The organism is Colwellia sp. MB02u-9 (assembly GCF_014077085.1).
GTDB lineage: Bacteria > Pseudomonadota > Gammaproteobacteria > Enterobacterales > Alteromonadaceae > Cognaticolwellia.
On record NZ_JACGVF010000071.1, the window covers coordinates 1 to 57,671 of the forward strand.

General features: G+C 39.6%; 48 protein-coding genes and 1 pseudogene (1 of these 49 running past the window's edge). 17 read left to right on the top strand and 32 right to left on the bottom strand.

Annotated elements, in window-relative coordinates; genetic code table 11:
• Window positions 1-477 precede the first annotated feature (477 nt).
• Entirely contained in the window at window positions 478-924 is a 447-nt protein-coding gene (locus H4J65_RS04615; protein ID WP_182137406.1) for an RNA-binding protein, read from the top strand.
• A 405-nt stretch (window positions 925-1,329) separates the two neighbouring features.
• On the top strand, window positions 1,330-2,424 hold the full coding sequence (trmA, locus tag H4J65_RS04620) for a tRNA (uridine(54)-C5)-methyltransferase TrmA (protein ID WP_182196093.1): 1,095 nt from the start codon (window positions 1,330-1,332) through the stop codon (window positions 2,422-2,424).
• Here the strand turns inward: trmA and fabR are convergent.
• Window positions 2,405-3,061, bottom strand: coding sequence for an HTH-type transcriptional repressor FabR (gene fabR, locus H4J65_RS04625; protein WP_182137408.1), 657 nt, complete (start codon window positions 3,059-3,061; stop codon window positions 2,405-2,407). The genes trmA and fabR overlap by 20 nt on opposite strands.
• A 230-nt stretch (window positions 3,062-3,291) precedes the next feature.
• Between fabR and H4J65_RS04630 the strand changes: the two genes are divergently transcribed.
• From H4J65_RS04630 to H4J65_RS04640, 3 genes are all read left to right on the top strand, one after another.
• Window positions 3,292-4,410: a fatty acid desaturase gene (locus H4J65_RS04630; RefSeq protein ID WP_182196097.1), complete on the top strand. Its 1,119-nt coding sequence runs from the start codon at window positions 3,292-3,294 to the stop codon at window positions 4,408-4,410.
• A 69-nt stretch (window positions 4,411-4,479) separates the two neighbouring features.
• Window positions 4,480-5,922 carry a Si-specific NAD(P)(+) transhydrogenase gene (gene sthA, locus H4J65_RS04635; RefSeq protein WP_182183426.1) on the top strand — a complete coding sequence of 481 codons (1,443 nt, stop codon included), beginning with the start codon at window positions 4,480-4,482 and terminating at the stop codon, window positions 5,920-5,922.
• A 72-nt stretch (window positions 5,923-5,994) separates the two neighbouring features.
• A complete protein-coding gene (locus H4J65_RS04640) occupies window positions 5,995-6,486 on the top strand; it encodes a histidine phosphatase family protein (protein ID WP_182196101.1) in 492 nt (163 codons plus the stop codon).
• 57 nt (window positions 6,487-6,543) lie between these two features.
• On the opposite strand, the gene H4J65_RS04645 is transcribed toward H4J65_RS04640, so the two are convergent.
• From H4J65_RS04645 to H4J65_RS04670, 6 genes and pseudogenes are all read right to left on the bottom strand, one after another.
• The gene (locus H4J65_RS04645; RefSeq protein ID WP_182196105.1) at window positions 6,544-7,038 is read right to left on the bottom strand and encodes a hypothetical protein; all 495 of its coding nucleotides are present in this window, start codon (window positions 7,036-7,038) and stop codon (window positions 6,544-6,546) included.
• A 256-nt stretch (window positions 7,039-7,294) separates the two neighbouring features.
• Window positions 7,295-8,362 carry a uroporphyrinogen decarboxylase gene (gene hemE / locus H4J65_RS04650; RefSeq protein ID WP_182137412.1) on the bottom strand — a complete coding sequence of 356 codons (1,068 nt, stop codon included), beginning with the start codon at window positions 8,360-8,362 and terminating at the stop codon, window positions 7,295-7,297.
• Between the two features lie 924 nt (window positions 8,363-9,286).
• Window positions 9,287-9,415, bottom strand: a pseudogene (locus tag H4J65_RS04655) (transposase); the annotation flags it as partial.
• Between the two features lie 492 nt (window positions 9,416-9,907).
• A complete protein-coding gene (locus H4J65_RS04660) occupies window positions 9,908-14,194 on the bottom strand; it encodes an alpha-1,6-glucosidase domain-containing protein (protein ID WP_182196109.1) in 4,287 nt (1,428 codons plus the stop codon).
• A gap of 126 nt (window positions 14,195-14,320) precedes the next feature.
• Window positions 14,321-17,344, bottom strand: coding sequence for a TonB-dependent receptor (locus tag H4J65_RS04665; RefSeq protein WP_182196113.1), 3,024 nt, complete (start codon window positions 17,342-17,344; stop codon window positions 14,321-14,323).
• A gap of 550 nt (window positions 17,345-17,894) precedes the next feature.
• A complete protein-coding gene (locus H4J65_RS04670) occupies window positions 17,895-18,653 on the bottom strand; it encodes an FKBP-type peptidyl-prolyl cis-trans isomerase (protein WP_182137416.1) in 759 nt (252 codons plus the stop codon).
• 180 nt (window positions 18,654-18,833) lie between these two features.
• Between H4J65_RS04670 and H4J65_RS04675 the strand changes: the two genes are divergently transcribed.
• From H4J65_RS04675 to H4J65_RS04685, 3 genes are all read left to right on the top strand, one after another.
• On the top strand, window positions 18,834-19,778 hold the full coding sequence (locus H4J65_RS04675) for a hypothetical protein (RefSeq protein WP_259367526.1): 945 nt from the start codon (window positions 18,834-18,836) through the stop codon (window positions 19,776-19,778).
• A complete protein-coding gene (locus H4J65_RS04680) occupies window positions 19,775-19,996 on the top strand; it encodes a SlyX family protein (RefSeq protein WP_310649820.1) in 222 nt (73 codons plus the stop codon). The genes H4J65_RS04675 and H4J65_RS04680 overlap by 4 nt, the downstream gene beginning before the upstream one ends.
• A gap of 245 nt (window positions 19,997-20,241) precedes the next feature.
• Window positions 20,242-20,664 (top strand): tetratricopeptide repeat protein, encoded by a 423-nt coding sequence (locus tag H4J65_RS04685; RefSeq protein WP_182183450.1) that lies wholly within the window; start codon window positions 20,242-20,244, stop codon window positions 20,662-20,664.
• A gap of 465 nt (window positions 20,665-21,129) precedes the next feature.
• Here H4J65_RS04685 and H4J65_RS04690 read toward each other — a convergent pair whose 3' ends face one another.
• Complete coding sequence (locus H4J65_RS04690; RefSeq protein ID WP_182137418.1) at window positions 21,130-21,324, bottom strand: YheV family putative zinc ribbon protein; 195 nt, start codon at window positions 21,322-21,324, stop codon at window positions 21,130-21,132.
• Between the two features lie 131 nt (window positions 21,325-21,455).
• Between H4J65_RS04690 and H4J65_RS04695 the strand changes: the two genes are divergently transcribed.
• The 5 genes from H4J65_RS04695 to H4J65_RS04715 all read left to right on the top strand — a co-directional run bounded on the left by H4J65_RS04695 (window position 21,456) and on the right by H4J65_RS04715 (window position 26,104).
• Window positions 21,456-23,357, top strand: a complete 1,902-nt coding sequence (locus H4J65_RS04695; RefSeq protein WP_182196134.1) for an ATP-binding cassette domain-containing protein — start codon at window positions 21,456-21,458, stop codon at window positions 23,355-23,357.
• A 98-nt stretch (window positions 23,358-23,455) separates the two neighbouring features.
• The gene (locus H4J65_RS04700) at window positions 23,456-24,193 is read left to right on the top strand and encodes a tetratricopeptide repeat protein (protein ID WP_182137420.1); all 738 of its coding nucleotides are present in this window, start codon (window positions 23,456-23,458) and stop codon (window positions 24,191-24,193) included.
• A gap of 391 nt (window positions 24,194-24,584) precedes the next feature.
• On the top strand, window positions 24,585-24,716 hold the full coding sequence (locus H4J65_RS04705) for a DUF3149 domain-containing protein (RefSeq protein WP_182137421.1): 132 nt from the start codon (window positions 24,585-24,587) through the stop codon (window positions 24,714-24,716).
• A 183-nt stretch (window positions 24,717-24,899) separates the two neighbouring features.
• Entirely contained in the window at window positions 24,900-25,871 is a 972-nt protein-coding gene (locus H4J65_RS04710; RefSeq protein WP_182137422.1) for a hydrolase, read from the top strand.
• Entirely contained in the window at window positions 25,868-26,104 is a 237-nt protein-coding gene (locus H4J65_RS04715; RefSeq protein ID WP_182137423.1) for a YheU family protein, read from the top strand. The genes H4J65_RS04710 and H4J65_RS04715 overlap by 4 nt, the downstream gene beginning before the upstream one ends.
• Before the next feature lie 141 nt (window positions 26,105-26,245).
• Here H4J65_RS04715 and H4J65_RS04720 read toward each other — a convergent pair whose 3' ends face one another.
• From H4J65_RS04720 to nudE, 3 genes are all read right to left on the bottom strand, one after another.
• Window positions 26,246-26,827, bottom strand: coding sequence for a YceI family protein (locus tag H4J65_RS04720; RefSeq protein ID WP_182196137.1), 582 nt, complete (start codon window positions 26,825-26,827; stop codon window positions 26,246-26,248).
• 93 nt (window positions 26,828-26,920) lie between these two features.
• Window positions 26,921-27,739: a 3'(2'),5'-bisphosphate nucleotidase CysQ gene (gene cysQ / locus H4J65_RS04725; RefSeq protein WP_182137425.1), complete on the bottom strand. Its 819-nt coding sequence runs from the start codon at window positions 27,737-27,739 to the stop codon at window positions 26,921-26,923.
• Entirely contained in the window at window positions 27,736-28,293 is a 558-nt protein-coding gene (gene nudE, locus H4J65_RS04730; protein ID WP_182137426.1) for an ADP compounds hydrolase NudE, read from the bottom strand. The genes cysQ and nudE overlap by 4 nt, the downstream gene beginning before the upstream one ends.
• Window positions 28,294-28,432: 139 nt before the next feature.
• Between nudE and yrfG the strand changes: the two genes are divergently transcribed.
• Window positions 28,433-29,110: a GMP/IMP nucleotidase gene (gene yrfG, locus H4J65_RS04735; protein WP_182196142.1), complete on the top strand. Its 678-nt coding sequence runs from the start codon at window positions 28,433-28,435 to the stop codon at window positions 29,108-29,110.
• 303 nt (window positions 29,111-29,413) lie between these two features.
• On the opposite strand, the gene H4J65_RS04740 is transcribed toward yrfG, so the two are convergent.
• The 12 genes from H4J65_RS04740 to gspC form a co-directional block, all read right to left on the bottom strand.
• Window positions 29,414-30,157: a type II secretion system protein N gene (locus H4J65_RS04740; RefSeq protein ID WP_182196145.1), complete on the bottom strand. Its 744-nt coding sequence runs from the start codon at window positions 30,155-30,157 to the stop codon at window positions 29,414-29,416.
• Complete coding sequence (gene gspM, locus H4J65_RS04745) at window positions 30,157-30,624, bottom strand: type II secretion system protein GspM (protein ID WP_182196148.1); 468 nt, start codon at window positions 30,622-30,624, stop codon at window positions 30,157-30,159. The genes H4J65_RS04740 and gspM overlap by 1 nt, the downstream gene beginning before the upstream one ends.
• The gene (gene gspL / locus H4J65_RS04750) at window positions 30,621-31,889 is read right to left on the bottom strand and encodes a type II secretion system protein GspL (RefSeq protein WP_182196151.1); all 1,269 of its coding nucleotides are present in this window, start codon (window positions 31,887-31,889) and stop codon (window positions 30,621-30,623) included. Before gspL ends, gspM begins: the two co-directional genes overlap by 4 nt.
• A complete protein-coding gene (gspK, locus tag H4J65_RS04755) occupies window positions 31,889-32,908 on the bottom strand; it encodes a type II secretion system minor pseudopilin GspK (protein WP_182196277.1) in 1,020 nt (339 codons plus the stop codon). The genes gspL and gspK overlap by 1 nt, the downstream gene beginning before the upstream one ends.
• 5 nt (window positions 32,909-32,913) lie before the next feature.
• Window positions 32,914-33,585, bottom strand: coding sequence for a type II secretion system minor pseudopilin GspJ (gene gspJ / locus H4J65_RS04760; RefSeq protein WP_259367527.1), 672 nt, complete (start codon window positions 33,583-33,585; stop codon window positions 32,914-32,916).
• Complete coding sequence (gspI, locus tag H4J65_RS04765) at window positions 33,582-33,980, bottom strand: type II secretion system minor pseudopilin GspI (RefSeq protein WP_182196155.1); 399 nt, start codon at window positions 33,978-33,980, stop codon at window positions 33,582-33,584. Before gspI ends, gspJ begins: the two co-directional genes overlap by 4 nt.
• Window positions 33,964-34,587 (bottom strand): type II secretion system minor pseudopilin GspH, encoded by a 624-nt coding sequence (gene gspH / locus H4J65_RS04770; RefSeq protein WP_182196158.1) that lies wholly within the window; start codon window positions 34,585-34,587, stop codon window positions 33,964-33,966. Before gspH ends, gspI begins: the two co-directional genes overlap by 17 nt.
• A gap of 26 nt (window positions 34,588-34,613) precedes the next feature.
• Window positions 34,614-35,048, bottom strand: coding sequence for a type II secretion system major pseudopilin GspG (gene gspG, locus H4J65_RS04775; RefSeq protein ID WP_182183480.1), 435 nt, complete (start codon window positions 35,046-35,048; stop codon window positions 34,614-34,616).
• A 2-nt stretch (window positions 35,049-35,050) separates the two neighbouring features.
• On the bottom strand, window positions 35,051-36,274 hold the full coding sequence (gene gspF, locus H4J65_RS04780; RefSeq protein WP_182137434.1) for a type II secretion system inner membrane protein GspF: 1,224 nt from the start codon (window positions 36,272-36,274) through the stop codon (window positions 35,051-35,053).
• A 71-nt stretch (window positions 36,275-36,345) separates the two neighbouring features.
• Entirely contained in the window at window positions 36,346-37,941 is a 1,596-nt protein-coding gene (gene gspE / locus H4J65_RS04785) for a type II secretion system ATPase GspE (protein WP_259367528.1), read from the bottom strand.
• 2 nt (window positions 37,942-37,943) lie between these two features.
• Window positions 37,944-40,031: a type II secretion system secretin GspD gene (gene gspD, locus H4J65_RS04790; protein ID WP_182196163.1), complete on the bottom strand. Its 2,088-nt coding sequence runs from the start codon at window positions 40,029-40,031 to the stop codon at window positions 37,944-37,946.
• Between the two features lie 17 nt (window positions 40,032-40,048).
• Window positions 40,049-41,020, bottom strand: coding sequence for a type II secretion system protein GspC (gene gspC / locus H4J65_RS04795; RefSeq protein ID WP_182196167.1), 972 nt, complete (start codon window positions 41,018-41,020; stop codon window positions 40,049-40,051).
• A gap of 361 nt (window positions 41,021-41,381) precedes the next feature.
• On the opposite strand from gspC, the gene hslR reads away from it, so the two are divergent.
• Together hslR and hslO are read left to right on the top strand one after the other, a co-directional pair.
• Window positions 41,382-41,795, top strand: a complete 414-nt coding sequence (gene hslR, locus H4J65_RS04800; protein WP_182183487.1) for a ribosome-associated heat shock protein Hsp15 — start codon at window positions 41,382-41,384, stop codon at window positions 41,793-41,795.
• A gap of 9 nt (window positions 41,796-41,804) precedes the next feature.
• Window positions 41,805-42,662 (top strand): Hsp33 family molecular chaperone HslO, encoded by an 858-nt coding sequence (gene hslO / locus H4J65_RS04805; RefSeq protein WP_182183526.1) that lies wholly within the window; start codon window positions 41,805-41,807, stop codon window positions 42,660-42,662.
• Window positions 42,663-42,700: 38 nt separating this feature from the next.
• On the opposite strand, the gene H4J65_RS04810 is transcribed toward hslO, so the two are convergent.
• Both H4J65_RS04810 and H4J65_RS04815 read right to left on the bottom strand, forming a co-directional pair.
• The gene (locus H4J65_RS04810) at window positions 42,701-43,222 is read right to left on the bottom strand and encodes a hypothetical protein (RefSeq protein ID WP_182183489.1); all 522 of its coding nucleotides are present in this window, start codon (window positions 43,220-43,222) and stop codon (window positions 42,701-42,703) included.
• A gap of 91 nt (window positions 43,223-43,313) precedes the next feature.
• Window positions 43,314-47,225 (bottom strand): rhombosortase-dependent M36 family metallopeptidase, encoded by a 3,912-nt coding sequence (locus H4J65_RS04815; RefSeq protein WP_182196171.1) that lies wholly within the window; start codon window positions 47,223-47,225, stop codon window positions 43,314-43,316.
• Window positions 47,226-48,216: 991 nt separating this feature from the next.
• Here H4J65_RS04815 and H4J65_RS18180 point away from each other — a divergent pair.
• On the top strand, window positions 48,217-52,842 hold the full coding sequence (locus H4J65_RS18180; protein ID WP_310649919.1) for a S8 family serine peptidase: 4,626 nt from the start codon (window positions 48,217-48,219) through the stop codon (window positions 52,840-52,842).
• A 482-nt stretch (window positions 52,843-53,324) separates the two neighbouring features.
• Here H4J65_RS18180 and H4J65_RS04825 read toward each other — a convergent pair whose 3' ends face one another.
• From H4J65_RS04825 to H4J65_RS04855, 7 genes are all read right to left on the bottom strand, one after another.
• The gene (locus H4J65_RS04825) at window positions 53,325-54,092 is read right to left on the bottom strand and encodes a TIGR04219 family outer membrane beta-barrel protein (protein WP_182137440.1); all 768 of its coding nucleotides are present in this window, start codon (window positions 54,090-54,092) and stop codon (window positions 53,325-53,327) included.
• 6 nt (window positions 54,093-54,098) lie between these two features.
• Complete coding sequence (locus tag H4J65_RS04830; protein ID WP_182137441.1) at window positions 54,099-55,091, bottom strand: DUF2333 family protein; 993 nt, start codon at window positions 55,089-55,091, stop codon at window positions 54,099-54,101.
• An 8-nt stretch (window positions 55,092-55,099) separates the two neighbouring features.
• Window positions 55,100-55,570 carry a copper chaperone PCu(A)C gene (locus H4J65_RS04835; protein WP_182196175.1) on the bottom strand — a complete coding sequence of 157 codons (471 nt, stop codon included), beginning with the start codon at window positions 55,568-55,570 and terminating at the stop codon, window positions 55,100-55,102.
• Between the two features lie 510 nt (window positions 55,571-56,080).
• Window positions 56,081-56,419: a hypothetical protein gene (locus tag H4J65_RS04840; RefSeq protein ID WP_182137443.1), complete on the bottom strand. Its 339-nt coding sequence runs from the start codon at window positions 56,417-56,419 to the stop codon at window positions 56,081-56,083.
• A 51-nt stretch (window positions 56,420-56,470) separates the two neighbouring features.
• Window positions 56,471-56,683, bottom strand: coding sequence for a PspC domain-containing protein (locus tag H4J65_RS04845; protein ID WP_182137444.1), 213 nt, complete (start codon window positions 56,681-56,683; stop codon window positions 56,471-56,473).
• A 157-nt stretch (window positions 56,684-56,840) separates the two neighbouring features.
• A complete protein-coding gene (gene pspA / locus H4J65_RS04850; RefSeq protein WP_259367529.1) occupies window positions 56,841-57,500 on the bottom strand; it encodes a phage shock protein PspA in 660 nt (219 codons plus the stop codon).
• A 19-nt stretch (window positions 57,501-57,519) separates the two neighbouring features.
• A protein-coding gene (locus tag H4J65_RS04855) for a hypothetical protein (protein WP_182196184.1) crosses the window boundary here: on the bottom strand, window positions 57,520-57,671 show its 3' portion. 142 nt of this gene lie beyond the right edge of the window; only the last 152 of its 294 coding nucleotides appear in the window; its start codon lies off the right edge, out of view; the stop codon is at window positions 57,520-57,522.

Genomic DNA, 57,671 nt, shown 5'->3' on the forward strand with positions numbered 1-57,671 from the left:
AGCCTAGACCGAGTTAGATAACTCATTAAAACCGTTCGTTTGGGTTACCCCTTGGAACTGGAGCGCATTCTAGAGATTTCTGGCTTCACGTCAACACCTAATTGTCATTAAATTGCGATTAAATGACTGTTTGCTTTTTAATTATACATCTGGTGCTTTTATTGACCTAGGAGCGTTCAAATAGCATTCGACCAGTAAAAAGTCATATGAAAACGTGGTCCTTTTTATTGCTTAATCACAAGGTTTATAACTTCTACTCTATATAGGAAGATTACAATAGCCATAATAGACAAGATAATTAACTAAAGAGCTATTCTATAACAGTTACTAAGTAACAAATCTTACTGTTAATAGTATTAATAGTTACTTGCCTAATTAAATTGCATGAAAATCACACTTATTCTTGCACATTACCAAAAGGTGGGTAACATAGAATTGCAAGTTAAGTTTTTATAAAATAATAATTAGGTATCCATTATGAAGTCTCCTCAAGCATTGACGCTAATTGTTGCGTTAGTATTTTCTGTTGCTATATATTTTTTGGCTAACAGTAGTGTATTCGAATTAACAAGTATGAGTGTTGCCGTTGTTGCTTTTGTTTGTGCATTTATCGCGCCCTTAATTGGAAAAGCCGAAACAAATGCACAAGAAGCAGATACAAGCATCAGCACACTCTATGTTGGCAATTTACCGTATAGAGCTAACGAAGCCGCAGTAAGAGAGTTGTTTTCTGAGTATGGTCAAGTTCAATCAGTAAGATTGATGAAAGATAAACATACAGGAAAAAGACGCGGATTTGGTTTTGTTGAAATATCAGCCGCAGATGCAGAGCAAGCGGTTTTGTCATTGAATGATAGTGAATTTCAGCAAAGAACATTAAAAGTTCGTGAAGCAAAAGAACGACCAGAGCAAATTGTTGAATAAAACCTCAGCATAACGTTGCTTGTTAAAACCGACCCATTAAGTAGTAAGAGTGTAAAATTTACAGAAGTCGTTTAACTCTCTTACTCACTAGTCATATTAAAGCCTGTAAATGATAAGTTTACAGGCTTTTTGTTTTACTACTATATAGGTAATCGGGGAGTTACTTTATGCGTTTGATAATATTAAACTCAAATGTTTTAATATTACTGACCACAAAGTCTATCAACGCTTATCTATAGTCTATAAAATAGCGGCTTTTATTAGCGGCTGTGATTAATAAGCCAGTGCTTCTAAGATACAGTCGTTGTTTAATAAATAATGTCTTTAATAAACAAAAACAGGCCAATCGCTAAAGCCTCGACTTCATCATCAGTTAACGACCTCCACTTTCAACAAGGTATTTCAATGTTTAGTCATATCCATCCCGATAATTATCAACAGCAGCTTGATGAAAAGCAGCAAAAAATTACAGAAAATTTTGCTCAGTTTGAATTACCAACATTTGAAATATTTACCTCGCCAAGCTTGAATTATCGCCAGCGTGCAGAGTTTAGAGTTTGGCATGACGGTGATGATCTGTATTACATTATGTTTAATAGCGAAACAAAAGAAAAATATCGGGTTGATGACTTTCCTGTTGCCAGTGTGCTTATAAATCAATTTATGTTGGCGCTATTAGCGGATATAAAAACTAACGAAGTATTACGCCAACGTTTATTCCAAGTTGATTTTCTATCAACGGTTAGCGGCGAAGTATTGATTAGTTTGCTTTATCATAAACAGTTAGATGAACAATGGATTGAGCAAGCGCAGCAATTAAAAGTTCGACTATCGGCAATCGCTCCTGTAGATATTATTGGTCGAGCTCGCAAGCAAAAAGTGGTCTTAGACAAAGACTTTGTGATGGAAACATTAACATTGAATAACAAAGAGTTTCATTACCAGCAAGTTGAAAATAGCTTTACTCAACCTAATGCTAAGGTAAATGAAAAGATGTTGCTTTGGGCTCAACAAGCGACTAAAAATATTGGCGGTGATTTAATTGAGCTCTACTGCGGTAATGGTAACTTTAGCATTGCTTTGGCGGAAAACTTTGATCGGGTATTAGGCACAGAGATATCAAAAACGTCAGTTAAGTCTGCACAGATTAACATTGCGGCTAACAAACTCGACAATGTTGATATTGTGCGAATGGCGAGTGAGGACTTTAGTCAGGCGATGAATGGTGAACGGGTATTTCGGCGATTACAAGGTTTTGATCTGACCAGTTACAATTATCAAACTGTGCTTGTTGATCCTCCTCGAGCTGGGCTAGATCCTGATAGTGTTGAATTAGTGAGTCGCTTTGAGCGTATTATCTATATTTCATGCAATCCGGAGACACTCCGTGATAACTTAACTGAATTGGTTAAAACCCATAAAATTGAGCATTTTGCTCTATTTGACCAATTCCCTTATACCCACCATATAGAAACCGGTGTTATTTTGTCTCGTCTTTAGCGCTACTACTGCGCTGTTCGCTACGGTTTTTATTACCTACGCCAATTTCAAATGCACCACGAGCAATAAACCTGAGCTGTTTAATTGTTCGTTGTGCTAATTCTGCTAAATCTTTTTTATCACAATCTAGTGCGTCAGAGCCGGCACTAAAAACAATGGTTACGGCAGCATTTGCTTGCAGATAGGCCACTTCAGCATCAAGTTTATTAGCCTGTTGTAAATAATCACACAACTCTAGCGTAAAATAACGAATTTCACGATTAACTGCAGCACGAAATGCTTTCGATGTGCCTGAACGCTCGCGTAGTAACAAGCGAAAAATATTGCCGTTACTTTCAATGAACTCCATAAAGGTACGCACAGAAATTTGGATCACCGACCCCCCTTTGTCAATACGCTGCCTTGCTTGACGCATTAATTGACGCAAGGTTAAACCCGCTTCATCCACTAAGGTTAAACCCAATTCGTCCATATCAGAAAAATGGCGATAAAATGAGGTTGGCGCTAAACCTGCCTCTTTTGCTACTTCACGTAAACTTAGGCTAGAAAAACTCCGCTCACTGCTGAGTTGCCCTAAAGCGGCATCGATGAGTTGTCGACGTGTTTTTTCTTTTTGTAATGCTCGAATACCGCTCATCGTCTTGCACCTAGTAATTATTTCAGCCTGTAACCAGTTTGATATGATACTGAAAATAGTTAATATTACTAGTCAATAGATGTTAACCACTCTGTGATATTCTGATTTTTATTCTGTATGTTAGCTAAAAAATCACCATCAACACTTGACTCAGCATCGAGTAAAGTTAAAGATAGCGTACATGTGTACACCGAAAAACTTTTCGGTGATTAATCTTAGATGGACAATTAATGAATAAACCACCTATTATTTGGTTAAATGTTTTTGTATTTAGCATTACCTTTTTATTTGCTGCCATTGCAGTGCCTTACCGTGCATTCACTCATGGCTTTGATGCCACAGAAATCACCGCAGCAACGATTTGTTTTATCTATTGCGGCATGTCGATTACGGCCGGTTATCACCGACTTTGGTCCCATAGAACCTACCAAGCTCATTGGTCATTGAGAGTGATTTACGCGCTAGGTGGCGCATTTGCTTTGCAAAATAGTGCATTGCATTGGTGTTCTGATCATCGTATTCACCACAAACATGTTGATAAAAATAATATTGACCCTTATTCCGCAAAGTTGGGCTTTTGGCATTCACACATCGGCTGGATGCTAAGAGATCATCAACCTGAGCACTACAATAACTATAACAACGTGCGCGATTTACAAAAAGATGCGGTGGTGGTTTGGCAACATAAATACTATTTACTACTGACTATATTAATGAACGTCGGTGTCCCTATTTTATTTGGTTTATGGCATGGTGATATAATTAATAGCTTACTATTGCTTGGCTTTTTACGTTTAGTGTTAAGTCACCACACCACCTTTTTCATTAATTCATTAGCGCACATCTGGGGTAAGCAAACCTATACTGAAAAAAATACTGCTCGTGATAATGGCTTTCTCGCCTTTTTTACTTTTGGTGAAGGCTACCATAACTACCATCATATTTTTGAAAACGACTATCGTAATGGCATTCGTTGGTGGCAGTTTGATCCAACAAAATGGTTAATTAAAGGCTGCGCTCACTTAAAACTGACGTCAAAGTTACGTGTGACACCTGAAGATAAAATTGAAAAGGCACGTTTATCTATGGTTTTATTACGTAGCCAGCAAAAGATAGCGGCCCACCCTGACGCAGAGCAGATGCTAGAAAGATTGCAGCATGAGTACGATGAGCTTATTCATAAGATCAACGAATTTTATGCGGTACGTAAAGCGTTAGTTGCCAGTAAACGTGACCAATTACTAGCTGGTGTTGAAAATTCAGAGGTTATGGCGCAATACCAAGAAATTAAGCGAAGATTAGCTGAGCAACAGCGAAGCTGGCAAAATATGGTAGAAAAACTAGCATAAAAACAGTTACCTTAGATTTAATTCCTGCTAATATTTTTCTCCTTAAAGCAGGAATTAAAGGGTTAACCGTTGACTAAACAAGCACAAGCCGAAAATAAGAAAGTAAAAAACGCTGCTAAAAGCTATGATTTTGACGCCATCATTATAGGTACAGGGCCTGGTGGCGAAGGCGCTGCCATGAACTTAGCCAAGCGTGATAAGCGTGTTGCTATTATTGAACGCTATCATAATGTGGGTGGCGGCTGTACTCATTGGGGCACTATTCCATCAAAAGCGTTACGTCAATCGGTTAGCCGACTCATTGAATATAACTCTAATCCGTTATTTAATGCCGGACAAAATGCCAAGCAATTAACCTTCCAAGATATTTTAAGCCACGCATCTGCCGTTATTCGTAAACAAGTCAGTTTGCGCAGCGGTTTTTATAACCGTAACCAAGTTGAACATTTTTACGGTGAAGCATCATTTATTGATGCAAACACCCTCCAAGTATTACGTATTGATGGCTCAATCGATATTATCACAGCCAAACAAATAGTGATTGCCACCGGCTCTCGTCCCTATCATCCTGATGATGTAGATTTTTCGCATCCTAGAGTTTATGACTCAGACAGTATTTTATCGCTTGAACATTCACCACGCCAAATAATTATCTATGGTGCGGGTGTGATAGGTAGCGAGTACGCGTGTATTTTTCGCGGTTTAGGCGTCAAAGTAGACCTGATCAATACCCGTGATCGTCTATTGTCATTCTTAGACGCTGAAATGTCAGACTCATTAAGCTATCACTTATGGAATAACGGCGTTGTTATTCGACACGGCGAACAAATTGAACGTGTTGAGACCAGTAAAGATTCTGTTATTGTCCATTTAGAGTCGGGGAAGAAGATGCGCGCCGACTGCTTATTATTTGCCAATGGTCGCACAGGTAACACCGCCGATTTAAAACTTGAGAATGCCGGTTTAAAGGCTGATGGGCGTGGGCAATTGAAAGTCAGCGATACTTATCAAACCGACGTGGAAGGTATTTTTGCGGTGGGTGATGTTATTGGCTATCCGAGTTTGGCCAGTGCAGCATTTGATCAAGGGAGAATTTGCGCCAGCGCAATGCTTGATGGCACTGGTAAAGCAAAACTTACTGTTGATATTCCTACCGGTATTTATACCATTCCAGAGATTAGCTCTGTCGGTAAAACTGAGCAAGAACTAACCGCAGCAAAAATTCCATATGAAGTGGGCCGCGCGCAATTTAAACATTTAGCCAGGGCACAAATATCTAATAATCTAGTCGGCTCGTTAAAAATTCTTTTTCACCGGGAAACCAAAGAAATTTTAGGTATTCATTGTTTTGGTGAGAATGCCGCAGAAATCATACATATTGGCCAAGCCATCATGCAACAAACTAATGGTGGCAATACCATTGAATACTTTGTTGAAACGACCTTTAACTATCCCACCATGGCGGAAGCCTTTAGGGTGGCGGCATTAAATGGTCTAAATCGACTTTTTTAAACACAACCAAGGGTAAGGCTTCTATCGCTTTGCCCTTAATCCCTACTTTTTATGGACATTAAAGTGAAAATTATGAAATATCCTTTACTGGTTGCGCTGTATTTTTTTGTCTTACCAACGCTTGCTGAAGATAGCTTTAGTATTTATTTAGTTCGACATGCAGAAAAACAAGCCGTGCAGGATGATCCTAAGTTAACCCCTTGTGGTCAATTAAGAGCAGAGCAAATTGCGACTATGCTTGAGCACACACAAATCAAACATGTATATAGCACAGCCTACCAACGTACCATGGCAACAGCGGCCCCCTTTGCTAAACAGCAACAGCTGGCCATACAAGAATATTTACCAAAAAAACTGAGTCAGTTTGCACAGAAGTTACTTAAACAAAAAGAAAATGTATTAGTGGTAGGTCACAGTAACACCACGCCACAATTGTCGGCATTGCTCAGTGCATTTGATGTCGAAGATCTTACCGAACAACAATATCGTAACCTGTATCAAATACAAGTCAGTGACCAGGGTAAAACCTTAACCTTATTTACTCAGCCACTTATTTGCCAATAACTTACCGATAAGCTGAAGATAACTAGTCACTTGCCTGTTACTGCTGCTTGATCAATATTACATGTCGCCGTCATTGACTTTATTGCCTGGTTTTATCAGCTCAATATCGGTAATCGTAAAAGGTGTACCCCATTGTTGAATGGTCATAACATCTTTTACTTTGCCTTTGACTCGAACAATAGCCCCATTTTGCGCAAACTCTTTTGCCATATTCATTGGCAATAATTTTTTTCCTGAATCGGTAATAATGCCGTAAAAGCCACCTTCTAAGTTTAAAAACTGCACACGACCACGTTGCCAACCATTAAATTTATCTTTCAATTTATCTGTTGTGTCTTCCATATCATGACCCGTTAATGCTTTATTAGTATTTACCTGTGCCTCAACAAGTGTAGCCTCTGCCTGCTGGGTATTATTTTCCTGGCCAGTTTGCGCTATCGTCTCATGAGCTTTATCTATTTTAGCGTCATCCTTATCGGTTGAGCTACTACCGCAAGCACTGAGTAACAAGGTTATTGCCAACAGAGATAAAAAGTTTTTATTTTTGATCATTGTCATGTCCATTTAGAATCAATTTACAACTTCAGCATACCTTAATCTAAAAGTAATAACCAAAGCCTAAATATATAAAAAATCTGTTTTTAAGCCTATTGAGCAACTGATTAGAAACTGTCTAACTGAATTTTACAGGTCAGTCATGGCATTATAATTTCAAGGCAAAAAAAAGGAGCCTCAGGCTCCTTTAGATATAATCAACTAAACTAGTTTACGCCAACAAGGCACAAATAATATTGCTAACAAGTATAGCTTATCGATGATATGGCTTACTCAAACGATGAACCGACTCAATAAAGTGGCCCGCATGATCTGGGTTTACATCTGGATGTATACCGTGACCTAAGTTAAACACATGCCCAGTGCCACCTTCGCCAAAACCTGCTAATATTTTTGACACTTCTTGCTCAATTCTCGGTAATGGCGCGTATAACATTGATGGGTCCATATTACCTTGCAGTGCCACTTTATCACCAACACGCGCTTTGGCATTTTCAATATCAATGGTCCAATCAAGACCAACCGCATCACAACCTGTTGCAACGATATCTTCTAACCACATACCGCCATTTTTAGTAAATAATGTCACCGGCACTTGGCGGCCATCGTTATGACGAGTTAAACCATCAACAATTTTCGCCATATATTGCAATGAAAATTCTTTATAGTCTCGAGGTGATAAAACACCACCCCAAGTATCAAATACCATTACCGATTGCACACCTGCAGCAATTTGGGCATTTAAATATAAAATAACTGAGTCAGCTAATTTATCTAATAATAAGTGTAATGTTTTTGGCTCTGAGAACATCATCTTTTTGATTTTAGTGAAAGCCTTTGAACTACTACCTTCAATCATATAAGTGGCAAGGGTCCAAGGGCTACCAGAAAAGCCAATCAAGGGTACATCACCGTTCAACGTTTTTTTAATCGTGCGTACTGCATTCATAACGTATTGCAATTCGCCTTCAGGGTCTGGAATACCAATTTTATCAACATCAGCTTTACAGGTAATTGGCCGTTCAAATTTAGGTCCTTCGCCTGTTTCAAAATACAGACCTAAACCCATAGCATCAGGAATAGTTAGAATATCACTAAATAAAATCGCCGCATCAAGAGGAAAGCGACGTAAAGGTTGAATGGTCACTTCACAAGCTAAATCAGCATCACGGCAAACCGACATAAAATCGCCAGCCCCTTTGCGCACTTCACGATACTCAGGTAAATAACGCCCAGCTTGACGCATCATCCAAACAGGTGTGTAATCAACAGGTTGGCGCAATAGCGCACGTAAATACGTATCATTTTTTAATTCAGTCATGAAAATTTATCTCCGCTATTTGTATGCGCGCATTCTAACACTTCAAATTTTATTGATCTATGTCCAAATCAAATCTATGTACGCTTACAGCATTGATAAAAAATTTGCCTTATTTTTTCTATAAGGCAAAATACTCTCGCAACCTTTAATTAGCACACCCTAGCTAAAGCCAGATACCAGCAAATATCATTAGCTCAATAAGTTGCCGTTTTAGTGGCGCGATCATTTTTAGTAAAAATAATTTCATTAATATAAAAAATTTATTTTTTTATATTTTTCAGCAAAAGCTATAAGACAGTGAAAATATATTTACAAATGCCCTAAGTGGTTAACCAGGCGGAGTGTTTTTAGTCACATTTTTTCATTAGGTCATACTCACGTTACAACTTGATCGATAACACTTTTTTACATTTTTTTACCCCGCTTTAAAAAGGACAATTTATTAAAGCGTTAGCTTTTAGCTTAATCAACACCTACAAACAAAAAAATAGACTGAGCGTTGTGAGTTTACACATCACTTATACGAAGATATTCGTGGAATATATGCTCTATTAAAGTTGTTGCACAGAGAAAAAGCCTTTGCTATAAATGTCCCGCGCTAAAGAAAAACAATAATAAAAACAAAAACAATAATAATAAAAATAAAGAAATTAATAAAAAGAAGCTAGTTTACTAGACCATATAGCGAGCATTTCAAGCCTTACTTCGGTAAGGCTTTTTTATTGCCTAAAATAATGTATTTACATTAACCAACGTTAATACACAAAAGCTGCAGGCAAACACATGGCTTTTCAATATTACTCAAGATTAACGAAAGTAGATCGAAATACACCATCAAAGTATCCCCAGAATAAATCCCCAAGAGCAATCGAGTCTAATATCGAGACAGAAAAAATTCCCGAGTTAATGTTAAGAGTAACCTCGCCAGTGATATAACCTTTTAGTGCAAATACCTAACCGCTCCAATACTTCAACGACCGAATAACCACGTTTGTTGGTTTGTCTAACTGCTTCAATTTTAAATTCTTGGGGATAGCGTTTGCCTTTGCTCATAAGCACCTCTAATTGAAGTTACAATGTACTTATTGGGTGTCTAGTGAAGTCCTAGTGGTTAGATATAAAAATGCACATCCTGTGGCTATCAAGTTACTCAACACCAATCAATTTAAATTTGAAGAGTCAAACCTGAGAAATGTTGGATATTTGCTTATCGAACAAAATAAAGCCCCGCAAGCACTTGAAGTGTTTAAGCTAAATTCTCGCTTTTTCATCAGAGTCCAGATACGTTTTATTATTTAGGCCAAGCCTATGCTGAATTGAAACACTATCAACAAACTCTTTCTTCTTACTCGCGATGAAAAGGTAGTTAAGATTAACCCGCTATACGAAACATTTGTGAAAGATAAAATAGAAGGATTGCAGGAGAAATCTAGCACCTTCATTGAAAAAAAAACTTTATTCTTGGTATAAAAAAGCCCTCTACCAGGAGAAGGCTTTTTAACCTTGTTTAGCTGTAACCTTTATTAAGGTTAGATAACCCCCTAGTTACGGCTTTTTACTGATGTTTATCCTTGGTGTGAGCGGATTAGGCCCAGCAACTGTAACGATATAATCGCCAGCTTCAGTAATTGTTACGCTCAAGTTATCTTGCGAGTCTTGTACTAATACCAATGGTGAATCTAGAGTAACAACATTGGTATCTGCCGGAGCCCCTAAATTGACAGTTGACCAGTCACCCGAAGCCACTTTAAATCCATAATCACCAGCAGTTAGGTTTATTTCCACAGAGTAGCTGCTTGCGCCATCATAGTTAAGTAGATCAACTTCCTCCCAATCATTCATGTCGCCACGAATAAATACGGGTGTAGCACCAAACATTTCTGCGGCATAAATACTTAATGTAGGCTCAGCTAAGTTAGATGCGTCAAACACAAACGTGTAATCGCCAGCTTCAGCAAAGACCATACTGAAGTTATCAATACTACCTGACAATAATAACTGCACTTCACCTTCAAATATTTCCATATCATCAGCTGGTGCGCCCATGTCGATTGTAGACCAATCCGCAGAGGCTATTTTGAAGTTAGGCGTTGAAGCAGTCATGCTAATCGTAACTTGGTACTTGCCACCACCCACATAAATTAAGCGGTTATCTTCACTCCAGTCATTCATGTCACCACGAATAAACATAGGTGTTCCAACAAACGGCTCTTCATTTTCTACTAACAAAGTAGGTGCGTTGATATCAGAAGAATCAAGCGTGAAGATGTAAGTCCCATCAACGGCAATAGTAATACTTAAATTGTCATTGCTACCAGGCAATAAACTAAAGCTTTCATCTTCTACTACTTCAACACCAGAGCTTGGTGCGCCTAAGTTAATTGTTGACCAATCTCCTGAAGCAATTTTAAAACCGTAACTTCCTGCAGCAAGGGTAATCTTCGTTTGGTATATACCATCAGCTTGGTAGATTAAGCCATCGACTTCACCCCAACCATTCATGTCACCACGAACGAATGGAACCTTATCTCCGTAAGGAACAACATCAGGTGCTCCTGCCGTTGCATAAGCTGATAAACCTGAACCTTGCGTTTCGCCTTGTACTTTCACAAAAACAGCGGTCGTTAACGCAGGAACAGTAAAGCTGCCTTCGTCAGTACCTTGCTCAAAGCTAGCACTAGCAACAGCGCCATCAACTGAGTCAATGAGTAAAGGATGTAAGCTAAAATCACTTGCTGAGGCAATAGTATGTGTTTGTGCGCTATTGCTACCATTTACCAGAACGACTATCGCGTCATAATTAGGGTCAAGTTCAGTAAGGTTTGTGCCGTCATCAATACTCATGACAATCAAACCTTGTGTTTGATTTTTGCCAATATTGTGAAAACCAACACGGTTAATAATATCTGCTGCGGTTGTTAATCTAAATAATGAGCTGTTTGAACGAATTGATAAAAATTCATTGAAAACATTCGAGGCAAACAACATATCAGTCATTGCAGCAGTGCTTGATGGACTAGAAGCTAGTGCAACTAAGTAGCTGTCATCTCGGCCGCCTTTATCTAGAGGTAAGCCTTTATTCCAGTTGTTAATTTCAAAAGTGAAATCAACTAAGTTATACCAATCGCCAGCATCATAGGTATTTCGGTCTAAAGATTTAGAGCGAAGGAAGTCACCACCCATTTGTAAAAATGGAATACCTTGCGACAATAATACAATTGATTGTGAGATGTTTTGTGCACGAACACGTTCGCTGTTCGACATTTCAGGATTTAACTTAAACTGTAAGTTATCCCATAAGGTTTCATTATCATGTTTTGAAACATAATTAATAACATCAGCAGGGTCTTTCGCATACATACCGAAACTACTACCTGCTGCGTCTATACCATTGAAGTTTTTCAATACATAATCAGTTAGTGTGCCTGCCATGCCCAATTTCACAATGTCTTGTTGTTCAAATGGAGAATCTGAATCACTCACATTGTTAAATAGGGTCGCATTACGAATACCATCACGAATGCGATCGTTATAAGTGGCTATCTCTGTGCCCGCCATATTTTCTTGATCAGCGCGTTCGAAACCACGAGAGTCTTTGTACCAACCTTCACCATAAAAATGATTATCAGGGTCAATCGCTTGAACGGCGTCACGCGCTGCTAGCATTTGCGCTTTAGAAGCTTGGCTCATAATATCAAAACGGAATCCGTCAAATTGGTATTGCTGTGTCCACTGTTTTAACGAGTCAACCATCAACTTGTCCATCATGCGATGTTCAAGGGCAGTATCACTACAACAGGTGCTGTTTTGAACAGCGCCTGTAGTCACGTCACGGCTGTGATAATAACCAGGGACAAATTTATCTAGTACAGAGTTATCCCATAATCCGGCAGAGTTTGTATGGTTATAGACAACATCTAAGACCACACGTAACCCAATGTCATGCAATGATTTGATCATCGCACGCATTTCTTTAATGCGTGTTACGCCATCAGGGTTTGAAGCATAGATACCGTCAGGTACATTAAAATGTTTAGGATCGTAGCCCCAATTGAAGCTATCAGTATTACGCATCGCTTCAGTCAATAAAGCAACATCGTTTGTGAAAGGTGAATAGCTTTCAAAAACCGAACGCAATGTTTGCTCGTCAACGCCTTGATAACAAGGCGGTGCTTTGGAATCTACTTTACATAATGCTAATACCGTACTATCGAGATCGATAATTTTGGCTGCATCTTCATTAATGGTAGCGATATCATTAGCAGGTAACATATGAAATGTATTCAAGCCATTAGCCACTAATTTTTGTAGATGCAACATAGGCGCAGAGTCTATTTCGGTAAAGGCTAAGAACTTGCCTCTATTGTCAACTGAAGTACTTTCATCTTGTGCACTAAAGTCACGAATATGCCCTTCGTAAATTACCGCGTCTTCGTAGTTTTCGATAGTTGATACTGAGTGGCCTTCCCAACCTTCAGGTTGTAAGTCCTCGTCAGATAAGTTAACAAACTGAGAGTATTCACCATTGGTTGATAAACTTACTGAGTAAGGGTCAGTACTTTCAATTTCTTCAATCGCTTTATTTTGTGGATGGTAAAGCGTTAATGCTAAACGATAAAATTGACGGTCTAGACTTGTATCGCCGGTATAACTCCATACACCTGTCATTGAATCTTCAGTCATATCATGACTTGAAACCATGTTTTTATTCGCATCATAAAGATTTAATTTAAGCGTTTGAGCGGTTGGAGACCACACAGAAACTTTAATGCTACCGTTTTCATAAACCACGCCTAAGGTTGCTTCATCGGCATCAGCCTCGCCTTTGGTATAAAGGTCATCAAGTACTAAATCAGCTTGAACATAAGTTGCCGCAACAGCAATCCCTTCGGCGTTATAACCAACTAAAACTAATTGATTTTTAGCGATAGCTTTTGCTTCTTCAACAGACCAGTTACCTGAAAATGCAGGCCAGTCAGCAACTAAAGGTGCAGCTGCTTTTTGCTCGTCGCTTAAGTTAACTTCTGTTAACTCAACAACCGTTCCAGTGATAACATCTGGCTTCGCTTCGTCTCCACCAATACCAGCAGTCGCTGAATGATGTAATTTAACTGAAGTTACCAGTTCAAAATTCACATCCCAGGTAAAGGTGTTGCTATCAATCCAATGTGCTGAAAAATCATTGATTGCTAACGCTTGCTTACCCAGTGATACAACCGGGTATTCAAAAATAGAGGCTACACCTGAAAAAGTAAAATTCATACGCTGGTATGTTTCATCATCTTGAAACAGTGGCATTGTAAAGTCACCGCCACCAAATTCTTTTCCTGCGTCATCAGTACCTTTATGAACAATAAAGTGACCACATTCATTGTAACCCTCTTTAAGGTTTACTAGCCAATACGCGCCATATACGGGATCAACCCCAGTATGAACTAAACCACTATCCCAGCTTTGCGCTAAAGAATCTTCTGCATAAGCATCACATTCATCACTATTCCAATTATGCATTTTGTAGTCGTCGTATTCACCGTCAGCACGGTTATAAAACAACAACGCCTGATTTTCTTGAGGGAAAATAACAGGGGCAGGTGCATTGGGATCAATACCAACCACACAACTTTCATTTAATGCATCTGGTACCGTTGGTACAGGACAAACAATAGGCTCGGGGGCAACACAACTTGTACCGGCTGCGTCGGCAACCATTGGCACATCGCAACTAAGTAATACTTTACCTGACTCGGTAGAATCTGAACCGCCACACGCGGCCAGTATTATTGATAAAAATGCTAAGACAATAATTCTTAACACCGATTTTTGACTAAACATAACATTTACTCCAAAGAGATAATTGGCGAGCTAATACCGAAATGAATACGGAAATTATTAGATTCTTTTTATTTGAAAATATAATTTCATTCACTTTAATAACTCATGGCTAATAACTAACGGGCTCTACAACGCGTACGTCATACCTAAAAAGAACTGACGACCAAAGTACTGAATGGTGCCTGTTTGGCTTTGTACGCCAAAGTAACTTTTGGTGGGTTCGTCGGTTAAATTATTCACCTGAAAAACAACACCTAAATTGTCATTAACTTGATAGGAAGCCTGATAATCGATGACCAATTCATCGTCGTAATTAACGGTTTGTGCTTCGACAGCGACTTGCTCTGAAACAAATTCATCTCGATAACGTGCACTAAAGCGCGTTTCAAAACCTTCATGAGCCCAAAATAGTGTGCTTTGTAGAACATTTTCAGATAAGCCTGGCAGTGAAATAGGTAAATCTTGTTGCCCTAATTTTGAAATTTGTTGAATTTCACTTTTAGTATGTGAGTAACTTGCACTCAGTCCTAAGCCAGACCATAAACCGGGTAAGAATGAAAAAACTTGCGTGTATGTCACTTCAAGCCCTTTTATATAACCACCTTTATCATCGTTAAACGCTGTTTCAAAATTACCATTGCGAATTTCTAATGGCACGCCGCTTAGTGGGTCAATATATTCATCAGGGACAATTAAACCATTGCCAGCGAAGTCATATTCACTGATCGTTTGGGTAACAATACCTGCCGACTTTATGTCTTTATAGAAAAGGGCAAAAACAAAGTTACCATCCGATTCTGTAAAATATCTTTCATAAGAAATATCATATTGATTGGCATAAAACGGCTTTAAATGAGGGCTGTTTTTAGCGTTACCACTTATTTCAGCGTAAGTACCTCTCTCAGTTGTTACCTTGTTAATATTCACGCTACTGTTTGAAGCTAGTCGGTCAATATTAGGTCGGCTCATTACCTTTGCCGCAGCAAAACGTATTTGATCATCATCGGTTAGATGAAAATTTAAATTCATTTGAGGGAGATAATCGGTATAAGTATTACTGATGATACTTGGTGCATATTTTTGGTTGATTAGCCCTGCGTCGTCGGTAATAAATTGCGCGCCTAAATCTGCATTAGGCTCTACGACAACATCGCGCTTTGCATCCAGAACATCTTCGCCGTAGGCATCTTTTACCCTTGTTAAGCCAACATCTTGTAATGAGGTAGATGCTTGTTTTGTTCTAACAACACGAACACCAAAGTTACCCGTGACTGACATATTGCCAATTTCAGTATCAATGTTTGCCATAATATAAGCCGCGAAAATATCTTCAAATACTTCACCACTTTCTTTCATGGTCCAGTCTGAATTTTTTCCTAATGGGTCACCATTGATAACACCACTTGCAGAGCCGCCCCAGGTTTGAACTGGCTGAGGAACCCCCTCAGGAAACCAAGCATTTAACACTGCATCTTGATCAAGTGCTAAATAGCTTGGAAAATAAGAAAAGTCACCTTGCCAGTCAACCACTGAAACCATATCTTCAGTGAGCGTTAAAGGTTTTTCTTTCGAATTAAAGCCACTGTCGCTGCCAAATTCAAAGACTGAGCGGTCATTACTGTATTTTCTTTCTGAATAACGAGCACCAAATTCAATAGAAGAAATATAATTAGTATCAAGTGAGTATTGAAAATCAACACGAGCAGCGGTAACTTCGTCTGAATTGATATAAGGATAAATGCCGTATTTTGTCACCATAACACGGTTTAAATCTGTTAACGCATCGGCTTGATTTAAACTCACATCAGGTAAATCTAGGCCATTCAATAAGTAATTTATAGAGACATTATTATCAAATTCTGGCTCTGCTGCATTAGCATCATCTGATACTAGTGCCCAAAGTAATCCATTTCTAAAATCACTGGTGGCTGATGAATAAGATAAGTCTATCGCCATATTAAGGTTGTTGGTAATTTGCCAGTCTGCATTGATACCGAAGCTTTTTACTTCATCAGAATCGCTATTGTCGTCATTAACGACTTCAACACGCGTTGAACTATTAGAGGTTCTATTAAATGTACCGCCTATGACAGAGTTATCAACAATAGTGGCATTGCCTATTGCGGCACTACCACCGTCCAATTTAACACGATAACCACGGGCAAATTCTTCAGAATCAAATTTAGAATAAAAACCATCAAGCTTTAGTCTAAAGTTATCAACGGGTTGCCATTCAATAGTCGCAACGAAACCGTCACGGGTTTCTTCACCGCCTTTGTGCTGCAACTCAAAACCTTCACTGACATATTCTTTATTAAGGTGAATGCCGTCTTCTTTTGTTGGACCATTTGTATCGTTTTCTACCCCGTCTACATCTCTAAGTTTATTGTAGCTTTGTCCGATAAACTGTGTGCTGGCACTGGGTTGAAATAAACGTGCATAACCAAGCGCAATACCCAAGGTGTCATCAGCAAATTTACCCTGATATGAAACACTAAAACGATGACCTGATGATGTAGCATCAGGCACATCGCTGGCTAAATCGTTGTACATACCACGAGCATTCACATTAAAAGAATGTTGTTTTTCATTTTCCAAAGGACTGGCAGTTTTTAATTCAACTGTACCTGCCACGCCACCTTCAATGAGTGATACTTTAGGTGATTTAAAAACGGAGGCTTGTGAAATCAGCTCTGAAGGGTATTGATCAAATTCAACACTGCGCTGACCGCTGGTTGAGACTTGCTCGCGACCATTTAGGGTGGTCGATACAAAACCACCTGACATACCACGGATATTAATTTCAGCAGCTTGCCCACCGGTTCTTACAGCAGAAATACCCGGTAAACGTGTTAAAGCGTCTGCCATAGAAACATCAGGTAGTGCCCCTAAGTCATCGGCCGTTATTTGCTCTGATACGGTATCAGCAAAGCGTTTCTGATTGATAGATTCAATAAGTGAACGTCTAAAACCAGTAACTTCAATAACTTCAATGGCTTTTACTTTTGCTTTGGCGTTATCTTTTACGTCTACTTTTTCTGTTTCTAAGGTAGTTTCAACACTTTCTTGTGCATAAAGCCCCCCAGAAGATATTATAAAACCACAAGAAAGTAAGGCTATTGAAAGCTTACTCCGCTTAAATGTACGCATAATTATTTCCCCTAATATTCATCCATGACATATTTTTATTGTTAGTTTTCTAACTAACTTTTATTATTTATCGTTAACGTTATTAATATAAGGGATGGTTTTTTCTTTAGATATGCTTTGCATACGTATTCAATAATACTGAGAACTCAAACAATTTTGTAACATCAGCAAAACTCATAACATCTATATTGTCACTAATAAGCCGCTAGCCCATTAATACCCAAGATCAAATGTATTAAACATAGAGGAAAGTTGCAGCCTGATTACGCAGAGATTCGGCCAAAATTACAAGCCGCATACGAAGGCTTTAGAGACTTTAGCATTCAAAATGAAAAAAATATGGCATAGCAGGGCTAATTCATTTATTAGCTATTGACTCAGCCGGGCTGATCTCAAGTTTAGCTATTGCTGAGTACGTTGAGCACTTACCGCTATCTTATTAGCCTAATTGAATGCAGTCGCAATACAGTAGTAATGCCGGATTAAAAACAAAAAAACCAACCTAGGTGGTTGGTTTTTACTATACAAAAAGCTATAAAATTTTACTTAGCTATTTATCGCCAACTTGCGCTGCGGCTTCTGGTTTTTGAATTTCTAATAATTCAATATCAAACTGAAGCACAGAGTTACCCGGAATGCGTGGTGGGTTACCATTTGGGCCGTAAGCTAGATCTGCAGGGATAGTAAATTTAAACTTAGCACCTACTGACATTAACTGTACACCTTCGGTCCAACCTGAAATCACGCGATTAAGTGGAAAAACAGCTGGCTCACCACGTTCGTATGAACTATCAAAAGTTTCACCATTAAGGAAAGTACCCTTGTAATGCACTGTTACTGTATCGGTAGCAACAGGCTTATCACCATCAGCTGCGGTTAAAATTTCGTATTGAATGCCCGACTCAGTAACTTGAACACCTTCTTTTTTAGCATTTTCTGCCAAGAAAGCCTGACCTTCAGCTAAGCTTGCTTCTGAACTTACGGTAGCTTGCTCGGCTTGCTTTGCTTTCATTGCTTGATCTAAATTCATCAACAAGGCTTGAATGTCTTCTTGTTCAATTTGAGAGTTACCGTCCATGCTATCGGTAAAGCCACGAATAATAAGTGTTTTATCTAAAGTTAAGCCCAACTTATCGTGCTCTTCTAGATTACGCTCCATGTACATACCAATTGAAGCACCTAAACCGTAAGCTTGTTTTTGTATTTCTGTATCAAGCGCAACTGTTTGTTCTTCTTGCTTAACTGGTTCTTGACAACCCATTACTGATAATAAAGCAATAGCGACTACCGTTGGTTTAAAAAATCTCATTTATTTCTCCGTTTTACTACTCAGTCAGAAATTCCCGCTAAGTCATTTAAATATGTGTGAATTGTGAAACAATGCGGCTTATACTAACGATAAATGCCCTAAGAAAAAAGTATTAATATTTTGCTGAACTGTAACTTAACTAATCTTAAAGCCAAGCTTTTGTTTTTATTGGTGTTGATATTGCTAACAGCTTGTCAGCCTGTCGGTCAAGCACCAGAAAAAAGGTGGCAACATGCGGTAGAAGGAGCCTACGCGGCAAATATCTCTAATGACGCTAAGTTCAGTGTTGTCTCATCCATTCATCACGGCATTAGCTTGTGGGATTTAGACAAAAACGCGCTGAAATATAGCTGGTCGCAACAGCAAAATAGTGCTGATAGTTTAGTATTGGTGGCAGATATTGCTGATAATAACAGTCATGCCCTAACCGCTAATCGCCATGATTTTTCCCTGTGGAATATCAAAAATGGCCAATCAGAAGGGTATTGGTCAATTACCGAATCTACTATTCGTGATGTCGCCGTAGCAAATAATGGTGACTACTTACTTGTTGGACAGAGTAACGGTAAAGTCGTCCACATCACCATTGCCAATGGCCGCCGCTTAGAGTTTTTGGGTCATCAAGAAAAAATTAATGCAATCGATATGCTGCCTAATGGCCGAGTGGCTATTTCTGGCTCTAATGATTTTGTTGCTTATGTCTGGGATACCGTTTCGGGACAAGTTATTTATCGTTTTAATCACCCTAGTCGCGTGACTATGGTGGCGCTTGATCCTAAAGCACGCTATGCCTTTACCGCTGACAGTAAAAAGTCAGCCAATATTTGGGATTTAAAAACCGGTGAGTTAGTGTCCCAATTAAAATATTTTAATCGCCAAGAGATTTTTAGTGCGGTGCAATTTTCACCTGATGGCACCAAGTTATTAACTGGCGCACCTTCTCGTAAGGTTAGCGTCTGGGATATTGCTACAGGCGAACGACTAACCAGTTGGCGTGTTTTACCACGTGATGATATTAGACCGGCTGGGGCAGTTGTTTATAGCGTCGCTTTTAGAGATAATAACCAAGTAATCACCGAAAGTTCCTCAGGATACGCCGAATTATGGCAGGTAAATAAACAGTGAAATCAGTTAACGAATTAAACAAAGCCGTCGAAATGCTTGAAAGCCGCAATGCCTTTCAAGACGATATAATAGAACAACTTAACCACGAAATAACACTACATCAACGCCAGCTTGCAGAGCTGAAACAGCAAGTATCATTGCTTGCCAACAGAATTAAAGACAATACGCCAGAGCAAGACGGTAAAGAAGAAGTAGAGCCACCGCCACCACACTATTAAACGCAATAAGCTAAATATTATAATCTAATTGATACCAAGCACTTCAATACCTGCAGGGTTATTAAAGCAGATATAAAATAACCCTAAGCGCTAATGAGTACGTTTTATTTAATTTACTCTGCTAAATTTCAAGCTACTGAGCGAATAAACTGGGGTTGGTGGCTATAAAAGCATTATAATTAGCGCTTGAATATTGTTAATCACAAAACTTAACGTAAGTTAACGCAACTGACAAAGGTCGCAGCATGAACACCAAAATATACAAGCAAGTGCTTTTTTTCGCTGATCACTTAATGGCAGCAGCTCAAGAGCAAGAGCAATCTACATTCGATGGTTTTTATGCCGAACTAAAACAACTCTGCGAAGAGAATGAAAATACCGATAAAGACCACCCTGTGCAGTGGGAAACACTCGCTGACTTTACTGATGACTTACCTTTAGCTATTACTATTTATGAGCAAGCTTTATTAAAAGCTGAAACGATTAACGACAAAGACTTCCGTTCGTCTATTAGTTATTCTATCGCGACAATGAAAGTGGCATTAGATGATCAAGCAGGCGCTATTGAGTCGTTAGAAAAAGCTAAAATCAGCTGTAATAAAATTTCGGATAAAGAATTAAAAGCGGAAATTCATGACTTACTGGAAGAGTTAAAACTTTCATCATAATGAATGTTAAAACTTAGCTGGGCTATATTGAATACTGGCTGGGATTTTCTCTGGGGTAGCACTGGGTAATTGTGCTATCCAAGATATTTTAGTTGCACAAATTTAAGCCTACTGAGTTTATCCCTTCCTAAGCACTAGCAGAGATGAAAAATTGTAAAAATTAATTCAGTCAAAAAAATTTAGTCTAATGACGCTAAAATAAAAACACTAAATGAGAAATTATCTTCACCAAATAAAGATGATTAGATTGTCAAATCGATAATACCAAATTCAGCACTAACGGCTATCTTTACTTCTGCCTTATTTACTTCTGACTCGCTACAAATCAAACTTAACGCCTAGTCGCTTTGGTAAAATATCAAAACCAGACAAAAGTATGGCTTAACAGTACCGGTCAATTAAGCGCTACAACTGAACACAGCCCCAGGCTAAACAAGATTTGATTTTTGTTTAATATTCAAGTCATTAATCTGGTTTAAAAATACCAATGACCTGCTCTTTTGGTCTGACGTCTTGTGCAACATGCTCTTCAGGTTGCGCCATTTGATGACCACAATTTACACAGGTGACTGTCTCAACACTATTTTCTTTCGTTAGCGCCATGGTATCGATTGCCTTACATTTTGGACAGGTTGCTCCTGCTATAAATCGTCTTTTCACTTATCTACTCAATTTTATGGAATTTTTTCACGGATTTTAGCAAGATATCTGCCTAGGATTTCTATTTTACCTTGAACTACCCCCTAAGGAAAAGCGACAATAGTGCTCTGCATTAAAATGAGTAACGATAAATGATCATAGCCACAGATTTAAGTTTAGCCCGAGGCGCAAAATACCTCATAAAATCATCAAGTTTTACTATACATCCAAATCATAAAGTTGGACTTGTTGGGGCGAATGGCTGTGGAAAATCTTCTTTGTTTGCCAGCTTACTGGGCACACTACCATCAGATGTGGGCAACCTTTCTATGCCCTCAAGCTGGAAAATTGCTACCGTTAAACAGGAAACGCCCGCGTTAGACCGCTCAGCTCTAGACTATGTTATGGATGGAGATGTTGAATATCGTGAGCTAGAAGCTAAATTAGAACAAGCGCGCGAAAACGACAATGGCACACTTGAAGCCACTATTATCAACCAAATTGACGCGGTCAATGGCTACAGTTTACCGGCACGAGCGGGAGAATTATTACACGGTTTAGGTTTTGTACAAGAGCAGCTAGTTAACCCGGTTAAATCATTTTCTGGTGGTTGGAGAATGCGCTTAAACTTAGCTCAAGCCTTGATCAGCCGTGCCGATTTATTATTACTGGATGAGCCCACCAACCATTTAGATTTAGATGCCGTGATTTGGCTGCAACGTTGGTTAAAAAGATTCACCGGTACTTTAGTGCTGATCTCACATGATCGAGATTTTCTTGATGATGTTATTGGCCAAATTCTGCATATTGAGCATCAAACCGCGAAATTATATTCGGGCAATTATAGTGCTTTTGAGCGCCAACGTGCCGAACACCTTGCACAGCAAGATGCGCAATATCAGAAACAACAAAAAGAAGTTGCTCACTTAACCTCTTTTGTTGACCGCTTTCGCGCTAAAGCCAGTAAAGCAAAACAAGCACAAAGTCGTTTAAAACGCCTGCAAAAATTACCTGATTTAGCGCCAGCACATGTAGACAGTCAATTTACTTTCAGCTTTGAGCATCCCGAAACCCTGCCTTATCCGTTACTGGCACTAAAAGAGAGCCAATGTGGCTATAGTGAACAAGCCATTATTTTAGAAGATGTTGCCATGACCCTAGTACCCGGAAGTCGCATTGGCTTACTCGGGCGCAACGGTGCGGGTAAATCAACATTAATAAAATCACTGGCGGGAGATTTAGCCCTACTAAAAGGTGAGCGTTATTGTGCGCAAGATTTAAAAGTTGGCTATTTTTCACAGCACCAACTTGAGCAACTCCACTTATCCAGTAGTGCCATTGAACATATTACACGGGCAAAGACCGATATAACCGAATTACAAGCACGGTCATTTCTAGGCCGCTTTGGCTTTAGTGGCGACCAAGCACTAGATAAAGTCGGCACTATGTCTGGTGGCGAAAAAGCCCGCTTAGTATTAGCGCTTATTGTCCTAGAAAAACCACAACTGCTATTGTTAGATGAGCCAACCAACCACCTTGATCTAGAAATGCGTCAAGCATTGGTGCTAGCTCTGCAAGACTTTGAGGGCGCAATCATTCTTATTGCCCATGACCGATATTTATTAGAGTCGTGTGTCGATGAATTTTACTTAGTGGCTAACGGCCACGTGACTGACTTTGATGGTGACATTGACGACTATCAACAATGGTTAAATGACGATAAAAAGCAAAGCGTTAAAGCAAATAAAATCATTAGCGAGCCACAAGTTGATAAAAAACAACAACGCAAAGAGCAAGCCGAATTACGTAAAAAAGCCTCACCACTGCGCAAACAAGCAGATAAATTTGAAAAGCTAGTACAAAAAAGCCAAGACGAGTTAACGGAAGTTGAAGCTAAGTTAGCAGACAGTGACATTTATCAAGCTGAGCATAAAGCCAAATTGACCGAACTACTGAAACGCCAAGCAAAGCTGACACAAGACTTAGAGGCCAATGAAATACAATGGCTTGACCTTGAAGAGCAAATTGAAGAGATAATGTCGCAAGCATTATAAATTTATTGCTACACTTAACACATTATGAATTACACATTGCAGCAACATACCTTGTCATTGCGTTTAATGGCGACAACACCAGACTATAGGACATTAAAATGAAAAAATTGACCTTACTCGTACTTAGTATTGCCCTATTTGCTCAGAACTTTGCATACAGCGCAGATTTAGATTTAGGCATATACGATCTTAATCGTGGTGAGTTTAACGCCGCAATAGCTCAATTTGAGCCTTTAGTAGCAGAAGGATATGCACCTGCTCAATATCAAATGGGCTTAGTTTATTTAAATGGTTACGGCGTGATGAAAAATCCAACAAAAGCAGTGGAATTATTTCATTTGGCGGCGTCACAAAATTATTCAGATGCTTTGTTTGACCTTTCTTTGTTATATAGTGAGGGTGAAGTCGTTAAAAAAGATCTAAACACCGCTTATACCTTAATGGAAAAAGCGGCAAAAAAAGGCTTACCTCGCGCACAATTTAACTTAGGGGTGATGATTTATAATGGCAGCGGTGTACCACAAGATTATTTGCAAGCATCGCGCTGGTATCAAAAGGCCGCGGATCAAAACTACGCACTAGCGCAATTTAACCTCGCCTTAATGTATTTTGACGGCAAAGGGGTCGCTAAAAGTACAGAGATGTCGTACATCTGGAATATTATTGCCGCTAGAAATGGCTATCGTATAGCAGAAAAAAGTCGCGATATGGACGAGCATAAGTTAACGGTAGAAGAAATTAAAATCAGCCGTGAAAAAGCCGATACTCTTCAGCGCAACATAATACAACAAAGAGAGCTGAAATTAAGGCAAGCGCTAATAGAGCAAAACCGTTAGGCGAAAAAATTCGTCTGTATTAGCCAGTTAACAATAACCTATTGTTGACCGGCTGCAATAAAAAAATAAACCCGCAACAAACGTTAGCGGGTTTATTTTTGCCTTTCAGTCAGTTATTTATCTAACGGTTTATTTAATGACAAAAGTCAGTAACCTCAGCGATAAAAAAGTTAAACTCTAAACTGCTTGTTTCTTACTATTCATAAAAAACCATACCTGAAATCAATACCTAAAATCCATACCTAAAGTCAATGCTAGCCTCCATTACTAGCCATCATATTCACAGCATACAATGGCAATGAATGTGATCTAAATCAATAAGTAGTACTGAGTTATTATTTACAATAGTTATCTAATTTTTTTACTATTTTGATGTTTTTTGGAGTCAGTTATGAACGTTTTAAATATGCTAATCAACGACCCTGTTGTGCTTTATTCTTTTATTGGCTTAGCGGTTTTACTGGGTATATGTGGTTTTTATGTCTATTATTTTTTAAAGCATATTAGTGAAGATGAAAAGTAAATCTAGCAAGAGTACAGTCAAGGTATATAGATTCAACATATAACAAGATCAATGCTATCGGCTCAGCCTTGATTTTTTACTCTGCGCTAAGCTTAATAAGCTTGTACATTGATGGCTAAACATTGGGCATCCACAGTGTTTTAACGTACAATAATTTTTTGCATTACACACTATTACCACGTTATGTTTACCAAAAGTTCTTTCAGCCCTGCTTGGTGGCTTAAAAACCCTCACTGCCAAACCATTGCCGCTAAGTTTTTTAGGCGTGGTCACACCATTAACACCACAAATGAAACGTTAGAGTTACCCGATGGTGACTTTGTAGATTTGGCGTGGACCGAAAAAGTTAGCCCTTCGTGCTCTCGGCCCATTGTCGCCGTATTACATGGCTTAGAAGGTTCAAAAAACAGTCATTATGCTAAAGGCATGTTATCTGCAATTAAAGCGCAAGGTTGGATAGGTGTTTTAATGCATTTTCGCGGTTGCAGTGGCCGACCCAATCGTATGGCAAAGTCTTATCATAGTGGTCAAACTTGTGATGTTGACTACTTTAGTCAATATCTTGCTGATACTTATCCTACCGCAAAAAAAGCGATTATAGGCTTTTCATTGGGGGGTAATGTATTAACCAAATATTTGGCAGAACAAAAACAAAATATCTATCAAGCCGCCGGTGTAATTTGTGCTCCACTTGACCTATCAAGTTGCTGCGACAGAATTAATCAAGGCTTTTCGCGCGTTTATCAAAAGTACCTAGTTGATATGCTTAGAGCCAGCACCATTGAAAAAATAAATGCAGATTTACTCAATAATATAGACAGAAACCATTTAGACAAGGTTCGCTCTATTCGAGAGTTTGATCAAATGATCACCGCCCCAGTTAATGGCTTTCGCGATGCCAATCACTATTATCAACAAGCAAGCGGTCGAGATGTACTTCAACAGATAACCACACCATGCTTAATCATTCACGCGAGCGATGACCCCTTTTTATGCCATGAAAACACCACAGCTATTGGTGTTCTACCAGAGCAATTAACCTTTGAAATTAGTGCTCATGGTGGCCATGTTGGCTTCATTACCGGTAAAAATCCACTTAAGCCACAATTTTGGCTTGAGCAGCGTATACCTGAATTTTTCACGAGATATTTATGATCATTCCATTAGAACAATTATCAACCGAGACTTTAAACGCCATTATTGAGAACTTTGTCCTTCGAGAAGGTACTGAGTATGGTAGTGAAGATGTATCACTCAGTGATAAAATCACCCAAGTGCGTCAGCAATTAACCCAAGGGTCTGCCCTATTGGTCTACTCAGAACTACATGAGACAGTTAATATTTTACCGACAGATCAATTGGTTGAAGACAGTGACGAAAGCGCTTAAGAAAAATGTACCTACAGTTTATTGCAATGAAAAAGGCACTGATTAAGTGCCTTTGATAAAGAGTAATGCTGTGTCAACTTAACGAATGTTGCACTTAGCCAAGTGTAGACTTAACGACCTTTAAACTTAACGACCTTTAATTTAACGAGTAAAGGTAACTGAAAAACTTACCGGCACGACATAATCAATACTCGGTAGAGACGCTAACTCTTTAAGTTTATTAATGCCCGCAACGACACTAAAAGCATCCGCTTTAATAAAAAATGGCTTTATCGTGTTGACCAATATTTTATCTGCGCTTAGCTTAACAACACTAACATCAATAATGACTACTTGTTGTAGACCATGAAAATCAAGTGTTCCGCTAAGACTGAGTTGTTGATTTTGGCCAGTTTTTAAAGTGTTAATTAATTCTTTATCCAACTGAGTCGTAAAATTTGCTGAGCTATATTTGTCAGTTTCAAAAAGGAATTTTTTCATTCGCTCATCGCGGATGGCAATATTGGTATTTACGCTAGCTAGGTCAACACTAATAGTCACCTGTGATTTTGCGTCAATATCGCCTGCAAGTTTTGCAAAACTGTGATTTTCAGCAATAGCCGATTTCTTCACCGAAGTAAAACTAAGTAGTGAACTTGAATTGTCGAGTTTCCATGTAGCTAAAGCAGGTAAACTGATTGTAGCCACAAGTAGGGTAATTAACATTAAAGCTGTTTGGCGCATTCTGTTCTCCATCTATGTCAGGCTTTCGCCTTGACCTTTATGCCTAAAAAGCAAATAAGTATGTTAACTCTTTGCTTAGGCTCTTATTGATTGTTAGCGTGTTGTTCTGTGCGGCTTAATAATATCATGCCAAGGGATCTCTTTATTCCCTAAAGATAAAAAATCAGGCTGCATTAAAGTTTTACGTTGATTATAAGTTAATGGCTTAAATTCACTGTCGATAATACTGCCACCCGCTTGTTCAATGATACAATGGCTAGCGCCAGTGTCCCACTCACCTGTTGGCCCAACCCGTAAATAACAATCAGCACCACCTTCGGCAATTAAGCAATTTTTTAGCGAGCAGCTGCCTAAAGCAACATGGTCGAAGTCGTATTTATCATTTAAATACTGCCCCATTAAGTTAATATCTTGGCGACGACTAATCGCGACTTTAATTCGGCGCTGGCCATCATATTTTGCTACTTGTATTTGATGACTACCGCTATCATTTTCTTTAAATGCGCCTAAATTATTTTGGCCATAGTAGGTTAATTGATGATCAGGTGCATGGATAACACCAATAGTTGGCCAGCCATTTTCCACTAAAGCAACATTGACAGCGAAATCGCCACTGCCAGCAATAAACTCACCGGTTCCATCAATAGGGTCTAATAGCCAATAGCGTGACCATTTGCTGCGCTGAGCAAGTGCTAATGCCCCCACTTCTTCAGAAATAATGGGAATATCAGGTGTTAGCCTTCTTAGTTCGTCCATTAGAATGTCATTTGCCGCCATATCAGCACTGGTCACTGGGCTATTATCTTCCTTCATTTCAGCCGTATAGTTGCCATGCTTATAGTAACTCGCGACTTCTTGTCCCGCTTTTTTGGCACTTTCAAGTGCTACTGACAATAATTTTTCTGGGCTCATAAAATACCTCCTAAGTGATCTTTTACTAATAATAGCGCGGCAATACTGCGTGCTTCATTGAAATCTGGCTCTTGCATCAACTGCCGATAATCGGCTAACGGCCAAGGTATTAATTCTAACGCTTCGGGCTCATCACCGAGCAGCTTTTCAGTATAAAGATTTTCCGCGAGAAAAATGGTCATGCTGGCATCAAAAAATGCGGGCGCCATGGCAACGGTATGTATTGAGGTTAATGTTTGAGCACCGTAGCCCACTTCTTCTTTTAATTCTCGATTAGCTGCCTCTGCCGCACTTTCGCCAGCATCAATCAGCCCCTTGGGAAAGCCGAGTTCATAAGTGTGAGTGCCGCCACAGTACTCACGTACTAGTAACATGGTATGTTGATCTAGCATAGGTACAATCATCACCGCCCCTCTGCCTTTGCCAGACATACGTTCATATTCACGTTTTTCGCCATTGGTAAAAGTTAGGTCGACTTGTTCAATCGAAAATAAACGACTTTTAGCAACTTGCTTGCGTGCGGTAATTTGCGGTAGTACTTTTTTTGTTGTCATAACGGCCTTTATTGCAACAACTTAACTGAGAATGCAACGTTGAAAAAACTAAAGTTTAACCTTAACACGATAACGTTGAATACATAACCAAACCTCTTTGGTATGCTCCTATAATAAACGTGTTTCTAGGGAAAAATCTATGCTTGATTGGTCAAAAATTTCAACTGTTTTACTTGATATGGATGGAACCATACTCGATTTACATTTTGACAATCACTTTTGGTTGCACCACTTACCTAAACGCTATAGTGATTTACACGGGGTAAGTTTAGCTGATGCGCAAACGTCATTAGCAAATCACTACGAAAAAGTGGCGGGGACTATAGATTGGTATTGCCTTGATTATTGGGCCCAGCAAACACAACTGTCGATCACCGACCTAAAACGCGAAGTGCAACATTTGATTCAACTGCGCAGTGACGCACATGATTTTCTCGTCGCGCTTAAGTCATCAGGGCGTGAAGTGGTATTGGTGACTAATGCCCACCCTGATAGTTTATCGCTAAAAATAGAGCGCACTAAGTTAGATAAATACTTTGATACCCTATATTCAACTCACGAATTTGGTGTGACAAAAGAATCACAACTACTCTGGCAACGCCTACATCAAAAGCATGGTTTTGCCTTAGAGAAGACACTTTTTGTTGATGACAGTATCGTTATGCTCGATTCTGCTAAAAAATATGGCATTGAGCATTTATTAGCGGTGGCAAACCCCGATAGTAAAAAAGCCAGTGTTGTGATTAATGACTACCCGTCAATTACTGATTATAGTGTTTTGCTGGCAGGAATAAACAACAGCAAATGGGACAATTAATCATCCCTGGATAGGATAGCCATTGCATTTCGTCAGTCATTATAACTGAGCTGAGGTATGCAAGAGCAAGGCCCTTGATGGCGCAATAACTGGTACTGGCGTGTGTGATTGAAAGTAACGCCGCTATAAATATTTAGGCCACCTTCGAATAATAGATTATTTATTTCAATCGCTATGACACTAACCTGGCGCATTGATTGCTCACATAAGAGCAATAAAGTATTTGATATAACTCACCTAGACCTACCTAGGTATAAGGTGAGTAATGGCTTATATAGTCGTTATGTAGCCGTTATTTAGCCATTATATTTTTAAGCGATATCGACCTTGATTATCTGGCTTACCCAAAAAGCTTAATGCTGATCTTAATTGCTCAGGAAATTTAGCCCCTGGGCTTAAATATCCACTGCCTGAGAAACGCCCGCCTTGCTTTAATTGGGCACGATAACTTAATCCTAAATCATTTTCAGGGTCTATATCAGCGACAAGTTCGCCTTTATCACAGGTTAATTTTGCCTTAAGTGTACCAAACTCAACTTTTTCATCAAAAGCGGTAATACCCGCATTACGCCATTGCAAATTACCCTGTAATTCAAGACATATCGGCGTGCCAATAATAAAACGGTCAATAGTTAGCGCTAATTGTTCATGGGCAATAACATTAACCGGTAAGTTAAGCCTTGCGGTCACTGTGTTGGCAGCAAGGTCTATCTGCGCATCTTCAAGAACCATGTCAGATAATAAGCCACTTATCGTCAACTGTCCTTCAGGGCCATTGACTAAAGCACCACCAAAGCTAATATCAAGTTTTGGGTCAAGCATTAACAAAGACATAAACGATAGCGAACTCTGCACTTGGTTAATCACAACGTCATCAACCATCACCTGCTTAACACGGGCTTGCCAAATAGTACCTTCTACGGCGGCGATAGTGATATTTTTCGGTAAATTAATTTGCGCCATCAACCAACTTGCCGGCATTAATGCTAAAACAAAAACGCTGTATGCGGTAAAAAAAATGGCGATATAAGCAAACTTATTTTTCATTAACTCTTTCCTAACTGTAATCGACGAACACGAACCATACCTTGCTGATCAGCTGAACTAAGATCTATATTTTTAACTTGTAGACCATCGCTAATAGCCAATTGCTCTAACCAAGTTAATAACTGGTTAAATGAGATTTCATCAATCCAGACCTGTAAGTCATCGCCTTGGGGCTGCATGCGAGTAATGGTTATATTATTAGCGCTAGAAGTGCGGTTGACTATGCTCGACAAACTTGCGCCCGAATTGGCTCGTGCACTACGTTTTGCTTGTTGATAGCGTTGGGTGTTTTCGGTCACCCAAGTTAACAAGGCTTGTTGACGTTCAAGCTTTAATGTTGTTTTTTCGATATTTTCCGTCAGCGGCTGCCAAATAAGACCATATAAAATAAATATCGATATAAGCACTGACATCACGCTGACCAAACGTTGTTCACGTATATTTAACTGTTGCCACCAAGCTTTCATGAGCGCCCCTTAGCTGCGGTATCTGTAATACTAAACGAGCCTGAAATTTGCTCGCCTTGATTATTTTGTGCACCTAAATTCACGGTTAATCCTACCTTTTCAAGCGCCACTTTTAACTTTTCAAAATATTGATAATCTTTGGCAATGGTTTGCATACGGACTTCATGGCGTTTACCGTCAAATTTTAGTGTTTGTGGTTTAATCTCAGGCACACTGGCTAATGCGGGCTCAAGCTTAACTAATAATGATAAAAATCCTATAGATTCGTCACTATTACCCACCTCAGCTAATTTTTGTCGTAACTGTGAGCGAACGGTTGACACTTTGACGCGCTTAGTCTGAGGAAATGCTGCTTTATAATTAGCGATAATTTGCGCTTCAATAACCGATTGCTGATCTGACAAGCGATATAATTCTACCCCCTTAAGGGTAAAGTTAAGCACTAAGGCTACACCGGCAATACCGGCGACCCAAAGCCAACTGGTCTTGGTTGCTGAACGTTTTTCTTTTACTTGAAACTCACCTTGTAGTAGGTTGAATTTAGCGGAATGATTATTCGCTAAAATAGCTAAAGGCAGCTCTTCGGGTAAGTATTCGACCTTTATTTCCGCCGGCACTTGCGGTAGAGATGAATAGGCTAAAATGGTGTTTTCATTGTCTGCTAGTACACTATTTTCTACTCGTGCACTATCTTCTGCCCGAGCACTAAAGTGTTGCGCAATAATAGGCCATGCATTGGCTTCAAATGACATAACTTGCCATGCACCAAGCCTGATTAAGACTTGCTCACCCAGCATCACTGCCGTGCTGCTTTGGCTGTCCAAGGGTAATGCCAGCGCATCGGGGATGATTGACTTAGTGAATATTCCTGCATTGGCCAGCCACTGTAGCCAAAGCTCTAACTGCTTACGCTCAAGTGCCGCAACAAAGCAGTTATTACCCTGCTCATCTTGTTTTGTATCACTAAAGGCGAAGCATAGTTGCTCAACATCTTGTGCCAGCGTTTCTTCCATCATATATGGCGCCGCTAAACGAATAGCACGTTGAGATGAGCCAGGCACTTTTAAGCGTTTAATGGCAATGTCACTTGCGGGTACAAAAACGACCACATCCCGTGCTGTCGATTTTTCAGTTAATTGACTCAATGCGTTGGCATTAGGTAACTCACCACTTGCAATAATATCTTCTTGTCCGTTGGTTTTGATCAGCCAGTGAATTTTATTTTCAATTTGGCTGCCTAAACGGATAAATAAGGTTTCACCCATTACTCTCGTCCTATGATGCGACTGATCACACTTATATTGTTTTTATTATCTACTTTCATAATGGTATTCAAAGCAAAGTAACTGTTATTAAAACTTGCTGTTGTTTTGAGCTTAAAATACTCGCTGGTAACGGCAAATTGTTGTTTTTTCTCAGGGGGTATTTTAGCTTTACTCAACTCACTTAAATTAAAAAATTCATCAACACTTTTAAAGCCTTCTTCACCGCGAGCAGTCAAAGCTTGTGTCGCTTCATTTTGACTTATCCCTAACATGGCGACAAGTATTTCAGGCTTATCTAATGCGATGGTATTTACGTTAATCTTATTGAGGTTAGTATTAGGTAAAACACAGGCATAGTCTTTGAGTTTATTAATGACATTGACCGTAAAATGCTCAACGACTCTTAACTCGCCGATACTCGCAAGATAATTATTTGCCGCTAAATAAGGGAATGCTTTTGCGGCATAATCATTATCTTCAGCACCACCTGAACTTGAAATGCTGCTATTAGCGTCTAACCAGTCGGTTAAAGCATCTGCCATATATTGCGCTTCAAAACTGCCAACACCTTCAATATTCATTAAAATAAGTAATTCTTCAAACGCGGCTCTTGCTGGCGATTTTGTCGCTACATTACCATTATTACGAATATTGTTACTGTCATCATCGTCGGCTCGTAAGGCATTCAAGTTGAAACAGCTATTTAAATCGGTTATCTCGCCGGTAATTTCGCCTAAATCGACAGGAAAAGTGTTCTCCCCTTGCGCCCATATTTGACCTAAATGTGTTACCTCGGCATTATCTGCAAAGGATTGTATTAACACTCTTTTTGCAAAGGCTTCTGCGCCCATGGCGTACCAATAGGCTTGCTGGTTTGAGGCAATATTGGTGGTGCGTTGCATTTGTAATTGTAAACGCGCGGTCATTTGCGTTGCCAAAATCGCGATTAATGCCACAATAAGCATAACTGTGATTAACGCAACACCTTTGGCGCTATGTTTACCGGCAAAAACTTTCATCACTGCTAGTCCCCATTATCTTGCAGGTTATCACCGGCAACAATAAATTGGCGACGAATAATGCCATAGTCTGTGGTGTCTATTTCAATCGCAATGGCCATAGGTAAAGTATTCTCTTGCAAGGTTTCTTGCCATTTTTTCCCATCATAAAATTCGAAATTTAGTTTTTCTACCTGCGATATTAATGGCCTGACTTTTGGCACTTCGCCTAACACCGCATCAACAAAGTTAAAGTGTACTCGCTCAACAGTATTTTCGTTTAGTTGATAAGCTACTGACTGCATATCGCTACGAGGTAACAGTAATCCTGGGTTAGTCCAACCATGACGAACAAAGGCGATGGCTTGTTCACTGCTAGTGAAGCTGTCGTTGTCAGTATGTAAAAAATCACTCAGGGGTGCTTCACCGTTTAAACGTACACTGCGTCGCGCTATTTGTAACATATCACGCTCGATAATTAAAAAACCCCGCTGCAGTTCGTTAATACGGTCAGTGCGTGCTTTGGTTGCTGCGTCGCTGTTAATCACGGTTTCAAAAATACTAAAACTTGCCATACTGATCACTGAAAAAATCGCAATCGCAATCAGCACTTCTAATAAGGTAAAGCCTTGGCTGCGCTTTGGCATAAGGCAAACGGGGTTTTTCAAAAAACCATGTTTAATGATAGCAATTTTCATGGGTTAGGCTTAGAGATATAAGTGGTTAAACTGGTTAATGCTGAAGTTTCTTTCTCATCAAGTCGCACTTGCATAACAATCGAACGCATGTCTTTGTCCGTTGTTTTAAGTACTTTTTGTTGCCAAAACCATGTTTGCCCTGCTAGCTCTACTTTACCTTTTTTATTGTTTTTTGGTGGCCATGCACTTTTGACTGTGACTTCAACTAACTGGTTAGATGCCACCCAACTCGCCATGATTTTACTTTCTAAATAACCTAAGTTTCGCACATTGGTATCTGCCGTACCTAAAATAGCAATACCGGCAATTGAAAACACTGCCATCGCCAACATCACCTCAATTAAGGTAAAACCTTTTGCCAGTTTATGAAAACTAAAGTTAACGAGAGTTAGCATTAACTAGTGGCCCTTCTATCGTTAATGGTGTGGTGTAGATGCCAGACACTTTAAAGCTGATGTTTTCATCGCCATCAATAGCAAACTCTGCCAATGAAAAGGTTAAGCTAAAAGGGGTGATATCACCGCCAGAGAGCATATACACTTGAGGGATGGTTTTTTTCTTTTCTTCTTCAGTAAAGTTATCGTCTTGGTCTTCATTAATTAATAACGACGAATCAAACAGCAAAGGTTCTTCAATAGGCAGATCATCGAGCTGCAAGGTAATTTCTATCCCTTCAGGTAAAGTAAAGACCTCAAACATAGGATTACTGGCAATCGGCGACCAACTAACACCGTCATAGCCAAGAAATTGATAAGTATTTTTTTCAACAAACAAGCCTAACTCTATATTATTTAACAGGCCGTATTCTGCTGCGACATCAAAAACGCCGGCAAAACGGATACTGTTTTGTTCTAATACTTGTTCCGCTTTATTACCAGAAAAAGTAAATTGTACTGCAGAAACCATCACGCCAATTAACACGATCACTAGCATCACTTCAATTAAGGTAAAACCTTGCTGGCGATGTTTATCTTTAGGCAGATGGCCGTTTTTAAGCTTCATAGTGAGTCAATAATTTAGGCGACTGATTATTGATAATCGCCTAGATTCCAGTTGCCAATGTCATCGTCTGTACCAGGTTCACCATCAGGTCCCATAGAAAATACATCCATAACGCCATGTTCCCCCGGGTTTAGTAGTTGATATTCATTGCCCCAAGGGTCGTTAGGTAAACGCTTAACATAACCGCCTTGTGGAAAACGACGTGCCGCTGGCTCTATATCCGTTTCAGTGACTAGGGCTTCTAAGCTTTGCTCCGTAGTTGGGTACTGATAGTTATCCATTTTGTACATAGTTAAAGACGTTTCCAACGCATTAATATCTGACACCGCCTTTTGGACATTGGCACGCTCTTGGCTGCCAAGCAAATTAGGCACCACCATACTGGCTAAAATGCCTAAAATGACGATAACGACCATAACTTCTAACAGGGTAAAACCTCGAATATTTCTTACTGCTTTCATTTCTAATTTCCTATTAACGTATTTAACTGAAGAATTGGCTGTAAAATAGCCATCACGATAAATAATACAATACCGGCCATTACCACCATTAAAGCGGGCTCAAATGCTTTTAATGATATATTAATAATAGCCTCAAACTCACGGTCTTGGTTATCTGCAGCTCGACCTAACATATGCTCAAGCTGACCACTTTTTTCGCCACTGGCGATCATATGTAGCATCATGGGAGGAAACAGTTTAGTTTGCTCTAATGACACCCGTAAACTTGTTCCTTCTCTGACTTTATCCGCTGACTCTTTAACACTTTGCTTAATATATAAATTGTCGAGTACTTCACCCGATATTTTCATACTCTCTAATAAAGGAACGGCACTCGCGGTTAAGATACTCAAGGTACGAGCAAATCTTGCGGTATTGACACTTTTTGCTACTTTACCTATGCCAGGTATGGCAAGAAAACGCTTATGATAGGCAAACCTAAAACTGGCTTTTTTCAGCAGTTGCGACCAAAGTAACATCAGTGCGACGACAATCAGCACAATAACTAAACCATAGTCACGTAAAAAGTCACTACTGGCAATGAGAAACTGGGTGGTGGCGGGTAAATTAGCGCCCATGTGCTCAAATTGGCCAACAATTTTTGGTACGACAGCGGTCAGTAATATAGCAATAACGCCAGTGGCCACTACGGTCATAATAACCGGGTATACCAAGGCTTGAATAAGCTGCGAGCGCAGTTGTTGTCGCTTTTCGGTGTAATCCGCTAAACGGTCTAATACTTTCTCGAGGTGGCCTGATTTTTCACCCGCAGCAACCATAGCGCGAAATAAGTGATTAAATATTTGCGGAAACTCCGCCATACTTTCAGCTAAGCCATAGCCTTCGGTGACTTTTGTACGCACCGCCATGATCATGCTTTTTATAGCGATTTTTTCACACTGCTCACCAACAGCCATCAAGGACTCTTCTATCGGCAAACCTGACTCAACTAAGGTTGATAGTTGCCGTGTGATTAATGCCAACTCCGACGCTGATATTTTTTTACCGCCGGCAAAAATAGACTTTTTACTTTCTTGCTTACTTTTTTGCAGACAGGGCGTAACCTCAATCGGCATTAAGCCCTGTTCGCGCAATAAATTACGCACATGTCTAGGGGTATCGCCTTCGATAACCCCTTTTTTATTTTTGCCTCGGCTGTCTACTGCCTGATAATCAAATGCTGCCATAATTTACAATTTATCTATACTTAGTTCAGTACTTAGTTCAGTACTTAGTTAGGTACTTAGTGAGTCGACTGTTAGTCTTCGCGCGTAACACGCAATACTTCTTCAATCGTAGTTTCGCCAAGCATGACTTTATCAAAACCGTCACGGCGTATACTGGGTGTCGATTTACGAATAAATTTTTCAATCGCTTGCTCACCTTTACCGTTATGAATTAATGCACGAACTTTCTCATCAACGACAATCAGTTCATGAATACCGGTTCGGCCCCGATAACCTTTAAAGTTACAATCTTCACAACCAACAGATCGGTATATTGGCGCGGTATCGTCGTCACTTAGTTGCAATAACTTGCGCTCTTCCGCTGATGGAGTGCTACATTCGCGGCAATGCGGACATAAGGTTCTGACTAATCGCTGCGCTAAAACCCCTAGCAAACTTGATGAAAGCAAGAAAGGTTCAACACCCATGTCTTCCATGCGCGTTATCGCACCTGCCGCTGTATTGGTATGTAAGGTAGATAAGACTAAATGCCCGGTCAAACTCGCTTGCACGCCAATTTGGGCGGTTTCTAAATCTCGAATTTCACCCACCATAACCACATCGGGATCTTGGCGAAGTATCGCGCGTAAGCCTCGGGCAAAAGTCATATCCACCTTGGTATTGACTTGTGTTTGCCCGATACCTTCAATAGCGTATTCGATGGGATCTTCAACCGTGAGAATATTACGTTCTTTACTATCAATTTGGCTTAAACCGGCATACAAAGTGGTACTTTTACCAGATCCTGTTGGCCCGGTAACCAGTATAATGCCGTGGGGTTTTTCAATTAATTCAGAAAAACGTGCTCGGTTACCATCGCTCATGCCTAAGTCTTTTAAGTCTAAACGTGTTGAGTTTTTATCTAGTAAGCGCAAAACTACACGTTCGCCATGGCCTGTTGGCATGGTGGAAACGCGTACATCTACGGCTCGACCCGCTATTCTTAACGAAATACGACCATCTTGAGGAATGCGTTTTTCCGCAATATCGAGCTTGGCCATCACCTTAATACGTGAAACAAGTAATGAGGCTAATTTACGATTAGGTTTTAACACTTCACGTAATACACCATCAACACGGAAGCGAATTTGCAACGCTTGTTCAAAGGTTTCAATATGAATATCAGAAGCGTTTTCTTTAATGGCTTCACTGAGCATGGCATTGATCAGTTTAATAATCGGCGCATCGTCTTCGTTTTCTAATAAGTCTTCGGTTTCGGTCATCTCGTCGGCAAGGGAATATAAGTCGACCTCGTTGCCAATGTCTTCCATCATTTGTTGCGCTTCTGATGAGTCGCGCTGATAAGCAATGGTTAACAATTGTTCAAACTCTTGGGCACTTTTTACGTCAAGGGTAAAAGGGGCTTTGAGTACACGGCGTACTTCCAACAAAATATGAGCACTGAGCAAGTCAGTGCAAACTAAACGTAACACACCATGATCATTTGCCACCAACACACTGTGGCGCTTAGCAAAACCAAAGGGTAGGCGAAAGCGAACATTTTCATCTTTCAAAATGTCACTAACGGCAATCGTTGACGACGCATCAGGTGCTAAGGTGTTTTCACTGGCAGCACTTTGCTCATTTGCGTTAACAAGCACTTGTGTTTGTGGGGCAATGTCACTCATGGCTATTCGTTTTCAGCAGATGACTTTTCTTCATCACGCTTTTTCATGTATTCGTCAAACGACGGCGGTAATGCCAATTGATCATTCCATTTTGGCAAAATAGGCAACTTCTCACCCGACATTAATTCAAGACCCGCTGCTTTCTTTTGAATTTCTAGCGCGCGAATATAGTTGTACTTTTCTCTACTCAGGTCATTCATCAATTTGCCATCACGGACAATAGTGGGCCGTAAAAACACCATCAAATTACGCTTACGCGTGGTATTACTGGTAGATTTAAACAAGTGGCCAATAAATGGAATGTCGCCTAGTAAAGGTACTTTTTGCACACTTTCTTGCACATCTTCATCAATCAAGCCACCTAAAATTACGGTTGCGCCATCATCAGCCATCACGGTGGTTTTAATTTCACGTTTATTGATTGAGATATCAACACCCGTAGCACCACTGACCGAAGACACTTCTTGTTCAATGGTTAACTGCACACCGCTACCTTCATTAATTTGTGGTGTGACTTTTAACTTAATACCTATTTCTTGGCGCTCTACTGTTTGAAAGGGATTACTATTGTTGCTGCCCGTTTGCGCGCCCGTAATAATAGGTACTTCTTGGCCAACAATAAAATAGGCTTCTTCATTATCTAGTGTGGTAATACTTGGCGTAGACAATAAGTTTGAATTAGTATCAGAACTTACCGCTTGGACTATCGCGCCCCAGTCATCTTTCACAATACCAAACATAGTGCCACTAACAGAGCCTAATACTTGGGCCAGTAAACTATAATCACCTTTAGTATCGGCTTGATCAGGGTTAACAGTAACCGCACCACTTTCTGATGTGACTGTTGAACCTTTTGTTCCCGGAGTTGAACGAGCAGCTTCTGCTGCTGCGGCAAGAGAACCAATAGGTGCTACACCGTTGTTGAATTGAGACACGGCACCCGATTCATGATACCACTGCACGCCTAAGTTGACGCCGTCACCTTCAAATACTTCGACAATAATAGCTTCAATCAGTACTTGTGCTCGACGAATATCTAACTGGCGAATAACCGCTTCTAATGAGCGCAACATATCTGGTTGGGCGGTAATCACTAAAGTATTTGTATCTTCATGCGCGTCAATACTGACATTACGTGTGTTGCTTTTTCGCGATGATGAACTGGTTGTAGAGGAGTCTGCTTCAATAGATTCACTCACCCCTTGAAGTACTTTCACCATGTCTTCAGATTTTGCGTACTTTAAATGATAAACCCGTGTGTTACCGTTCGATTCTAATTCACTGTCCAAGCGCGACACTAATCTTGCCACACGCTCACGTGCTTTGACTTCGCCGCTAACAATAACGCTATTGGTGCGTTCATCAGCCACAATTTTAGGGATTAAAAAAGTCGGTGTACTAGAGCTTTTACCTTGGCCAGATTTGTTCATTGCCTCAATAATACGGACCATTTCGCCAGCCGATGCATATTTAAGGCTAATGATTTGTACGTCTTGATCGCCGGCTTTATCAACCCGTTCAATAATTTGCACCAAGCGATTAACGACAGCCGCGGTGCCAGTTAACATAATAACGTTGGCAGGATCATAGTTAACCACGTTGCCGCCGCCTGCTTGATCTGATAATTGGCGCAGCAATGGCGTAAGCTCGCGAACGGTGACGTTTTTAACTTCAATCACACGGGTAACCATTTCGTCACCTGCACCGGGGTTTTCATTACCGACTACTGGGATAGATGAGGTTTTTGCATCTTTATCTCGAATGATTTTGACAATATTATTGTCCATTGATACGGCAGAAAAACCATATACTTCTAAAACATTTAGGAAAAATTGATAATATTGCTCTTCAGTTAATAAGTCATAACTACGGACATTAACTTTGCCACGTACGTTTGGATCGACAATCATGGTTTTTCTTAAGTTTTTACCGACAATATTAATAAATTCCCCAATTTCTGTACCTTTGAAATTAGGCGAATATTCTGCAGCACTGATATTGGCAGAAAGCAAAACACTATTGAGTAAAACTGCAGTAACAACCCCGGTAAGGCTTCGCTTATACCAAGGTGCGCTTAATAATTTGCGCATTTATTATTCCTTTTATTCTAATTGTCTATACTGAAGAGTATTTCTGTTATGTCACCATTACGGTCAAGTAACAGCGAAACTTCGCGTTGTTCTTTTAAAGATTGTAGCGCTTGAGCTGCCTCTTGTGGCGCGGTTAAATCAAAACCATTCATTTGTACCGCAACATCACCGGACTTAAGACCCGCACTTTGGAAAAAAGTTGGATCTTTTGCTGGCATTAATTGATAGCCGGTAATTTTACCATTTTCTCGTTTAGGGGAAATTTTTAAATAATCAGTAATTTTACCTGGGTCGCTAGCCAATTCTGTTCGCAGCGACTTGGTCACTTGCGCTAGCGCTTGATTATCTCGTTGATCAACAATATTGGTGGGTGAAAAATTATCAGGTGAAGACTTTTGAGTGGTATTTCTTGTTGGTTGCGTCACGGCTTGCTGGTTGTAACGTGGTTTAATAACCTTAATGTTTTTATCAAAGATTAAACCTTCAAACATTAAGGTTTCTAAGCCACCCGATACTTTTAACAGGACACGATCGTGAAAAATATCTTCTAACACCGCCCGAGTACCTTTAATATTTTCACCGATACTATAGGTTTCTTGCTTGCCGGCACTTTCTATTACGGCCGCGGCAGTCGCTTTGTTAGTACTAGCAACCACACCGGTTAGAATGAGTTGCAGCCGTGTTTCTGGCGCGTCTTCAACCACCTCTTCAACACGATTTACGTTTTGCTGAGAAAAAACACCAAAAAGATTAAGTGCTTGAATGGCTTTCACCTGAACTTGTTCTTTTGGCGCTACTGAAACAGACGATAAATTATTAAGTGTTAAGTTCGCATTATGATCGCTCTCCGCTAACCCTAGCCAGGTTATTTGCGCAAAGAGAAAGGCAATATAACTAAGCAACACCAAGATAATGACTTGGGTAATTTTTTGTTGCGGCAGCTTAGCAAGCTGCTCAAACGCGTTTGATAGGTTATTCGATAATGTCATTTTTTATAATTTTTTATTATCTGGAAATTTAAAGTCACTTTGATGATACTTGACCAAACGTCTGGCAACAAGACGTCATATTATTTTTTACCTATAATTATGCCATTTTTCATGATGTTTGTGATCTAGTTGCGCACAGCAAAAGTAAATCAGGGTAGGTGTTCATTGCTTCAAACTAAACATAACCGGCACTGTCCTAGTGTATTTTAAGCAATAAAAGTGGACAATAATTTAATGACCTTATTTAATGACCTTAGTATAAGCTTAAAAATGTAACCAAATGCATTCTAACTAGCGTAAACATTACCGTTATGTTAACTTTCGCCAATTTATAATGCCTGCACGGGATATAAACAAAACAATGACCAAACCTAACGTTATTGAGACAAACAATACCCAGTCAACTCGCTTAGACAAGTGGTTGTGGGCGGCGCGCTTTTATAAAACCCGAGCAATTGCAAAACAGATGATCGATGGCGGTAAAGTATTCTATAATGGCCAACGCAGTAAATCAGGCAAAGCTGTTGTTTTAGGTGATCGCGTTACCTTTCGCCAAGGTTTTGAAGAAAAACATGTTTTGGTCATTGCCTTGGCAGATAAACGCCGAGATGCAAGTTTTGCTCAAACACTTTATCAAGAAACGCCTGAAAGCGTTAAAACCCGTGAGAAAAACAACTTAGCTCGCCAGCAGGGTATTTTGCTCAGCCCAGCCAGTGACACTAAACCTGATAAGAAACAACGTCGACAAATTCGGCAATTAAAAGAAAGGATGTAAACAGTGACCATACAAAAAGATATCTTAAATCGCTATTTATTTGACAACCTACATGCTCGAGGCGAATTGGTTAACTTAAGCCAAACCTTCCAAGACATTGTTGCTGCACACGACTACCCGTTGGGCGTAAAGCAATTGTTAGGTGAATTGGTGGCAGCCACTTGCTTATTAACGGCAACATTAAAATTTGAAGGTGAAATCGCTGTACAACTTCAAGGCGATGGCCCAATAGGATATTTAGCCGTAAATGGCAATAATCGCCAAGAAATGCGTGGTATTGCACGTATGGTGAGCGAAACCGAGGCAACAGCGCTGAAAGACCTTATCGGTAAAGGCAATATGATCATCACTATTCGGCCGAACAATGGCGAACCTTATCAAGGTGTTGTAGCGCTTGAGCAAGATACCTTGGCCGAATGCTTAGAACACTACTTTGATGTTTCAGAACAAATCCCCACTAAAATCTGGCTTTTTAGTGATGAGCAAAGCTCGCAAGTAGCAGGCACCTTAATTCAATTACTACCTGATGGTGATGATAAAGAGCAACAACAAGCCGATTTTGAGCACTTGTGCCAACTCACCAATACGATTAAATCTGAAGAGATATTCTCATTAGCTAGCGAAGACTTACTTTACCGGTTATATCATCAAGAAGAGGTTAGACTCTTTGAGCCACAAGCCGTTAGCTATCAATGTAGTTGCTCAGAAGAAAAGTGTTTAAATACCATTTCTCAAATTGAACCGAGCGAACTTGAAAGTATTATTGTTGAGCAAGGTAGTGTCTCGATGACTTGTGATTATTGTCTGACCACTTATGAATTTAAGCGTCCTCAATTAGCACAATTTATTGACGGCACAACTCACTAAAAAACTACAAACATATAGTGCAGACTCGCTGTGTATTGCTAGTGAGTCTGCTGCTTAGATATTGGGGAATAGTCAACCTCTAGCTCCACAACAGAGAAGTTAGCATTACGCGTTAAATCTTGATAGACAAGATACAAATCACCTTTTTTAGTAGGCCAAACACGAAAAGTTTTTTTGGCTATTTTTTTCACTGTTTTAAAATAACTTTTGTTAAAAACACCTTCATCTGATAGCACTACCACCAGGCTACCTTTAATAGTTCCATACTCATGCATTAACGTATTATATACTTGTGCGCCTTGTTCTAATTTACCATCCACTAATGTAAACTTATTACCATTTAGGCTAATTGATTGATTGAGTTTCTGTGCCGCCTTATTTAGCAGCGCGTGATCACCCATTTCACTTTTCAAGTTGAGCCTTTTATTGTCGTTATTATTTTCCACACTATTTAACGCTTTTACTTCATGCTGCTCGACCGAATGTTCATGATCATTCGCATTATTACAGCCAACTATAAATGTCGAAATAACCACAGCGCTCATTAATTTACTTTTCATAACCTCACCTTTTATTTTATCAATATTTAAAAACCAATACCTATAAAAAAAGCTGATTGAATCATCAATCAGCTATTTAGATTACTTTACATTATCTACGACGACGTAGTAACGCTAAAGGTAATAATAAAAATGCCAATAAGCCTGTAGAACCACTTGATTTTTTCTTAGGTGGTGCAACTGGTGCTGGTACGTCATTCACTGTTACTGAAAAGCTCTGAGTAACTGTCTCAGTACCGTCATTAACACTGGCAACGAATGTTAGCGTTTCGCTACCTGATGCTAAATTCGGTGCAGTAAATGAAACCGCAACAGTGTCGCCACCCGTCAATGTTGCCGCTGTTCCAGCGGTTTGCTCCCAACTATACGTTAGAACATCTGCATTTGGATCTGATGCTGCTATACTCAAGCTAACACTTCCACCTTCAGTAACCCTTACCTCTGTTGCAGAGGCAGCACTCACGTTTGGCGCTCGGTTATCACAAGCAAGGCTATCACCAGCAACTACATCTGAGAAAATGCTAGTTTCCATATTGGTAAACGTCATGTCATCAATATACCAACCTGATGAGAAGCCTGAAAATGGACCCGGTGCATAGTAAGCATCTGTAACGATACGGAAACGGAATTGTACTTCGTTGCCATTTAAGTTCTCACCGAAGTTAATAGTTTCCTCACCATAATTTATTCCGGAAAACATATTACGACCTGCGATAGCCGTTCCAGTATTATCAAGTCCTATATCAGTGTAACCATCACCAAAAAAAGTACCTCCCATTTCGCTAACATCAGCCCAATCGCCACCGTTGACACTCACCTCGACAACAGCACCATCATACTCGGCTTCAAGATTGTACAAATGCCAGAATGAAATGCTGTAGTCACCATCAAAGCCAACTAACATAGTACGTGTTTTATAAGCTACATCAGACGTAAAGCTATGACCTGTTGCCGCAATGAGTCCATCGATTACATCCCATTGGTCAAGATGCCATGTTCCGACAGCTTGATCGCCACCTGCCATCACAACCTCTGTAAAGTCATTCAAGCGCGATAAGGTGTTAAAGTCTTCAACTTGCGACGTACCAACAAGCTCACGCTCAACAAAGTCAACGTTCGTTGTCGTTGAGAATGTATACTCATCAGCTTCCATTCCGTCTGTTAGCGTTGGAATAAATTTAAGTACTAGCTCATCACCAGTGCTCGCTTCATTCAAGGTGAATTCAAGTGGTGTACTCGTTGCTGAATCAAGTATTGCAATATCATCAAATGATACAACACCTTCGTTTGCAAAAGTTACCTCATGGTCACTGACGACTTCAACAGTACCCGTAAGGCCTACTAACACAGAATTACCACCATTTTTCAGGGTAAAACTAGCCGTACCGGTTTCGCCTTTATCTAAAATATTGTCATTTGAACAATAACCAGTCATTAATCCTTCATAGTTAGAATTCAATACGTGGTCTGCTACTGCGAATGTAGCTAAGTCTGTTTTAGTAGATCCAACAGCACCGGCATGATCAGTGGCGAATCGACTGGGTGATACTGCGCCTAGACCCATACCACGTTTAGCAAATGCCGCTAATAAAAGTTTGTAATCTTCCCTATCGTTGGCATATGCTGCCGCTAATATCGCATCGCGACCTTCAGTAAAGGTTGGCGCCATTGGCATCATTTTGTAACCAGCGACCAAGTAATCTTTCATTAGGCTCTTAGCTGCATCAAAAGTATGACGCTCGTCATTCACCATACTAACAAAAGATTCCCACAACATATTACCCCATACAGAACCAGGACGATGAACTTCGCCAGGGTATAATCCAATGTCTGCAAACATTGATGGGTTAATAGTTTTATTTGTCGAGTAAGGGTATGGACGTATTCCGTCTACAAAACTTGATACATAAGATGTATCAGCATAACCACCATCATATTCTTCATTACCTAAAACTAAGTTATCCTTAACTTCAGACACAAACAATAATGCATGGAAATCACCAAAACCTTCACCCATAGAACGGGCTTGTGGACTACTTAAACCTGAACCATTACCCACTAAGCGGTTACCGATATAGTGACCCCACTCATGCGCGACAACACCGTTATCCCACGAACTGTCCTTAAAGGCTCTTGAAAGGTCGTTTTTAAACATGTCGATTGAAACAGTTTCATTGGCTGCAAGCTTACTATAAATACTCTCGCCTGCCGCAAAAGTAAGACCCATACTAGCAATAGTTACTGTCTCGTCATCACCTCCCATCGAGGCAGGATTTCCATTGTTCTTATGGTTCACAATAAGTACAGCGATAGCACCAGCATCTTGCGCATTTTTAACTTTTTGCGTAAATTTACAAACACCACGATCTATGATGGCGATTTTACCGGCTAAAGCAGCACCATTGGTTGCAGCTTCACAGCCATCAGTTGCATCATCAATACGTACCACATCGCCAGACAATTCATAAATCTCTGGACCAAACGATGCAATTTGAGTATTTAAAACAAGGCCAATATCATCATGCGAAGTCACTGTCACACCATAGTCAACACCATTGGTGACTTGAGTTGTTTCCCACAAGTACATTTGCATACGAGGAGAGGCACCATCTGCTGGTGTAGACATGTTGGCATTATTTAAACCAGAATTGTCTTGCACTTCTACATTTAATGCATCACCTTCAACACCGCCACGTTCATAGTTTAAAGCTTGGGCATTGCCGGCTGCTTCGTCAAAGCCATGTTCATAATAGTCATCATGTAAATAGTTATTCACATAGAATAAATTAACAATGGCTGCTTTACGGTTATTTAAAGAATACTCCGCTTCATCAACGTTATATTTGTAATCAAAAGTATTAGCACTGCTAACCTCCGCCATATAATCGCCATTAGTTAAACCCTGCGGCGCTACAGCATCTACATACGCAGTAACATTGTTACCAGAAGTAAAAGTTGCATCATCGGCTAACCAAGCATCCTCTGTGCTGATAGGACCATGGCTCAAAGTTACTAACGGAGCTTCTAAGTATCCTGCAGTTAAAAACGCATTCGGATCAGCATCAGCTGGAGCGGGTACTACGTCACCATGAGGACTATCCCATGGTGTGCCACTTGCATCAGCATAGACACGGTAATTGAAATCAGCTGCATGACTCGTTAGGTTGTTTTTAAATAATACTTCACCAGTTCTAGCTGAAACAACGTAGCTAACGTATTCTGAATCAACGCTATCGATAGCGCTAGTTTCAATTTCAACATAATGCGCAGCGACTAGCTTATTCTTATGTTCAAAAAAAACTTTTTTAGCGCGAGGTTCACCAACGAGGACTTTATCCGTTGCTGAATTAACGACAGAAAACTTATCATATTTTCCATCAGTACTTTTAATTTTTAATGCCACAGTGTTAGCATTGCCACCCATTGCCGTAAATGCGGCATTGATAGAGTGCGAAGAGTCTCCGAATTCTGCAGTGATATTTTTAATGGCTGAAGAAAGAGATTTAGCAGCTCGTTTATCAGCTAAATAGCCTGATGAGGCAACTAAATTAAACTCGCGGTCCATCATGATATTGTATTCACGATTGAATACTTCGACACCAGCAACTTCTTGCTTATATTTCGCAACAATCGCTCCGCGTCCCAAATCATGTATGTTAGCTAATTTAACTTGTGCAACATTTGACTTAATTGATGACAAACCTGCTAGTTTATTAAGGTAAAAGTCCGCAGCATGGGTAACTCGGTGTGCCGCTGCTACTGGTCCTAAATCTGGTGTTTCAGCATTTTTACCTGCCCATTGAAAAGTGGTTTTTCCCAAAACAGAATCATATTGATTAATCATACCACTTGCAGTTTGCACTTTACTGCGCGCATTAGTTTCAGCAACGTTATCAACTGAAAAAGATTTATATGCTATGTTGTCATTAGCCGCTACACCTAATGCGGTCGTAGCTAAAGCTGCACCAACAAAGCTGGCGATTACAGATTTATTAAAATTCATTACATTCCCTTTTTATTTTGGTTTACTTTTAACACTTAAATATCAATATTGCCTTATTACAATATTACATCTTGTTATATTTTATTACATTTATTAACACTTTCTTTAACTCTCTTACAACAGTCCAGACTGTTTTTTATGATTTTAACTGTCACTATTTTACCCGGCGTTTCGGTAGAAGGTTTTTACTCACTTTATGCCAAAATTAAATCTAAGATACGGGTTGTTTGGACAATAAAAAAGCAGAACTGATTGCTCAGCCCTGCTTTGTATTAACGTCTAGCCTTAAGTATTAAAAGTGAATAGTGGTTCCAATAAACACACCATCAAATACAATATTGGTATACAGGCCATTTAAGTCGTCTAATGCGAACTTAACCACACGGGGCCCACATTAATATTACATCAACCGTTAAGTTATCAACAAATTCATAGCTCACGCCTACTTCATAGTCGTAAAGTGTGTGATTGTCGATTGATAAAAAATTGCCTTATGCATATAGATTTAAACCTGTTGAGATGGCGAACGACTAAATTCAGCTTCCGATAGCTTACGAAAGTTCGTAGGCTATCGCGCTTAAAATCACGAATTATCCCCAACGATTAAATACCTACTGCTTTTCCGGCCAAAATATATATTAATTAATAACATTTAGATTAAATTGCTAAACTTACTGTTAAATAACACTAAAAAAAGATACTAGATAGTTGGTCAATTAATTTTTGTCCCTCATGAAGAATTCATTTTAGACCTAATAAAAGTAAAGTGTACATTTTGTAAACACTACTTTCCACTTTCTATAATGAATATCCTCTTAAATAAAAATCCCACTCTCCATATATTTACATTATGTTTACATATTGCTATGTTTGGTCATCGCACTTTTGCGTTTCTCGTCTTATGGAATAAGTAGGTCTTTGATATTAAATGGATTTACTAAATATAAAATAATAACCCGCACAGCTATCTGTGCATTTAGGGAGCTTCCTTGTGAATAACAAAGTAACAATTGCTGTTTCTACAGCGCTATTATCAATGGCCACTATGCAGGCATCTGCCAGCACAGTTCAAACGCAATATTTGGCTGATTCATTAAAATCAGTCACACCAATTTCAATAAACAAAGGTGGTACATACAATAAAACGCAAGTTAAAAAATTTCGTGCTGAAAAAGACTTAACTGGTGGTACTTATACTTATATTATTCGCTTTAAAGACCAACCAGTTGCTACATACGACGGTTCTGTTGCCGGTTTAACAGCGACTAATCCTCAAATTGCCAAGAAGTCTCTTTTTAAATCTTTAGCCAATAGCAAAAAAAGCTCTAAACAAATCAGAAAAGAGTTACGGCTTGATTTTCAAGCGCCTGAAATAATCGCCTACAGTAATTATTTAGAAGCTAAACACCAAACGTTCCTAACAAAAGCGTCAGGAAAATTAGGCGGTAGTTTAAACGTTACTTATCAATATAAAAATGCCTTCAATGGTATGGCTGTGCGTTTAACGCAAGATGAAGCTAAAGCTTTATCGACATTTGCTGATGTAGCGTACGTTGAACGTGAAAAAACTGAGCATTTAGTAACTGATACCGGCCCAATTCACGTTGGTGCACCCTTAGTTTGGGATGGTCAAGGCCAAAGTGCTGTTAACATGGGTGAAGGCGTAATTATCGGTGTGCTTGATACAGGTGCAAATACTGATCACAGATCATTTGCCGACGTTGGTGATGACGGCTACAATCATACTAATCCATGGGGATCAGGTGTCTACGCGGGTGACTGTGCTGGCGATTTCGCTGCCTTGTGTAACGACAAATTAATTGGTGTACGTTCATATGCCACTATTACAGACAGCTATGACGATGCTGATGTATTTGGCAATACCCCACCAGCCAAAAATGGTGAAGATTACGGCGGGCACGGTTCTCATACTGCAGGTACTGCTGGCGGTAACATTTTACATGATGTACCTTTAGTTGACCCTCAAACAGGTGAACTTGAAGGTGACGGTATAAACACAACAGGCTTTGAATTTGCTCAAATCTCTGGTGTAGCACCGCACGCAAACATTGTTGCTTATCAAATATGTCATGGTGGCGACACTGGTGATAAATATTCGGGTTGTCCAGGTGCAGCCATTATTGCGGCGCTAGATGATGCGCTAGTTGATGGTGTTGATGTTATTAACTACTCGATTAGTGGTGGCGGCGATCCTTGGGTAAGTTCAACTGAGCTAGGGTTCTTAGCCGCTCAAGAAGCCGGTATTTTTTCTTCTGTTTCTGCCGGCAATGACGGTCCAGACGCATTTACCACTTCGAAAAATGCTCCTTGGTATACCGTTGTTGGTGCTTCCACACACGGCCGTGAAGTTGCCTTTGAAAAAGAAATTGGCGCATTCACCGGTGGTGATACTGAATTAGCTACTATTGAAGGTAACAGTGCCTCACAAGGTATTACAGCAAGTATTGTTTGGGCTGGTGATTACACTAACAGCAACGATCCTGATGGAGACCCTGCACAATGTTTACAGCCTTTCCCAACAGATACATTCTCAGGTGAAATAGTTGTTTGTGACCGAGGCGAAATTGCTCGTGTACAAAAAGCAATAAATGCTGCTGATGGTGGCGCAGGTGGTTTTGTACTTGGTAATATAGATGATGGTTCAAATGCTGTAGCCAATGACGTTTACGTGGTACCTGGTATTCATATCAACGCAGAAAATGGTAATGCTTTACGTGCTTGGTTAGCAAGTGGTGAAGGACATACTGCAACCATTACTGCTGCAGTCGCTGAGTTAAAGATTGGCCAAGCAGATGATATGGCTGACTTCTCTTCACGTGGCGGTAATAATACAGTTCCTGATATTATGACCCCTTCTGTAACGGCTCCCGGGGTTTCAATTTATGCGGCCTATTCAGATCAGCAATTTGGTCATGACGAAACCACACCAGCACCAACAGATTTTGCCTTTTTACAAGGGACTTCAATGTCAGCTCCTCATGTTGCTGGCGCTGGTGCTGTATTGAAATCAGCTCATCCAACATGGACACCTGATAACATTCGTTCAGCATTAATGTTGACAGCAATTACCGATGTTCGTAAAGAAGATGGTACAACAGCTGCTGATTTCTTTGATATGGGTGCTGGTAGTATACGGGTGAATTTAGCGCATCTAACAGGTCTTGTAATGAATGAAACTGCAGCGAACTATACTGCTGCTAATCCTGACGAAGGTGGGGATCCTAAAACATTAAACATTCCATCAGTTGCTAATGCTAGCTGTGTTGGTTTGTGTGATTGGACCCGAACTGTAACTGCTACAGCAGACGGCACTTGGACTGTTGAAGGCACTACGATTTCTGATGGTTTAATCATTACGGCTACTCCAGCAACATTTACACTTGCCTCCGGCGAAAGCCAGACTATAGCAATTAGTGTTGATGCCATTGCTGCAGAAAGTGACGTATGGTCATTTGGCCACGTTGTGATGACATCAAATATTCATCCAACAGCTAGAATTCCTGTAAGCGTTCAGGCTTCAAATGGTAACATACCAGACAGTCTATCTTTCGACGCAAATCGCGATCAAGATAGCTACTTAATTGAAAATGTTATGGCGGTTGAAATTACTGAATTTACCAGTCGTTCATATGGTTTGACTAAGGCAGACAAAACTGAGGCGACATTAGCTGTCGATAGCGATAATAGTGATGCTTACGATGATTTAGCCGATGGTATTAATGTTACTCTGCATACCGTTCCTGCTGATGCAAAACGTTTTGTTGTAGAAATATTAGCGTCTGCATCTCCAGATTTAGATCTACGCGTAGGTTTAGATGCTAACGGCGATGGTATCCCACAAGAAGACGAAGAAGTGGGTATCAGTGCAACCGCTACTGCACTTGAAAAAGTTGACCTAATTATGCCTGAAGCCGGTAGTTACTGGGTTGCTGTTCAAAACTGGGCGGCATCAGAGGAAGGTGCTGAAGATGCATATACCTTAGCAACAGCTATTGTAGATGCTGAAGCTGGTGATAACTTATCTATCGAAGCTGACACTGCTATAACTGCATTAACGGAATTTGACTTACGTGTTAAATGGTCACTTGACGGTGCTTTACAAGGTGATATGTACTACGGTGCTCTTGACTTAGGTACAAGCTTTGAAAATGCAGGCAACTTAGGATTAGTATCTGTTGACCTTATGCGTGGCATGGACGATGTGTCTATTTCAAGTAATGCAAATGCATACATGGAACGTCAAGACCGTGTTGATTATGAAGTGAGTGTAATTGCAAACTTAACCCCAGGCGAGCGCACATATACTGTTAAAGCAACAGTACCTGCAAGTATGACGCTTGATGAAGCTTCAGTTAGCGGTGATGCGGTAATTAGCGGTAATGATATTACTTGGACTGTTGTTCAAGAATCACTATTTGGTGTTGAGCCCTTCTATACTAAAACGACCAATGATAATGATACAAGTTGTGCATTACCAGATTTTGGTCAAGGTGGTGGCTACCTTGATTTAGCTGCTTTTGATATCTTACCTGGTACGCTAAATGGTGACACAGTTACCGCGACATATAGCTTAAACGCCAACTTTTTAGGCAAGTCATTTAGTTCAGTTTCTGTAACAGATGATGGGTTTATTTACTTAGGTGGTTCAGCCGGTTCAACACCTTGGATTAACCAGTTATTACCCAATGCCGCGGAAGCTAACAACTTAGTTGCACCATTTTGGCGTGATATGGAAATTGTTCGTACCGATACCTCTGGTGTTAGTACTGCCTCAGCTGGTAGTTATAGCTTCATTGAGTTTGATGACATGAGACCTTGGGATTTCCATAATGGCGATGCAAGTGTTTCTGATAATATCGATTTTGAAGTGGTATTTGATAACTCTACTGGTAATGTCATGTTTGCCTACGATAATGTGACACATGTTGTTGGTGCTGATTTAGGTGTAACTGTTGGCCTTGAAAATGCTACAGGTACATCAGGTCGTACCGACGTATATGCAATATCACCGTATACAGGCGGTGAAGCCGGTTCTGTTGGTGATATTTCAGATATATATTCTGGCTTAGTTATATGTTATACATTAACGCCTGTCGCAACTGATCCACAAGTATTTACTTTCTCTACTGAGATTAAAGATACGTTTAAAGGTGGTCCAGCAAATGTTGTTCTTACACACAGTACAGACGATATAAATACAATTGAAGTTGTTAATAACTCAAGCGTTGCTATTCAGGTTGAAGGTGCTCCTACCGCGATGATTACAGGTAGTACAGCTGTTGTTGAAACCGAAAGTGTACAACTGAGTGGTGCTAACTCATCAGATCCTAACGGTGATGCACTGACTTATGCTTGGGTGCAAATGGCGGGGACTCCAGTGACTATCAACGCAAGCGCTGAGTCAATTAGCTTTACAGCACCCAAAGTCTCGAAAGATGAAACTATCTCTTTTCAGCTGACAGTAAATGATGGCAACGACAACTCAGATTCAATGGTTGCTTCAGTATCAATTGTTAATAAGAAAGAAAGTGGTTCATTCGGGTGGTTAATGTTACTGCTGACACCATTGTTATTTACTCGCCGTAAAAAAGCGTAATTAGATAATCTAAACTTTTATTAAAGCATCTATAAAAGTAAAAGCCATCAACATTATGTTGATGGCTTTTTTATTACCTGATGATACTGGAATTTCCTCTTAAAAGTTCATCACTGCCAAGCACCCGAAATCGACATATAATACACATTTGATTAATTAAGTGGTCTACTTTTTCATGCAGAAAATAGATATATACAAGGCATGAAATTTAGTCAATCGTTATTCTACTTATGAACTTCATAACGTCGTAGTTTTTCATTTTAACCATTAAAAATGAGCAGGTAATTAATCAACTTGATCTAACTACCCACATTATTAATCGGTAACTGCTCATAAGTGAATTGTTAATCTTTCACATCGCCATATATGGATGTCGATACTTAATTTTGTCTGGAACAAAAAAATTGATCATTTTTCTTAAACACAAAAAAACAGAGCTGATTACTCAACTCTGTTTTTTATAATGTAACTAACTTAACGCGTTAAAAGTGAATAGTGGTACCAATAAACACACCATCAAATTCAATATTGGTGTACAAGTCATTTAAGTCATCTAACTCTAACTTAACGGCACGGTAACCGGCATTAATATTGACATCAACCACTAGGTTATCAACAAGCTCATAGCTCACGCCGACTTCATAGTCGTAAAGTGTATGGTCATCAAATGATAAAAAGTTACCTTGGGCATATAGATTTAACCCCGTTAAAGGTAAGCCAACGTTAGTTCTCGCATATAACATAGGTACTACGTCAGTCACTTCAATGCTAGCTGATTGTGTAACCGATTCAGCGCCTGAATTGGCTTGTGCTGATACCGTTACGTCACCATCAAAATCACGGGCGGTCAAACCAAAATCAAATGATAATAGATCATTATCAAATAACTCATAATACAGTGTGTAATCAAGATAACTGACATTAAAATTAGCATTAATATTAGCATCTGTGCTAAAAGTTTCACCTTCAAATTCAAAGTCAGTCGTTAAGCTTGTGTTACCTATAGTCTCTAGTGAAGTAGAGGCAATACGTATGTTTGGAATTAACGGCACAGGGTGCTCAAAGGCAATAAAAAAGCTGTTTTGTTTTTCATCAGCTAAGTTAAAATCAATTTGTGAGCTACCATCGCCAAAAGTGCCAGAAGCTTGGTTGTCCCATAGTTGACCACCCAAATAAATACCTAAAGCATCCGCTTGAACATTAGTAGATAAAATCGATGCAAGTGCTGCTGCTAGTGCTATTTTTTTCATGTTTTATTACCCTTGACTCAATAAGTCGTCTAAATCAATCAGTGCTGCATTTGCACGTGATATATAATTGGCCATTACTAACGAATGATTTGCCAGCACACCAAAGCCATCCCCATTTAAAATCATGGGACTCCAAATCGGTTCTTGGCTTGCTTCTAGTTCGCGAATAATTTGTTGTACACTCACTTTAGCATTCTTCTGATCTAGGACATCATTGAAGTCTATTTCGATGGCCTTCAAAAAGTGCAATAAGGCCCAACAAGCGCCACGGGCTTCATAAAATTCATTATCTATAACCCACCAACTTGTTTTTAACGCCATGCTTGCTGCGCTTGATGTCGATTGTTTTGCGACTCTATCGCCAGCAAGATCAACGTTAATTTGTTCACGGCCAACACTGGCACTTAAGCGTTGAGAATAACTACCTAAACGTTTAGTGGCTTCTTGGATCCAAGCGCGTAAATTATCAGAACGCGCGTAAAACTGAGCTGATTGATTATTTACCTGAGTCAATGCAGTTCTGTAGGCATATAGCTCATTCACTGCTTTTTGGTATTCACCTTCAGCGCTAGGAATAGCCCAACTGGTGTTATCAATATTGAGCTGTGGTTGAGCCACTTTTAAATTTTTGTTTTCAACTGACTGAGATTGCGAACGACTAAATTCTTGGCGCATTACCAACGACATATCTCTTATCATTTCAAGTGCGCCAAACTCCCATGCGGGGATATTATCTAAAAACACTGACGGTGGCAGCGCATCATTAGATAAATAACCACCTGGCTTATGCAATAAGGTTTCAGTCACACGAATTAATGCCGTTGTGGTGGTATAACCCACAACAGGAGTGACATTTTCTGCTGTTGCTGCTTTTGTCACTTCAGCACGAATATCGAATTGTTCTGGTTCAAAACTCCAATAAACGCCAAGTAAATACAGCACAAAAAATAGCGCTAAAAATCCTGAAATAACAGTTTTTATTGAGATATTAACTTTCATAACTACTCCTAATGGTGCTCATGCTTTTTCTGTTTAAGACCTTGAACCGTATAATTTACATCGATGCTAGATTGATCGTCAAAAGACAGGGTGATTATAATATTTTCTTTCGCCTTTAATGGTTGTTTTAAATCAAAAATCATTAAATGAAAACCTGAAGGCTGAAATACGGTACTATTTTGAGCTGAAATTTCTACATAGTCACGTTGGCGCATACGCATTAAGCCATCAGACATGGTATGTTGATGAATTTCAATCCGGTCGCTTACTGCACTTGCTGCGCCGATAAGTCGAATATTTTTTGCTGATAAATTTTTTATCGTCATATAAGCAGAAGAAATCGACGTGCCGGGGATACTCTCCCTTGCATAGCCATTTTCAACTACCAGCTTAGCGTTCTCACTTGCCAAGCTTACATTGGCAAAAACACTACTCACTACTATCATCAGTAAAATTATGGGTAAAAGTACATTCCTCATAAGCTGCTATACATCCTTTTTATTCATATTATGATTCGTTACTATCATTGTAACTAAGCTTGGGCGAAATGGATAACTTAATTATTTCAAATAAACCCCAGAGTATTCTGCTCATCGGCATTAACTCCTTAATAAAAAAATCCATATTGAGCTCTGTGGTTTATTTACGCTGACGAATACCAGTGATGAAATTTTCTGGATATTGACCCAAGATGAAAAAAAGTGGTTTCGTGTAGGTAATGACTTCAATGACTTTATTAAGTGTAGCTAATTTAGTTAATAGCAATCAGTAAGCTATTTTAACGACCTTCTGCTCATAGCTCTAGGGCCATAGGTTCAATATAGAAAGCTGAAAGCTAATACTACTAACTACTAACTACTACTATTAGTGTCAGTGTTTTTGCTGTGAACATAAGTGTAAAGATCAACTAGCTATGTTGAACATTTTACTATTTTTAACTTTTCTGCTGACATTTCATCTCCACTAATATTAATATCCGCAGAAAAGCATTAGCATTGAACAGAGCTTTTATCTCGTGTGATTAACCAAATAACACCAGCCACTAAGAGTATTGGCCAAAACACACCCACCAATAACATAGCGCCGCCACCTAGCAACAGCATAACAATAAAAATCAATGAACCAAATACACTCATCGCTATTGCTAAGGCAACTAACACCAGTAGCACCACCACTAATGCTGAAATACTAATGGCCTTTAAAGGTTCAACCAATTGCTCTCCCATATAAATGTCAACATCAAATAAATCTATAAAACTGACACCTAACACATAAGTTAAAAATAGTGTGGCAAAAATGGCTAGAAATAATGATTTAAAAAATGACATAGCTGGCTCCCTTTAATATCTTCAAAAATATATTCAAACAAATTTAACGCGTTAAGCTTTAGTCGGCATTAACATGGTAGCGACTAAGTAGGCGACACCTGTGGCAACAGGAAACATCAATAAAGCGAGAATAGCGCCTACTCTAACGGCTATTCGAGGCAAATTGTAATACTTAGCAATACCGCCACAAACACCTGATAATTTTTTATGTACTACATCTTTAGTTAAGGTTTTATTAACTGAATACTCGCGATTAAAGCTCATCACTTACTCCTCGTGCCCAAGCTGAGCACTTTTATACATTAAATTGAAAAATATTAATAACACGCCAATAAAGTAATTAACCACAGGCGTTATAAACATAACACTAAGGATTATCCAAGATCAAAGCGCGACATTAATAATTACTGCCCGTTAACTTTTAGCTACCTTTAGCTACTTTTTGCTTTAATTGCGCTAACGCTTGCTCAATGGTTTCATCATTTTCTAACGCGCGAAACTGGCTATCTAAAGATTTTGATGATGTCATATCATAGGCTTCAACTTCCGCTTCAACACGGTCAATTTTTTGTTGATAACGCTCAAATTTACTGATCGCTTGGTCAATATTATCAATGGCGACTTTCTCACGCACTTTCAAGCACACTTCTGCAGCTTGTTGGCGTATTGCAAAGGCTTCCTGTTTGCGCTTCGCCTCCGTTAACTTATCTTGCAAACGTTGACTATCTAGCTGAAGCGCATTTAGATACTCATCAAATTGGCCTAACTCTTCATTAAATTTTGCTAGCTTTTGTATACAACTTTGTTTTTCAACTAGCGCAGATTTGGCTAAGTCTTCACGACTCTTATTTAAAGCAAGTTCAGCTTTTTGCTGCCAATGTGCAACGCGACTTTCCATTGCACGGATATGGCGCATCAGTGTTTTCTTTTCTGCAATCTGCTTAGCCGCTGCTGAACGTACTTCAACCAAGGTTTCTGCCATTTCTTCAATGATCAACTTGATCATTTTTTCGGGTTCCTCTGCCTTATCTAACATGGCGTTAATATTGGCGTTAATAATGTCGGTAAATCTTGAAAACATGCCCATGGTATATCTCCTATTAATACGCTGAAGTTTGTTGTTTTTTTGTCACTAATTTTTTTTGCTTTGAAACTGCCGCTAACTCTTGAGTTTTCACTGTGCTGTAGCGAGTCGAAAAACGCTCTAGCTCAGCCTTGATTGAATGTGCGAGTTCTGCAGATAAATCACGCT

What these genes read in the sequence shown, in the direction of transcription:
- H4J65_RS04670 (WP_182137416.1), bottom strand. Translation starts at nt 18,653, where the DNA reads ATGAGATTTTTTAAACCAACGGTAGTCGCTATTGCTTTATTATCAGTA.
- fabR (WP_182137408.1), bottom strand. Translation starts at nt 3,061, where the DNA reads ATGAGCGGTATTCGAGCATTACAAAAAGAAAAAACACGTCGACAACTC.
- trmA (WP_182196093.1), top strand. Translation starts at nt 1,330, where the DNA reads ATGTTTAGTCATATCCATCCCGATAATTATCAACAGCAGCTTGATGAA.
- gspC (WP_182196167.1), bottom strand. Translation starts at nt 41,020, where the DNA reads ATGACATTATCGAATAACCTATCAAACGCGTTTGAGCAGCTTGCTAAG.
- H4J65_RS04845 (WP_182137444.1), bottom strand. Translation starts at nt 56,683, where the DNA reads ATGAGCTTTAATCGCGAGTATTCAGTTAATAAAACCTTAACTAAAGAT.
- H4J65_RS04640 (WP_182196101.1), top strand. Translation starts at nt 5,995, where the DNA reads ATGAAATATCCTTTACTGGTTGCGCTGTATTTTTTTGTCTTACCAACG.
- H4J65_RS04630 (WP_182196097.1), top strand. Translation starts at nt 3,292, where the DNA reads ATGAATAAACCACCTATTATTTGGTTAAATGTTTTTGTATTTAGCATT.
- gspE (WP_259367528.1), bottom strand. Translation starts at nt 37,941, where the DNA reads ATGAGTGACATTGCCCCACAAACACAAGTGCTTGTTAACGCAAATGAG.
- gspL (WP_182196151.1), bottom strand. Translation starts at nt 31,889, where the DNA reads ATGGGTGAAACCTTATTTATCCGTTTAGGCAGCCAAATTGAAAATAAA.
- gspI (WP_182196155.1), bottom strand. Translation starts at nt 33,980, where the DNA reads ATGCTAACTCTCGTTAACTTTAGTTTTCATAAACTGGCAAAAGGTTTT.
- H4J65_RS04615 (WP_182137406.1), top strand. Translation starts at nt 478, where the DNA reads ATGAAGTCTCCTCAAGCATTGACGCTAATTGTTGCGTTAGTATTTTCT.
- H4J65_RS04700 (WP_182137420.1), top strand. Translation starts at nt 23,456, where the DNA reads ATGAAAAAATTGACCTTACTCGTACTTAGTATTGCCCTATTTGCTCAG.
- H4J65_RS04710 (WP_182137422.1), top strand. Translation starts at nt 24,900, where the DNA reads ATGTTTACCAAAAGTTCTTTCAGCCCTGCTTGGTGGCTTAAAAACCCT.
- yrfG (WP_182196142.1), top strand. Translation starts at nt 28,433, where the DNA reads ATGCTTGATTGGTCAAAAATTTCAACTGTTTTACTTGATATGGATGGA.
- nudE (WP_182137426.1), bottom strand. Translation starts at nt 28,293, where the DNA reads ATGACAACAAAAAAAGTACTACCGCAAATTACCGCACGCAAGCAAGTT.
- H4J65_RS04840 (WP_182137443.1), bottom strand. Translation starts at nt 56,419, where the DNA reads ATGTCATTTTTTAAATCATTATTTCTAGCCATTTTTGCCACACTATTT.
- H4J65_RS04665 (WP_182196113.1), bottom strand. Translation starts at nt 17,344, where the DNA reads ATGCGTACATTTAAGCGGAGTAAGCTTTCAATAGCCTTACTTTCTTGT.
- H4J65_RS04815 (WP_182196171.1), bottom strand. Translation starts at nt 47,225, where the DNA reads ATGAATTTTAATAAATCTGTAATCGCCAGCTTTGTTGGTGCAGCTTTA.
- cysQ (WP_182137425.1), bottom strand. Translation starts at nt 27,739, where the DNA reads ATGAGCCCAGAAAAATTATTGTCAGTAGCACTTGAAAGTGCCAAAAAA.
- gspM (WP_182196148.1), bottom strand. Translation starts at nt 30,624, where the DNA reads ATGAAAGCTTGGTGGCAACAGTTAAATATACGTGAACAACGTTTGGTC.
- H4J65_RS04645 (WP_182196105.1), bottom strand. Translation starts at nt 7,038, where the DNA reads ATGATCAAAAATAAAAACTTTTTATCTCTGTTGGCAATAACCTTGTTA.
- H4J65_RS04835 (WP_182196175.1), bottom strand. Translation starts at nt 55,570, where the DNA reads ATGAGGAATGTACTTTTACCCATAATTTTACTGATGATAGTAGTGAGT.
- gspD (WP_182196163.1), bottom strand. Translation starts at nt 40,031, where the DNA reads ATGCGCAAATTATTAAGCGCACCTTGGTATAAGCGAAGCCTTACCGGG.
- H4J65_RS04685 (WP_182183450.1), top strand. Translation starts at nt 20,242, where the DNA reads ATGAACACCAAAATATACAAGCAAGTGCTTTTTTTCGCTGATCACTTA.
- hslR (WP_182183487.1), top strand. Translation starts at nt 41,382, where the DNA reads ATGACCAAACCTAACGTTATTGAGACAAACAATACCCAGTCAACTCGC.
- H4J65_RS04830 (WP_182137441.1), bottom strand. Translation starts at nt 55,091, where the DNA reads ATGAAAGTTAATATCTCAATAAAAACTGTTATTTCAGGATTTTTAGCG.
- H4J65_RS04825 (WP_182137440.1), bottom strand. Translation starts at nt 54,092, where the DNA reads ATGAAAAAAATAGCACTAGCAGCAGCACTTGCATCGATTTTATCTACT.
- gspH (WP_182196158.1), bottom strand. Translation starts at nt 34,587, where the DNA reads ATGAAGCTTAAAAACGGCCATCTGCCTAAAGATAAACATCGCCAGCAA.
- H4J65_RS04810 (WP_182183489.1), bottom strand. Translation starts at nt 43,222, where the DNA reads ATGAAAAGTAAATTAATGAGCGCTGTGGTTATTTCGACATTTATAGTT.
- H4J65_RS04660 (WP_182196109.1), bottom strand. Translation starts at nt 14,194, where the DNA reads ATGTTTAGTCAAAAATCGGTGTTAAGAATTATTGTCTTAGCATTTTTA.
- gspJ (WP_259367527.1), bottom strand. Translation starts at nt 33,585, where the DNA reads ATGAAAATTGCTATCATTAAACATGGTTTTTTGAAAAACCCCGTTTGC.
- H4J65_RS04695 (WP_182196134.1), top strand. Translation starts at nt 21,456, where the DNA reads ATGATCATAGCCACAGATTTAAGTTTAGCCCGAGGCGCAAAATACCTC.
- H4J65_RS04715 (WP_182137423.1), top strand. Translation starts at nt 25,868, where the DNA reads ATGATCATTCCATTAGAACAATTATCAACCGAGACTTTAAACGCCATT.
- H4J65_RS04705 (WP_182137421.1), top strand. Translation starts at nt 24,585, where the DNA reads ATGAACGTTTTAAATATGCTAATCAACGACCCTGTTGTGCTTTATTCT.
- pspA (WP_259367529.1), bottom strand. Translation starts at nt 57,500, where the DNA reads ATGTTTTCAAGATTTACCGACATTATTAACGCCAATATTAACGCCATG.
- gspF (WP_182137434.1), bottom strand. Translation starts at nt 36,274, where the DNA reads ATGGCAGCATTTGATTATCAGGCAGTAGACAGCCGAGGCAAAAATAAA.
- gspG (WP_182183480.1), bottom strand. Translation starts at nt 35,048, where the DNA reads ATGAAAGCAGTAAGAAATATTCGAGGTTTTACCCTGTTAGAAGTTATG.
- hemE (WP_182137412.1), bottom strand. Translation starts at nt 8,362, where the DNA reads ATGACTGAATTAAAAAATGATACGTATTTACGTGCGCTATTGCGCCAA.
- gspK (WP_182196277.1), bottom strand. Translation starts at nt 32,908, where the DNA reads ATGAAAGTTTTTGCCGGTAAACATAGCGCCAAAGGTGTTGCGTTAATC.
- H4J65_RS04720 (WP_182196137.1), bottom strand. Translation starts at nt 26,827, where the DNA reads ATGCGCCAAACAGCTTTAATGTTAATTACCCTACTTGTGGCTACAATC.
- H4J65_RS04740 (WP_182196145.1), bottom strand. Translation starts at nt 30,157, where the DNA reads ATGAAAAATAAGTTTGCTTATATCGCCATTTTTTTTACCGCATACAGC.